Origin of the sequence: Streptomyces sp. AC558_RSS880 (genome assembly GCF_019049255.1) — a bacterium.
Classification (GTDB): domain Bacteria; phylum Actinomycetota; class Actinomycetes; order Streptomycetales; family Streptomycetaceae; genus Streptomyces.
This window is the reverse complement of the sequence record NZ_JAGMUJ010000084.1, coordinates 1-54932: the sequence shown is the minus strand read 5'-3', so window position 1 is coordinate 54932 and position 54932 is coordinate 1. Positions and strand designations below refer to the sequence as shown.

Here is a 54932-nt window from a genome sequence, read left to right as displayed (position 1 = left end):
ACGACGGTCGCGCCGCTGCCGGACGACGTGTGCGCCCGCCTGCTCGACGACCCCGCCCCTTCCGTACGGACGGCCCTGCTGGACTCACCCCATCTCGCGCCGTCGTTCGTGGCCTCCTTGGCCACGCACCGCGATCCGGCAGCGCGCCGAAGCGCGGCGCGCGCATGGGAGAAGCTGCCGCCGGACGAGCGGTCAGGACTGCTTGCCGACCCCGACCCCGAGGTGCGGCGGGCCGCCGCACTGCGGGAGTGCCGACGGGACGCACGCGTCACCACCGAACTCCTCCGCGATCCGAAGTCCGCCGCCGAGGCGCTGCGCCGCGGACTCCTGCACCGCGCCGACGCCGAACGATGCGTCGCCGGGCGGACGCACCTGGCAGCCCTCGCCGAGAACCCGTCACTGCCCCCCGACCTCGTGGAGCAGCTCGCCGTCGACCCCGACGAGGCCGTACGGCTCGCGGTCTCCCTCAGGCCCGAACTGGACGAGACGCGGCGCATGTCGATCGACTTCACGGTGGGGGTCTTCGACAGGGGAGACGTGGAGTGGGTACGGGACGGGCTCGCCGACCCCGAGGTGCTGCGACGGGCCGCGACCTCCGCCCACCCGCTGCTCCGGCGCACCGCCGCCCAGAGCCCCCACCTGCCGCCCGACCTCATGCGCCTGCTCGCACGCACCGAGGACCCCCTGGTGGAAGACCTCTTGAGTGTGCACCACCCCGACACCCCGGAGGAGGTCCTGATGCGTGTGTACGCACGGCTCGGCGGCACATTCTCCGCCTGGATGGCGGAGACGCACCCCCGCTTCCCCCGCGAGGGTCTCGCCGCGCGCTACGCAAACCACCCGGACGGCAACTACCGACGGCTGGCCGTCCGGGACCCGGCCGCCACCCCCACGCTGATCGAACGGCTCAGCCACGACCCCGCGGTCTGGACACGCCAGGCGGCGGTCGGCGACCCGCGCCTCCCGCTCCACCGGCTCCGCGAGGCGCTTCATGTCCCTGAACTGGCCTCCAGCGCGGGTGCCAACCCCGCGCTCCCCGAGGACGAGATGGTCGCTGTCCTGAACCGGGCCGGCGTTCCCGCCTGACCACCGAGCAGAACCGCCCGGCCCTGCGCCGCTCCCCTACGGCCCGTCCGGGCGGTCCCCGGATACGAAGGCCATGATCGACTGCGATCCTCGGTCGCCCCCGAAGGCGGCCGCCAGGCCGCTTGAGCAGCCGAGAACAGCGTGTCCCTCGGTGCCGTGGGGGCGAGCAGCGGGGGACAGCGCTGTTGAATACGGGCATTCAGCTTCGGTGTGATCCGTGTGTCGTGTGTCCACTCCAGGTTCCGAAGTGAGGCGTTCCCGGTGCGGGCCACGGAGTGGGGAGCCTGCTGGCACGGGCCTGGTGGTGACCACCCTGAGCAATGGGATTGGGCAGATGAGGCGGGCGACGCGCTCGCGGGTTGTTCTCGTTGGGTGGTCGGCGCTCTTCAGGGGGTGCACAGGGGCAGGACGGTGGTGAGTTGGGTGAGGTGGTCGGGGTGGACGCGGATTCCGGGGAGCCAGAGGTGTTTTCCGTTGTGTGTGACCTGGATCCAGATGCTGGTGTGCTTGTGGTTTTCGTCGGTGACGGTGACGCCGTTGGCGATGGTGCAGTGGGCCTGGAGGAGGTCGCGGTGCCAGACGCGGCCGGCGGAGTTGGTGGTGTTGTAGGGGCGGTAGGGGTTATAGGCCAGGGACAGCGCGCAGGTGTTCGTGCGGGGTTTCTGACATGGCTTTTCGACGTTGTGGACGAGGACGCCGGCACTGCTGGCTGTGCTGGCTGCGGCGCCTGACGCAGGCGTGGCGTCGGGCTTGTTCTGTGCGGGAAGCAGGAACAGCAGGCCTGTCACCAGCCCGCCGGCCACGACGGAGGCGGCGGCTGTGGCGATGATCCAGCGGCGGGACCACGGCCTGAGCAGCCGGGGTCGGCGGGCTGGGCGGGGCGCGGTTGAGGAACCGGCAGCCTCATTGCTGTCGCTGGTGCGGTTGTCGGCGGTGACGGTCGGCTCGTCGTGGCGGGTGGGGTCGGCTGCTTCCCACAGGGCGCGGTACTCGGTGGGGTCGGCGTTCAGTGCGCGGCACAGGTCCCGCACCACGGGCCAGGCGGGCACGGTTTCGCCGCGGAAGTAGCGGGAGAGGGACGAGTCGCTGATCCGGACCTGGGCTTCCAGGCTGCGCAGGGTGCGCCCGGATTGTTGTTGCAGGCTGCGCAGGGCGCTTCCCAGCTTGCGTGCTGCCGCGCGGGGGTCCGGTTGTTGGCCGGTCATCGATCGGGCCTTTCCACGATGGGGGCAACCGCGTCCCCGCCGACTGTCCCAGGTCCCGGGACGGGGGTGTCCCAGCAGGTCAGGACTGTATTTATCCCGACATCGGTGAAGCAACCGGGATCTGGTTGTAGGGGTGCCGTTTCCTGCGCAAACTCGGCATACCGGCTCTGGAGATCACCCCCGAGGGTGAGCGTGCCGGTACTCGTGGCCCTGCCGGCGGACGCCGCACGGGCCGACTCGAACCCTCCACCGGAAGGATTCTCATCATGCGTGTACGCACCGCACTGTCCGCCTTCGCAGCCCTCGCCGCCGTCGGACTCGGCGGCCTGGGCGCGGCGGCTCCGGCCGCCGCCGCACCTGGCGCGGCCTCCCACCAGATGGCCGTTCAGGCGGCCGACGGCCTCGACGTCCACCGCGGCAAGTACTTCACCCTGGGCGGCTGCCAGACCGCCGGCCAGCAGGGCGTCGACCGCGGGCACTGGGACCGCTACCAGTGCGCCGAGGGCACCTTCTTCTGGAACCTGTGGACCAACCGCTGAGCACGTAACGCTGCCGGTGGCCTCCTCCGCTCATGTCGCAGGAGGCCACCGACGGCCCAGGCCGTCCACTGCCTGCTCGTCACTTCTCACAGGTCACCGCCGGGACGCCCCGTCCGTCCGGCCGGCCCCGCGGCGAGGAGCAGCCTCAGCGATGTGCGCACCGGCAGCCGGCAACGACCGGCTCGCCCGGCCGGACCGCTCCGTGCCTTGTGAAGGGCGGCCGGGAAGCGGTTGCGGGCCCGGACGACTGCGCCCGGATTGGCGCACACAGCTCAAACTGTCGGCCTTCCGGCAGCACCGGATGCGCGGGCGAACTCCCGTGCGGAGCCGACGCCCATGAGCAGCGGCACGCCGTGCCGCGCACCCAGGACACGCTCGCACACGGCACGGCCGCACCACGGAGGCGAAGGTGCCGGAGCACCTCAGACGACCGCCAGAGGCCGGTCTTGCGCCCTCTGCCTGCTCAGCGGGGACCGCTACCACCCGCGGCACCCCCGCCCTCTGACGCCCGGCGCGGTCACGGCCCCGTACGCCCCCGCCTTCATCACCCCGGTCCCACCCATCAGGAACATCCGTCAACACCCGACGAAGGGAATCCTCATGTCCATCCGCCCCCACCCCACGCCTCTGCCTGGCGCGCCACGCCCCACCGTGCTGCGCCGGTTCCTGCCCGCACTCGCCCTGACCTGCCTTGCCGCAGGAAGCCTCGCGGCACCCGCCGGCGCGACGACCACGGCGGTCCCGGCCCCCGCACACGCCGGCACCACAAAAGTCCAGCCTGCCGCCGCGCAGGCCGCAGCCTCCTTCCCCACCTGGGGGACACGCTGGGTCGTGCACGCGACGCCGGACATCAACTCGCCCTCCGTCGGGATGATCAACCGGACCTCCGCGGGCCAGGACCGCATCACGGCCGACTACCAGGTCGACACCGGCCGCAGGGTGTGCGAGGGCAGCGCCTGCTCCACCTTCATGGCCCACATCACCCAGCCCGTCACCGGCTTCCTCACCGTCGTCGCGGTGGACATCCCCGAAGACCGACTGCCCGGCGTCCCCGTGCAGACAGGCCCACCCGCCCCTCAGCCCGGCTCCCGGCAGCAGACCCTGCAGCGCGCCGCAACCTGGCTCACCGCCAACAACGGACGCCCGGTGCCCTACCACCAGGGCTCACACTGGCGGGACGGCTACCGCCAGGACTGCTCCGGCTACGCCTCCATGGCACTGGGCCTGCCCGCGCCCGGCACCAACACCGTGGGGCTGACCAACCGCAGGCTCACCCGCCCCGTCGCCATGAGCGAGCTCCAGCCCGGCGACCTCGTCATCGACGCCACCGGCAACAACAACACCCGTCATGTGGTCATCTTCGAGAAGTGGAACGACGCCGCCCACCGCTCCTACACGGCCTACGAACAGCGCAGCGGTCCCGGCACCAGCCACCGCACACTGACCTACGGGCTGACAGCGGGAAGTGAGTACAAGGCCTACCGCCCCCTCCAGTACGGAAACTGACACCCGACCGGTGCTACCGCTGCGTGCCCCCGCTCCTCTCCCGCAGGGCACGCGGCGGTAGCACGGCTCGATGCCCTCGAGCGGGTCCGTGCAGCGAACGGTGGAGCCCACTTCGTACGCCCACGATCTCGCCGGGCAAGTCGCCTCACCGATTGACGCGCTCGCGAGCCCGGAGGGGCCGACGCTCTGACCGCCCTCGTGCACCCGGCCGGGCCTTCGGAGCTGCTGTGCGTCCGCGTCCTGCCCGCCCTTGCTCCGCTCGCCTTCGAGCTTGTCCTCGAAGAAGCCGGAGAGCCCGCCCACGATCATGTAGGTGATCAGGCCCGCGATGCCGGAGAGCAGCACCGTCTCGGCCTTGTCGACGTGCGCGCCGCCGTGCTGCCGACGAGGAGCATGACCAGGCCGACGACGACGGCGCGCCGGATGGTCTTGCGGTGGTGGTCACCGAGGTCGACCTCGGCCAGGCCGACCAGGGAGGCGCGGGCCATCTCCACGGGCGTGATGCCGAAGTGCGAGGCGGTGTCGTCGACCATGCCGACGACACCGACGACGCTGGAGGCGTGGGCCTCCAACCGCGCGCGTTGCCCGGTCACCCGCCGAAAATTGAGGATCAGGGCGCCGGCGACACCGACGAAGAAGATGATGGCGGGCTCGATGGTGCCCTCGACCAGCAGAACCATGACGGCCAGGTTGAACCACAACAGCTCCGGGCGCGCGTTGGGCAGGTTGACGCGGCCGTCGGGAGTGATCAGCTCTTGTGTGGTGTCATCCGCCGCGTTCGACTCGGGGACGTACGGCCGGTCGGCCGGGACCGTGGCAGGAGGGCCACCGGTCGCCACGGCGACGGCGGTCCTGGCCATCGCGGGCTCAGCCTTTGGTTCCGAGGGCTCTGCCGCGGTCGCGCCGGGTTTCCGCAGGACACCCTCGCGGAGTTCGACCAGGCCCAGTCGGCGGCGCTCGCTGCGGCCGAGGAAGAAGGCGAAGACCAGAGTGGCCACCAGTCAGGCGGCGATCGCGGGGATCATCGGCACGAAGATGTCGATCGGTGAGACCTTGAGGGCGGCTGCGGCACGGGCGGTGGAGCCACCCCAGGGCACGGTGTTGAGCATGCCGTTGGCTGTCGCGGTCACGCAGGTCAGCACGACCGGGCTCATGCCCAGGCGCAGATAGATCGGCAGGAACGCGGATGTGACGATGATGAAGGTCGTGGAGCCGTCACCGTCCAGTGACACGATCGAGGTGAGCAGCGCCGTACCGACGACGATCTTCACCGGGTCGTGCCGGACGACACGGAGGAGGGCACGGACCAGCGGATCGAAGAGACCGACGTCGATCATGACGCCGAAGAAGGCGATCGCGAAGAACAGCAGGACGGCGGTCGGCGCGAACCCGCTCCAGTACGGCGTCGGACGACGCGTCCACGGACAGCTGCGCCAGGTCCAGCCCCGGTGTGCCCCGCACCGCGGACAGGGCCGGCGCGGGAGTGTCGGCCGGTTCGCCCAGGACGAAGACGGTCTCCCGCAGTCTGCGCAGCACCCGCTCGGCCACCTCGGCACCCTACGGCTCCGCCGTCACGCGGCTCCCTTCCGCAGCCTGTCGTCGGCCTCCGCGGACAGCAGCGAGGCCACGGTCACCCAGCCCAGAAGGGCCGCGGCCTCCGCCTCGATCCGGCGCCACGTCGGGCAGCGCCGTCGCGGCACCGGGATAGTCGAGCGCGGCCAGGGACTCGCCGCGCAGGGTGAGCAACTCCCCGTCGACGACGCGGGAGATGTCCAGCAGCGTGATCTCCTCGGCGGGCCGGCCGAGCCAGTAGCCGCCCTCGTAGCCGCGCTGGCTGCGGATCAGACCACCCTTGCGCATCTCCACGACGCCCCCGGGCGGTCGGCCGCCCCGCTGCGGACCCGCCTGCACCATGTGCGCGCAGGCTCCCTCGACGGTGACACGGCGCAGACCGGTGGCATGCGCAGGTTCACCACCGTGAGCGGGCGGACGGTGGGCTCCGAGAAGCTGTGGATGGGCCAGACCCACGTCGCTCCCGCGACCTCCTCCTCCGACCATCACCACGGGGAGTCGGAGACCGTGATCCACGTGGTCAGCGGCCACCCCGAGTTCGTCTTCCTGGACGACTCGGGCGACCGCGCCGAGGAGGTGCGGCTGCGCACGTCACCGGGGGACTACATCTTCGTCCCCCCCGTTCGTCCCGCACCGCGAGGAGAACCCGGATCCGGCCGAGGAGGCGGTGGTGGTCATCGCCCGCAGCACGCAGGAGGCGATCGTGGTGAACCTGCCCCGGCTGTACGCGCTTCCGGCCGACGAGGGCTGACCGGCACCGGTGCGCCCCGGGGCGGGCGAAGGCCGGCTTCCGGGGCGCACCGGTCCGGGGCCGGAGGCTTGACTCAGTCACCGCCCGGCCGTGGAACCGTCAGGGCACGAGCTTCAGCAGCCGGTTCGGCGAACCCGATCCGGGGGCGGTCACCTTGCCGGTGGTCGCGCCGTTCACCAGGGCCGAGGCGACCTGGGCGGGGGTGGCGGAGGTGTGGCCGGCCAGATAGACCGCCGCCGCTCCGGCGACGTGCGGGGTCGCCATCGAGGTGCCGGAGATGGTGCTGGTCGCGGTGTCACCGGTGTGCCAGCCGGCCGTGATCGAGGAGCCCGGGGCGAAGATGTCCAGCACCGAGCCGTGGTTGGAGTAGCTCGCCCTGGCGTCCGTGCTGGTCGTGGCGCCCACGGTGATGGCCTCGGTGACCCGGGCCGGGGAGTAGGAGGAGGCGTTGGCGCCGCTGTTTCCCGCGGCGACCGCGTAAGTGACGCCACTCGCTATGGAATTGCGCACCGCCGCGTCCAGGGTGGTGGACGCGCCGCCGCCGAGCGACAGGTTGGCGACCGAGGGGCCGGAGTGGTTCCCGGTCACCCAGTCGATGCCGGCGATGACCCCGGCGGTGGTCCCGGACCCGTTGTTGTCCAGCACCCGTACGGCGACGATCTTCGCCTTCTTGGCCACTCCGTAGGTGGATCCGGCGATGGTGGTGGCCACATGGGTGCCGTGACCGTTGCCGTCGGCGGCGGTGGTGTCGCCGTCCACGGCGTCGTAACCATACGCGGCACGACCGCTGATCTGCTGGTGGGTGATACGCACGCCGGTGTCGATGACATAGGCGGTGACACCACTTCCCGCGTTGTCCGGGTAGGTGTAGGTACCGGAGAGCGGGAGCGAGGTCTGGTCGATGCGGTCCAGACCCCACGGCGCGTTGGACTGCGTGGTGTCTGCGACGCTCACCCGCTGGTTCTGCTCGACGGAGGCGACCGCCGGGTCGGCGGCCAGACGGCCGGCCTCGGTGGCGGAGAGGACGGCGGTGTAGCCGTTCAGCGCGCTGCCGAACGTCTTCCGCACGCTGCCGCCGTACCGCTCGACCAGGTCCCGGCCCGCGGCCGAGGAGGCCTTGAACCCGGCGGCCTTCTTCAGCGTCACGATGTAACTGTCCTTGACCGCGGTGGGGGAGCCGGCGGCGAGCACCGTGCCCTCGGCGGGGGCGGCCTGGACGGGAGTCGAGGTGAGCCCGCCGGCCAGGGCGGCCGTCGCGACACCGGCGATCACCGCGAACCGTGTTCTCTTGCTGCGCAGTCGTGCCATTACGAGGGATTCCTCCTCTGGGCGGCGTGCCTGGGTGGGGCACGCGTCTGTGGGGGGCGGGAGCGCGTGATCGCACACCCCTGCCTGGAGCGTTGCGTTCCGCTCCCGGCCTGCAAGCAAGGTTCGTCGCTGACTGCCGTACGGGACAAGGGAGTTGATCACCTGGCAACAAATTCGCCATGGGCACGACATGTGGCGGGGCGTCGGGCCGCGAGCAAACTGAGAAGAGGGTCAGGAGGTAAGCACTCCCGGTCATCGGACGCAGGCCCTCGTGCGCTGTGGTGATGCACTGCCGCGCATCAGCCGGCTCCCGTAGCCGAGTGGTGGGTTCACCCTGGAGCACCTGGCGCAGTCCGCAGCCCTCCGCGAGCCGCTCGGTTGCGTCGGTGGCCTTTTACGAGGTGATGGCGACATCGACGACGCGTCCGTGGAAAGCGACGAATGGCCCCGGATCGCCCTCGGCCACCAGCGCCGCAGCCGAGCCACGGCCGGCGACGGTGTCACGTCGATGCGGCACCCGACGCGTCCACGGGAAGCGGAAGGGTGTGCAAGCGTTCGCGGAGATCGGCCATGTGCTCGGCGGGGGCGGGCGGCGAGCATGCCTCCGGTGACGCGAGTCGGAGATTCTCTGGCGGTAGGCGGCGACCTTGTCGAGGATCTCGTCGGCGGTCTTCGTCCAGACGAAGGGGCGGAAGGGTCGAGGGCTGTCGCTCCAGTCGGCGATCCATGCCCGGATGTCGCGTTCGAGGGCCTGGACGGAGCGGTGGGCCCCTGGACGAAGGAGCGTTGATGACACCGGTGGACGACCATGCCGACGCGCAGGGGCTGTCCCACCTCACCGACTTCCTGACCGGTGACGCCGCACAGCTACCCTTCGAAGACGAGTCGTTCGACGCCGTCTACAGCATTCGGGCCATCCGTCACACCCCCGACGAGGCTCGGGTCCACGCCGAACTCGCGCGCGTGCTCAAGCCCGGTGGCGTCCACCTCGGCAACGACTGGTTCCGAGCGGAGGGCCTCACAGCCGAGTGGCAGGAGCACTGCGCGGAGCCGGTCTGTCAGGGCACGGCGCCTCCAAGGCTCTCCACCCCTGGGAGGGCTGGGCCTTCTCCGCCGGGTGGGGAACCAGGCGCATGCTCGACGTCCACTTGGTTCAGCCCGCACGCTGTTCCCCAGGGGCCGCGCGGCCGGACGGCGTCGGCCGCAACCGACGCCGTCCCGGCCCGGACCAACGGCTAGGCGGCTACGGACGCCGTGCGGGGTCTTCTCATGTCGGCCGCCACTCGGAGAGCGTGACCGAGTTGATGGGATCGAGGTTGAAGTACAGGCCTTCCTGGGCGTAGACGGTGTCATAGCAGTCCGTGCCGACGCTCCTGCACAGGTGGGCGAACGCGTAGTCGGACTGGTTGTTGAGCACCCAGTGGTAGCCGAACTGGTTGTAGATGCGGTGCGGCCCGTACGCCCAGAACACATGGCTGGGGCTGACGGCGGGGTTCTGGTTCTGCGGGTAGATGCACACCGCGCCGTACGGGCAATTGGCCCATGAGTCGGCAGCGTGGGCCTGGGTTGTACCGCCCGCCATCATGGCGGCGGTCGCGAGAGCCAGCGCGGCGGCCCCGCGGAGGAGTCTGCGCACGGTCATGCCTTTCGAGAGTCGACCTGTCGTCGCAGCAGCCCGGTGGCTGCGCCGACACAGTAGGAGGACGAGCGGCGAGAGCGGTCCTGACAGATGTCAGGGGGAGGGCGGCGCCGGGTCCGCCTCGCCGCACCCGCGGAGACCGGCTCGTCCCGGTCTCTCCGACAGCGGACCGCGCCGGGAAGAGGAGGGGCGATCAGCGCGTGCAGGCGGAGCCGCCCTTCCCGGAACCACGCGCGGCGACCGGTCCCGACGCGGGTCTTGACGACCACGGTGAGGTCGACCTCGGGTGCGAGGGCCCCTAGGGGCTTCGTCAACCCGTGGAGGGCGGTCCGTTTCTGCCCGTCGTACCGCTGGACCCGGTCCCGGCAGCGCGGCGTGTGGACCTCGTTGTCGCCGCGTGTCTTCGCGGCTGCGCGGGTCTGCCGCAGGGCGATGCGCGCCGGGTCGATGCCTGCCGGCTCCGGTCCGTCCGTCCCCGGCCGGGTGGGGTGAATCCGCCGGCGGCAGTTGTCCACGCCCACGCGGCTCCTTTCCACGGAGTCGAAAGCGGAGGCGAGGGACGGTGGGTGCGCACGCGAACTGATTATGATCTTGGTCATGTTTGTGCAGAACTCTGACAAGACCCTTTCCCGTAAGCAGAGGCTTCAGGAGAAGCAGCGCCGCCAGTTGGCGGTGGTCGATACCGTGGACAAGGCCGAGGCGAAGGTCCGCAAGGCGGAGGTTGAACTGGCTGGGGCTGTCGCCGAGGCTGTGCAGGTGTTCGGCGACGAGCAGTCCGCGTCCGAGGGGCTCGATATGCCGGTCGAAGCGATCCGGCGCTTTCTCGGCATGGTGCAGGACGAAGCGGCCGACGCTGGCGACGTCGCCGGCGCATCCTGAATCCGGCCTGCCGCGGGGCGGCCACGTGCGTGGCCTCGGTCGCCCCGGAGGGCGGCCGCCGGCCGTCGTGGGGGTGTGGAACTGGCGACCTCGCGTCATCGGTTGTCGCCTGTTCCTCGGTGTGCGGGGCATCGCCGTGACCGTCTGCGGTCGCGGTGGCGGATGTCGGCAGCGGGGTGCCGTCAACGCGGCTGTCCCGGGTTCGGGCAGGTGCTGGTCGGCACCGCACCCGTCGGCCCGAACCCGGGATGTGCGTTTGCCCGCTCCAACTGCCTTGACGCCGGTGTCAGGCGGCAGTCGGAGGCGTGAGGTCACCCACGGGCGGGGCGAGGCGGGCGAAGCCTTCCTGGCGTTGGTAGGGGAAGTACGGGTAGGGCGCTGCCTTGCTGCTCGCCGCGTTGAGTTTCGCCATCTGGTCGGGCGTGAGCGTCCAGCCGATGGCGCCGAGGTTCTGACGGAGTTGCTCCTCGTTGCGGGCGCCGATGATGACGGAGGAGACGGTCGGCCGCTGCAGCAGCCAGTTGATGGCGATCTGCGGAATGCTCTTGCCGGTCTCCTGCGCGACCTCGTCGAGGGCGTCGACCACGCGGTAGAGGTGTTCGTCCTCGACCGGCGGGCCGTAGTCCGCGGTGTGGTGCAGTCGGCTGTTGGCCGGGAGCGGCCGGCCGCGGCGGACTTTGCCGGTGAGCCGTCCCCAGCCGAGTGGGCTCCAGACGAGGGCTCCGAGGCCCTGGTCGAGTCCGAGGGGCATCAGTTCCCATTCGTAGTCGCGGCCGATGAGGGAGTAGTAGACCTGATGGGCGACGTAGCGCGGATGGCCGTACCTCTCCGCGATGGAGAGGGACTTCATCGCCTGCCAGCCGGAGAAGTTGGAGATGCCGAGGTAGCGGACCTTTCCTGCTCGTACGAGATCGTCGAGCGTGGACAGGACTTCCTCGATGGGTGTGCCGGCGTCGAAGGCGTGCAGTTGGAACAGGTCGATGTAGTCGGTGCCGAGTCGGCGCAGGGCGTCCTCGCACGCGGTGATCAGGCGTGACCGGGAGGAGCCCGCGTCGCCGGGGCCGTCGCCCATCGGCAGGCTGGTCTTGGTGGATACGATCACCTGGTCCCTGCGGCCTTTGATCGCTTCGCCCAGCACTTCCTCGGACGCGCCGCCGGAGTAGACGTCGGCGGTGTCGAACATCGTGACCCCGGCGTCGAGGCAGATGTCCACGAGGCGGCGCGCTTCTCGGGCGTCGGTGTCGCCCCAGGCGCCGAACAGCGGTCCTTGGCCGCCGAAGGTGCCCGCGCCGAAGCTCAGTGCGGGCACCTTGAGCCCGGACGCACCCAGCCGCCTGTATTCCATGGCCACTCCTCAGTCTGTTCAGCGGATTCACTAACGGTTCCAAAGTTCCGTTAGTGTGGTGACCAAGGTAGCAGGCGCAAGCAATTAACGAAACTGGGGTCCCGTTATGAGTTCAGTGAGTGCGGAGCCCGGGATGGTCCGCCCGGGAGGGCGCACGGCGCGGGTGCGGGCGGCGGTGCTGCAAGCGGCCGGGGACTCCCTGGCCGAGCGGGGCTTCGCCCACCTGGACCTCGCCGAGATCGCGCGCCGTGCCGAGGTGGGCAAGACGACCGTCTACCGCCGCTGGGGAACAGTGACCGGCTTGGTGGCCGACCTGCTGATGGACATGGCCGAGCAGTCACTGCCGCGTACCGAGACGGGCTCGCTGCTCGGCGACCTCAAGGCCAACGCCCGGCTCGTGCAGCGCACCTTGGCCGATCCGCGGCAGGGGGCGTTGTTCAAGGCGGTGATCGCGGCCGCCACCTGCGAGCCGAAGACGGCCGAGGCCTTGCACCACTTCTACGACATCCGCGTCAAGGAGTGGGCACCCTGCGTCCAGCAGGCCGTCGACCGGGGCGAGGTCCCCGAGGGCACCGACACCCATGAGGTGATCCGCGCCGTCTCCGCCCCCCTCTACTACCGCCTGCTGACCAGCGGCGCCCCCCTCGACGAAGCAGCCGCGGACCAGGCCGCCGAGGCCGCCGCGGCTGCGGCGCGCGCGGGTGCGTACCTGCGGGGCGAAAGGCTCGTGTGACCGGCCCGCGTCCGCCGTCGAGAGGGTGTCACCGTGCGTGCTCCCCGGCGGCGTGGTGGCGCCAGGTTCCTCCGGCCTCGGCGGTGAGCCGGGTGGCGGTGTCGTCTTGGGGACCGCGATCGAGGGCAAGCCGGCCCGCAGTTTGCTGCGCACCGGACACGACGTCCAGTGGGTGATCCACGGCCCGTATCAGGCGGTTGCCCCAAGGCGACTGCTTGCTGACGCCCATCCGATCAGCAGCATGCTCCCCGCTCTCACCCTGGCTTCCCGTGAGGAGACGGATTCCCCCTCGCACCCGCGGCTCCGTCGGTCCGTAGCGCGGCGTTCGTCGTCCAGGTGGGCCATGGCGTGGCTGCGTTCGTCAGGATGACGGGCCAATGGAGATGCTGTCTTGGCCTCCGAGGAACTGTCCGTGCGAAAGAGAGGAACTTTCGTGGATTTCCGTGTGCCCGAGACGGGCGGCACCCTCAGCAACCCCGTGATCCCCGGCTTCCACCCCGATCCGTCCGTCTGCCGGGTGGGGGAGGACTACTACCTCGCGTGTTCCAGCTTCGAGTACTTCCCCGGCGTGCCCGTGTTCCACAGCCGGGACCTGGTGCACTGGACCCAGATCGGCAATGCACTGGACCGCCCGAGTCAGTTGCGCCTGCCCCACGACACGGCTTCCTCGGGAGGGATCTACGCGCCCACGCTGCGTCACCATGACGGCCGCTTCTGGCTGATCGTGACGAATGTGAGCGGCGACGGCAACCTGCTGTTCACGGCCACCGACCCGGCCGGCCCCTGGTCCGACCCGATCCGGCTGCCCGGGGTGCACGGCATCGACCCGGACATCGCCTGGGACGACGACGGCAACTGCTGGTGCACCACCGCCGGAGTCTCACAGGTCCGCATCGACCCCCACACCGGGGAGACCTTCGGTCCGCCGCGCAAGCTCTGGTCCGGCACCCCGGGTGCCAAGGCACCGGAAGCACCGCACCTGTACAAGATCGGCGACTACTGGTACCTGCTCATCGCCGAGGGCGGCACCGAGCGCTCCCACAGCGTCTCCATCGCCCGGGGCCGCACGCCGGGCGGCCCGTTCGAGCCTTGCCCGGCCAACCCCATCCTGACCCACCGGGGCTCCGACCACCCCATCCAGAACACCGGCCACGCGGACCTGGTGCAAGCGCCCGACGGCTCGTGGTGGATGGTGCTGCTCGGCGTGCGTCCGCAGGGCGGCACCCCCGGATGGCACGTACTCGGCAGGGAGACGTTCCTGGCGCCCCTCGACTGGGCCGACGGCTGGCCGGTCGTCGGTGAACTCTCGCCCGACATACCGGCACCGCCCTGGCCGCTGCAGCCCCCTGCCGTCGTGCCGGGCCGGGACGACTTCGACGCCGGCGACCTGGCCCCGTACTGGATCTCCCCGCGTCAGCGCATCCTGGAGGACTGCACCACGCGGGAACGGCCCGGCTGGCTGACCCTGCACGCACGGGGCGGATCGCTCGACGACAACGGCGTGACGTTCCTGGGCCGGCGGCAGCAGCACCTGTCCTGCCGGGCACGCGCCCTGGTCGACGCGGGCCGAGGACGTGGTGGCCTGGCCGTCCGCCTGGACGAGCAGCACCACTACGACATCGAGGTCTCGGCCGACCAGGTGCAGGTGCGCGTCCGCATCGGCCCGTCGAACACGGTCGTGGCATCCCGGCCGGTCCCTGCCGGACCTGTGGTGCTCCGCGTCGAGGCGGCCGCCGCGCGCACGGTGAACGACGCACGCACCGGCCCCGACATCCTCTCGATCGGTGTCGAGGAACCGGACGGCACGTACGTCGAACTCGCCTCGCTGGACGGCCGGTACCTGTCCACGGAGGTCGCCGGAGGCTTCACCGGCCGGGTCATCGGCATGTACGCCTCGGCCGGCACCGTTCACTTCGACTGGTTCGCGTACGAGCCCTGCAAGCACTGAAGTGGGCACAGCCGGACCGACGGCCCGGCCGGCTGGGACACCCTCCTCACATCATCGCGGCGCCGGCCTTGAGGGCTCCGCGGATGCGGAAGCAGGTGCCGCAGCGGCAGATGTTGCGGATGCCGTCGAGATCGGCGTCGGTGATCTCACGGCCTTCCGCAGCGGCGCGGCGTACGACAGCGACGGCCGTCATGATCTGGCCGGGCTGGCAGGAGCCGCACCGGGCCACGTCCTGGTCGAGCCAGGCCTGCTGCATCGGGTGCAGGTCCGCGCCCACCGTGGCCGGCAGCCCCTCGATCGTGGTGACCTCGTCGGTCGCCTTCAACCCGCCGACGGGGATCGCGCAGGGGTTGACCGCCTTGCCGTTGAGGTGGCTGGTGCACGCCTTGCGGACGTTGACGCCGCAGCCGTACTCGGGACCGGTGACGCCCAGCAGGTCGCGCAGTACCCACAACAGGCGCTCGTCGTCGGCCGCGTCGACGGTGATCTGCCCGCCGTTGAGACGGAAGGTGTGGCTCTCGGCGTCGGTAGGAAGCGCTCGATCACGGACGGCGGTGCGTCTTACGGCCAGGGGCAGGTCGGCACGGACTCCCCGGTCACATTCTCGAGGTACGGGCTGTACACCCAGCCCTCGTCCGCGTAGTACCAGAGATTGCGGTATCGGTCATTCACGTACTGGCAGAGGATGTTGGTCAGTGACCCGCCTTCACCAAGACGATCTTGGATCGGGCACTTGGCAAGAGGCCCATCGTGCACGGCCGCCCCCGCCTTCAGCACCATCGCGGTCGCCCGGTCCGTGGTGAGTGGCCGCCATCCGCAGAAGTCCGCAGCTCTGGCCTCGTGCGGTGTTGCGACGAGCGCCGCCCCGGAGAGCAGGATGGCGGCGGCGAAGGTGCACAAGGTACGTCCCAGCATCGCGACCCCCACGAAATTGTCTGCGTGCAGTCAGGTTCATCCTGAGGGTAGTGAAAGTCCTTCCAGCTCAGCAGAGGAAGCGCAAGTTCCGTGCGTCCTGCCGAGGCCGGAGAGCAATGCTCAAGACCTGTGGACCAGCCCGGTCGAGGCGTTGGTCAAGCTGCGGACCAAGGGCACCCGCGGCGCCGGTAGCCGCGCAGCCGCGCTCGCGATGGTATTCAAACTCATCGAGTCTGCCCAAGCGCGCCGGCGCACGATCACCGGTGCCCACCTGGTCCCGCTGGTCCGCACGGGTGCGAGATTCGAGAACGGCCAGCTTGTGGAACGAGAGGAACTCGTGGCCTGATGACCACCCCGGAACCGCTCACCGACGACGAACTCGACGAACTCGACGAACTCGTACAGGCAGCGACCCCAGGCCCCTGGTTCGTCCGCAACCTCGACGACGAGTACGCCATGAACCTCGTCGCCGTGGGCACCACGCCCGACACCGGCCTCGGTGAGCGCTGGCCGGCCTTCGACCATCGCGAGATCGTGGCCGCGACCCTGGTCCAGCAACCCCGCTACGTCGACACCGCCGACGCCCGCTGGGACGAGAACGCGCAGTTCATCGCCACCGCCCGCGAAGCCGTGCCTCGCCTCATCGCCGAGATCAGACGCCTGCGCGCCCAGTCGGCAGCCGAGCTCCCGGGCCAGGACCGAGAAGGCTGAACTGATCCACAACTATGGACAATCACTCTCCACCGCGCCGACCCCGGCCGCCGCGTGGGCGATGGGCGGCTGGGCCGTACGGGGACGAGAGGTGATCCGGGCCGGCCTGCGGACCTGGAAGAGCCGGTAGGAGGCCTGGTTGCCCTCCTCGGGCGAGTCCAGCACGGTGACCTCCTCGGCACGCAGCCCGTACTGCGCGAGCAGGTCCGTCCACAGTCTTGTGGTGAGTATTCACATGTGCCCGGTCAGATTGAGCGGGCGGGTGTGAGGTTGGTGGGAGAGGTGGCGGAGCCCGGCTGCGATGCTGCGGTGTCCGTTCCTGCGCAGGGTGCTGATCGCGAAGTTGCCAAGGGCGGCCATGTGGGCCGGGCCGTGGCCGGTGCGGATCTTCGAGGCGTCTTCGGCGAACGCGGTGTCGCGGACGTGGTGGTGGGCCTCGATGTGTGTATGAAGAACGGTGCAGGGCGGCTGAGCGGGAGGCGCGGCGGCCGGTGTGCAAACGGTGCGGGCAGAAGTCCACCGACCAGTGGTGGGAGGAGACCACCCTGCACAGTCAGGTGCCGAAGGCCGGTGACCTGTCCGTGTGCGGTCCCTGCCACGCCGACGACGTCGCCCGGCGGGAAGCCGCCGACACCGCACGCGAGCAGGCCGCCATGCAGCCGGCTTCGGAGGGCGACCGCGGCCAGGAGCCGGGCAAGCCCCGTCGTGCCCTGTTCCGCCGCCGCGTCTGACCACACACCGCGACGCCGCCCCTCCCGCCGGACACGGGGGAGAGGCGGCGTCGGCGAGCAGCGGCCCGGGTCAGGCCGGGGCAGCCTGCTTCGCCGGCGCGGCGAGCGGGGAGCGCAGTCGGCCTCGGGGTGCGCGGCGGGCAGTCGTCGACATCGGTGGACCGGCAGAGCGCGTCGTCGACGGCCCCGGTCCGGCTCGTGCCGAACAAGACTGCACGAACACCTCGGACGCCCGCCGGGGCCGCTCGCCTTCGACATGATCCGCCGGGCCGCCGAGGAAGCCCGCCGCGCCGCGCGCCGACTACCGGCCGCCGCGGGTCACCGTGTTCGACGCCTTGACCGTGTCCACCACAAGCCAGTGCTCCGAGCGGTAGTGGACCTCGTCACCCGCGTAGCCGAGCACGTAGTGGACGTCCCCGACCCGGTCCGGCAGGACGTCCTCCAGGACGAACGTTCCGTCCTCGGCGACCGGAACCGACGGCAGGTCGGCGACCTCCAGGCCGTTCAGCCGCTGCACCGTGATCCGCGGCGCCTCGGTGGGTGCCAGTCCGTCCAGGTCCAGTCGTCCGGTCACCCTGAACGGCCCCCCGGCGACGGCCGGGCCGTGCGTCACGTCCACGAAGCGCGACGGGGCCAGGGCCTCCCGGGTCTGGATCGTGTGCAGCCAGAACCTGGTGCCCTCCTGGTTGGAGGTCACGACGAAGAGCTGTTGTCCGTCCCCGGAGAACTCCATGCCCCGCGGGACGACGCGGTGGCCCGCGGCCTCGTCCTCGAAGCTGATGCGCAGCGGCTGCCGCTCGACCGACGGGTCGGCGAACGCCAGGGTCAGGTCGGCGGCATCGCCCGACGCCGCGCCGCCTTGGGCGAACCACTTGCCGTCGGGACTGAAGGCGACGGCCGTGGGCGCCACGCCCTCCGGCAGCGGCGCGTAGGGGTTCTCGAGGAAGCGGGCGTCCTGGCCGCCGAGCAGCATGGTCCCCCGGACCCCGTCGGCCACCGCGAGGACGGAGCCGTCCGCGGAGAAGTCGGCGTCCCGGAAGTCCATGCCCCGGTCCGTGCCGTCCTCGGTGAACCGGCGCTCGCCCAGGAACTCCAGCAGGTTCCCGTCCGCCCCGTCCGTCACCCGGTAGATCCCCAGGTCGGGGTCGGCGGTCGGGGACCAGCGCTCCGGAGCGGTCACCAGCAGACCTCCGGGCCCTCCCTCGAGATGGATCGGGCTGCTCGAGTACATGACCTCCCTGGCCTTGCCGCCCTCGGCCGTCGCGGCGACGCCGACACTGCCCAGCGCGTCGGCGCAGCCCTCGGACGACGCGGCCGGCCGGCTGGTGAAGAACAGCCGCCCGCCGGTGTGCACCAGCTCCCGCCCACAGCCGTCGGCCGGCGCCGGAATCGGATCGAGGGGGTATAAGGACCCGCTTTTCATCGGTTGACCAAGTGAGGCCGCGGAACAGCTCGACCACATCTGCTCAGTTCGCGGCCGCCGTCCTCTCCGCTGTCGCCCTGATCGCCGCCGCGCAGGCCGCCGCCCGCCTCGGCCCGAGGACCTCCCGTGAGGCGGATCCGCGCCTCCTGCGGTCCGCCGCCGACGTCGAACTGATCGCCTACGAGCACCCCGGCTTCGAAGACCGCCTCGATGCCGCCGGGAAGGACGCGGAGCCCGCCCGCGATCTGGTCACCGGCACCCAGGCCGCGATCTCCGTCCTCGCCCATCACCGCCCAGCGCTGGGCCGACCGCTACCAGCGTTTCGGCGAAGCCGGGATGTGCGACCGCTCCTCCCGCCCGCACATCAGCCCGCGCCGCACCCCGACCCGCACCGAACGCCGGATCATCAAGGTCCGTCTCGCACGCCGCTGGGGCCCGGCCCGCATCGCCCACCTGCTGCACCTGGCGCCCTCGACCGTGCACCGCGTGCTGACCCGTTACGGCCTGGCCCATCCGGACCAGGCCACCGGCCGGGTCATCCGCCGCTACGCACGCGAAAAGCCCGGCGAGTTGGTGCACGTCGACATCAAGAAGCTCGGCGACATCCTCGACAGAGTCAAGCCAGGGCGGCCGACGAGCGCCCCACCAGTCCTGGACGACGCCGGGCACAACACGGGGACACCGAGCACGACGGAGACGCCGCCGGAGGCGACGGACAGCACACGCACGGCACCCCTCACCTGGTAAATCCTGTGGTGCAGCCCTCGTTTCCAATCTAGCCTCAGGTAGCACAACAGCCCATCCGAACACGGGAGTTCACCATGAAAGCACCCCGCACCGCGATGACCGCCGCCGTGACCGTAGCCGCCGCTGCCACAGTCTTCACGTTCGCCACTCCCGCGCTGGCCTCCGGTACGGCGCCCGCACCCGCATTCGCCTCCACCGTGGTCGTGGACGACGAGGACGACGTCAACGACCTGCGAGTCGCGATCGTCCAGCTCATGTCCCTGCCGCAGGCCGGCTCGGAGGTGATGGACAAGGGCCGGGCGGCCCTGAACGGCACGGTCGAGGACATGCGCGCTTTCCTGGAGAGCGGCTACCGCCTCGCACAGGCCCAGGACGACCGTGTCGCCCTCGCCCAGCTCTACTCCATGCCCACCACCAGCCCGGCGCTGAAGACGGCCATCCGTTCCGTCCTCGGCACCAGCGACCCCGAGGAGATGCGCTGGTTCCTCGAAGTCGGTCAGTACGAGGTCACCGGCTGACTCCGCCCGGCCCCCGCCCGCACCGTCCCCGAGCCGGTGCCGCACAAGGAACAGTCACAGACACCGTACCGGCCCCGCCGAACCGTCCTCGCCGTAGCGCCCGGTCAGTTGCGGGACAACCTTCAAAGGGTGTTGCACAAGGCCGTGAGCTGGGCATCTCCTAGGTATGGCCGCGATGTTCCGTGCTGAACGGGTGTGGGTGGAGACGTTCACGGGGCTGCGGATGACGCAGTTTTCGGGTGAAGGGTGAGGAGGAGGACAACACCACCCACCGCACAGTCCGCGCACGCGTCGAGCACGTCTTCTCCCGTATGAAGAACTACAAGATCCTCCGCGACTGCCGGCAGTACGGCGACGGCCTCCACCACGCCGTCGCCCGCATGCACAACCTCGCCCTGGCCGCATGACCCGCCAAGCCCAGCCGCCCGCTTCAGGCTGCTTGATCACGGCCATGTGCAACACCTCAGGTTCGCGGACGACTTGAATTCAGGCGGCCTCCGGGTGTTCCCGGGTGAGGTAGAGCACCTGCGTCTGGTCGGTGTGCGGGGTGAGCAGTTCCTGCAGTTCTGCGGCGGCGGTCTTGAGGAGGTGTCCGTCGCGGGTGGCGTGGAGGGTTTCGAGGACGAAGGCGACGTGGGCGGAGTTCTCGGTGACGCGGGTGCGGTGGGCGTCACGGTGGTTCCAGTGGCGGGTCAGTACGTCGGTGGTGTCGGTGTAGATGATCTCGCCGGGCTCGGGGTGTTCGGTGGTGCCGGGTTCGCCGAGCGGGGTGAAGGTCTCGGTGCCGTCGGCGTGGCGGATGTCGACGTCGCCGGTGACGTGGTCGAGGTCGAAGGCGCCGGCGGGCAGGCCGTGGCGGACGGAGACGGCGTTGTAGGAGTCGACGGCCGGGTTGATCCGGGGCAGGCTGCCCTTCTTGGCCATGCGGCGGCCGAGAGCGTCGACGCTGGGGCGGATGCGGCGGGGGTTGGTGCCGAAGGAGCGGTAGGCGGTGTGCCATGCCTCGATGCGGGGATCGTTCTCGTCGGCGGGCTGCCAGGTGCCGCTGGCGAGCTGCTGCTCCAGGCTCTCCAGGGCGGTGGTGGTGGCCGGCCAGGGTTCGTGGCCGCGCAGGCCGGTGGCGATGACGACGGCGATGAGGGTGTCGGGGAAGGCGTCCGCGACGGCGGGGCTGATGCGGAAGGTGGTCACAGGGATCCGTTCATGATGATGCGTGCGAAGGGGTCCACCAAGGCCCTGGCGGAGCGCTTGGGCGTCTCGCGCCGCACGGTGGAGCGCTACCGTACCGGGAAGCCGACGACCCCGCGGAAGCACCTCCGGGACGCCCTGGTGGAGGAGGCGGAATCCGAGTGGCAACCGCAGGTCGGAGCGCAGGCTCGCGAACAGGCGGCTACCTCCGGCGGCATGAGGGTGGAGGTGACGGCGCACTTCGGATTCGCCTGCCGGGGCAGCTCTGACGATGGCCGCGAGCGCAGTATCACCACAGCGATCTCACCCACCTACGCGAAGCAGATCCTCGAACTCCAGGAGGCCGGTGCGAGCACGCTGACCTCACGGCGGTGGTGCGGATCGGTGCCGATGGTGCGGTACTTCGTGAGATTCCCTCCGGTGCGCGCCCGCTCTTACGGGCACGCAGCGGAGTCTTCATTCCGAAGCGCACTCCACGCCAAGGGAGTTCGGCGCGGCAGGCCGGGGCGGGAGGTCTTACAACCCGATCGTGCCCGGCCCCGCGCCCCGCGTCACGAGGTCCTTGACGGTGCCGGGGTCGTCCACCGTGTAGTCGTAGTAGTCGGCCGGGTTCTCGACGCTGCCGCCGACGACCGGTTCGCCGGCCTCCTCCCCGGTGAAGAGGTTGTCGCGCTCGACGATGCTGCCGTCCGGCCCCGAGTAGCTGTTGGTCATGGGCTCCTCGACCTCTTCGAAGTGGTTGCCCTCGATGAAGCAGCCGGAGTCCGCGTTGCAGGCCGGTCCGGTGTCGCTGTTGTCGAAGAAGTAGTTGTTGTAGATGTGCACCGGGTCGCCGAAGCGGGTGCGCGGGTTGCGCTGCGGGGTGCGGTCGTACCAGTTGTGGTGGTACGTCACCTTCAGTCGGCCGGTGTCCTGGGCGGCGTTCTTGTCGGAGTGGCCCAGCAGCATGTTCTTGGTGTGGTGGTGGGTGTGGTTCCAGGAGACGGTGATGTAGCTGGAGCCGCGCTTGATGTCGATGAGTCCGTCGTAGCCGGCGGACAGGTCGTTGTGGTCGATCCAGACGTGGTGGGAGAACATCTGGACGTTGATGGAGTCGTCGCTGGCGTTGCGGAACGTCAGGTTGCGGATGATGACGTTGTGCACGGCGTTCGCCGGGGGCGAGGTGACGGTGTCGCTCGCCGGGAGGCCGATGTTCAGTCCGCCGCCGGAGATCCCGGAGGTCGCGCCGACGCCCACGACGGTCTTGTCGGAGGACACGTCGTACATGCCGGCCGGCAGCTGGATCATGCCGTTGACCCGGACGATCCTCGGGCCCTCGGCGCGGACGGCGGCGATGAGGTCGGCGGCGGTGGACACGGTCACCGTGGGTCCACCCGCGCCGCCGGTGGTGCCGTTCTGGCCCCACGCGTTCACACTGGCGAATCCGGTGGGGGCCGACTCCGCCAGGGCTGAGGGGGTGGACGGGGGCGCGGAGTCGGGTGCGGCGGGAGCGGCGGCCGTGACAGCCAGGGTGGCGAGGGCCGCGAGGAACAGGGTGCCTTTGCGGTGCATGTCGGCCTCCAGGGGCTCAGGCGATGACGCCGACGCCGACGCCGGCCGGGACGATGCTGGGAATGCTCGAAGCGGGGTCGAGGGAGTAGCCGTAGTACGTGCGCGGCTCCACGACCGTGCCGAGCGTCTGCGGCTGCCCGCAGTTGACGTATACGTTGTCGCGCTCCACGATCCGGCCCGGGCCGCTCTCGTCGTAGCCGGAGTAGGTCGGGTGCGAGACGTTCTCGAAGTAGTTGGCCTCGACGAGCACACCCGCGTCCTCGGTCGAGGCCACGCCGTACAACCGGTTGTTCCGGAAGTAGTTGTTGTAGACGTGCACCGGCTCCGCGAACCGCACCCTCGGGTGGCGCTGGTCGGTGCCGTCGAAGAAGTTGTGGTGGAAGGTGACCCGCAGAGTGCCGCGGTCCTGGCTGCCGTTGGCGTCCGAGTGGCCGATCAGCATCGTCTTGCTGTGGTCGTGGAAGTGGTTCCAGGACACGGTGACGTAGTCCGCGCCGCGCACGATGTCGATCAGGCCGTCGGCGCCCGAGCTGAACTCGCAGTGGTCGATCCAGACGTGGTGCGAGGACTGCTGGATGCTGATGGCGTCGTCCTCGGCGTTGGTGAAGCGCAGGTTGCGGATGATGACGTTGTGGCGGCGGTAGAGGTCCAGGCCGCCGCCGGTGATCTCCGCGTCGGTACCCAGACCGATGATGGTCTTGTTCGAACGGACGCCCTGCTTGCTGGTGATGCGCATGGTGCCGGCGACCTGGATGACGTAGGGCTCGTTGCGGTCGCAGTAGTCCAGGAAAGTGTCGGCGTCGGTGACCGTGACGACCGGGGCTCCGGCGCCGCCGGTGGTACCGGTGAGCCCGAGCGCGCTGACACCGGCGAACCCGTCGGCGCTCTGCGTGGTGACGGAGGCGGCCCGGGCGCGACCGGTGCCGGCGGCCAGCAGAGCGGCGGACGCTGCGGAGGCCGCGGTGCCCGCGAGCAGGCCTCGGCGGGAGATCCGGGGGACGTGAGGGGGGTGGGGGGTGCCTGTCATGATCCTGCGCTCCTCAGATCTTTCCGACGCCGGCACCAGCCGGGACAACGGTCGGGACGTCGGCCGCGCGGTGCGGCGTGTAGGAGTAGTAGGTGTGCGGTTCGACGACCGAACCCCGGGTCTCGATGGCGTGGTTGCAGTCGATCAGAACGTTGTCACGCTCGACCAGACGGCCCAGATCGCCGCTGAAGTCCACGCGGGCGGGGTTGTTGACGCTGAAGAAGTAGTTGCCCTCCAGCACCACGCCGGCGTCCATGGCCGCGGCGACGCCGTAACTGCTGTCGCGGTAGTAATTGTTGTAGACGTGCACCGGCTCGGCGAACCTGACGCGCGGGTTGCGCTGGTCGGAGGCGTCGAAATAGTTGTGGTGGTACGTGACCCTCAGGCGACCCCGGTCCTGGGCGGCATTGTCGTCGTCGTGACCGAGCAGCAGTGTCTTGTCGTGATCGTGAAAGCGGTTCCACGACACGGTGACGAAATCCGAGCCCCGCTTGATGTCCACGGCACCGTCGTCGCCGTTGGAGAAATCGTTGTGGTCGATCCAGATGTGGTGGGAGAACATCTGGATATTGATCAGGTCGTCCGTGGCTCCGTCGATCGACAGATTGCGGACGATGATGTTGTGGACCGCGTTCGCGGGCGGCGAGGTGACCCGGTCGTCGGCCGGGAGGCCGATGTTCAGCCCACCGCCGGTCAGTCGGGCGTCGTCGCCCAGGCCGGTGATGGTCTTGTCCGACGCCACCGGGTGCATGCCGTCGGAGGTGCCGACGGGCAGCGTGATCGTGCCGCTGACCTGCACGATGAGAGGCTCCGGGCGGGAGATGTAGTCCAGGAACTGCGCGGTGGTGGTGGCCGTGACGACCGCGCCGCCGGCTCCGCCCGTGGTGCCGTTCTGGCCCAGGGCGGCGACGCCGGCGAAACCGTCGGCCGTGGTGAGAGCATCGGGCACGGACGCCGCCGGGGCGGCCGCGACCGGACCGGCACCGAGTAGCACGCCGACGAGCACGGCCACCAGGGCGACCGCCGTCGCCGTGCGTCGGGAGGGCTTTCTCTTGGATAACCGCGGTGGGGATAACCGCATGGGAGGCCCTTTCTGATGTCCTGAATCGAGCACATCCGGGCAAGCGCTTTCTACGGAAAGTAGGTTCATTGATCGGGTCACGTCAATCGGTGGTACACAACAAAAGACCACCAAAAACGACCATGAACAAACATCAGAATGCGGGCCACAGGCCGGAATTCCGCGTCATCCGGCACGGCCCGCGCCCCGCTCCTTCATGCACTTCGCCGGGGAGCGCGGGTGGCTGTGGACGGCCGATGAGGTCGAACAGCGCTTCTGCGCACGGGCCTCGGGGCGGCACGCAGTGGACACGCGAGACTCGTCCTGGACACCGCCGCCACGCCCTCATTCGTTCGAGGCCGCCGCGCGTCGGCGGTGTGCCGGCCGTCCGGCCGAGACGGATACTCCCGTTGCGGTTCGCTGTCCCTACTGGTCAGAGGTGCCTTTGCGAGTCCATTGGGCTGCCGTGCCATCGGGTGCCGGAAGTTCGTGCCCTCCCTCGGCGCGGCGACGGTAGTGGCAGCGTTGTGCGGTGGCCCGGTGACGGCGGCGCCACCAGGACCAGCTCAGCGCTTGATCGGCTTTCCACCGGGGTGCCGGTGGGGGACGGTGAACTGCCAGGAGCCGCCGGACTTCCGACAGGCGAGCGGCTGCGGACCGGCGGATTTCGCCCCGCACCCACGCCATCAGGCGACGACGGAGCCACTCAAAGACTCACGAACCACCCTCTACGAACCCCGACCCACCCCAACGACTTGACCACACCCATGGGGGCCCCGCAGCCTTGCCCGTGCGACGGCAAGGAACCTCACACGGTGAACTCCCGTATCACCGTGTCCCGGAACACCGCCCGGCCGTCGATGGTGAACAGCGCGAGCCGGTCATCGATGAGGTACGGGAATGCCTCCGAGGTGTGCACATACCGGCCGTCGTCCACGAACATCTCCACCGACGTGCGGTCCACCAGAACTCGCAGCCGCACCCGCCGCGCCGACGGATCGAACGGGCTCTTGCTCTCCTGCCAGCGCCCCGAGGCGTCCGGGTTGACGGTGGACCTCCGGTTGAGGAAGGCGTAGTCGCGGTACACCCCCGCGTCGACGTGGCGGCCGCCGTCGTTGGAGCGGCGCAGCTGGAGACCCGCGCCGGTGAGCTGGTCCCAGGTGATCTCGCAGCTCACCTCGTAGGCGGTGCCGCGGTAGTCGAGTACCCGCGTGCCCTCGACCGTGAGGTCGCCCAGTCTCACCGTGCGCGAGACGTACCGGTCCAGGGCGGCGACCGGGCGGGAGGCGAGGTGGTAGGTGCCGGTGGCGGCGCGCTTGAGGGTCACCTCGCGGACGATGGAGTCGGTGCCGTTGAAGCCGTCGGTGTCGATGGTGGGCGTGGTGTTGGCGTAGTCCCAGTTGTTCAGCCAGCCGATGGCGTAGCGGGCGCGCTCGTCGAGGGTGCCGCCGGCGTTCCGTTTCTCGAAGGTGACGGCGCCGTACCAGTCCCAGCCGTGGTCGAGCCACTGCGGGTCCGGCGTGTCGGGGGCGAAGGCGCTGCCGTCGAAGGCGCCGGTCCAGTAGGCGTAGGTGTTGGGCAGCCCGGCGCCCTTGGCGTTGGCGCTCACCCCGAGCACCCACTTCACGGTGCCGTCCTCGGCGGTGATCCGGAACAGGTCGGGGCACTCCAGCACGCCGATGCCGTCCTTGATGAAACCGCCGGCGTACCTCCACGCCTTCAGGTCGGCCGAGTGGTAGAAGCCCACCTTGTTGTTCTCGGCGAGCGCCATCACCCACCGGCCGCGCTCCTCGTCGCGGATCACCTTCGGGTCGCGGAAGTCGCGGCCGCCGGGATTGGGCAGGACCGGGGCGGTGCCGTGAGGGCGGAAGGTGCGGCCGCCGTCGGTGGAGTAGTACAGGTACTGGGCCTGCGCACCGCCCGTCGGTTCCATGGTCGCGAGCACGATCACCGCGCCGGCGCCGAAGCCCGCCGTGCCCCGCGTGTCCACGACCGCCGAGCCCGACCAGACGTCACCGTTGGGCGTGGTGTCCTTCGGGACGGCGATGCCGCGGTCGGTGAAGCGGACCAGGTCGGTGCTGGTGACCAGGCGCCAGGCGGTGCCTGCCGTGGTGCCGCCGGCGAAGTAGTCCGGGTTGTACAGGTAGTAGTAGTGGTACTCGCCGTCGATCCAGACCGGGCGCTGCGGGTCGTTCTTCCACTGGTCGGGGACGGTGAAGTGGTACGCCGCCCGGTAGCGGGCGCAGGTCTCGGCGGCGGCCCGGGGCCCGGCCGCGGCGGGGCCCGCCGTCGGCAGCAGCGCGGCGCCGGCGCCGGCGGCTGACCCGGCGAAGAGCGCTCGTCTGGACAGTCCACTCATCACACATCGTTCCTCTCGTTCGAGCGAGCCCCGGAAGCGGTGGCTCGGAACGGCGGCTCTCGTGGAACCAGGACTGTAGACCTAACTCGTTAAAGGTCAAGGGGTTCCCGAGTCTTGACAGGTATGCGACGCGGTTCCCATCATCATCGGCATCAGCTCTTGACTAACACGAGTTAGGCACGTCCGATGACCGACTCGCACACCCGCCGCAGCCTGCTGCGGTACGGCGCCTACGGCGCGGCGGCCGCCGCGCTGGCCGGCACCGCCGCCTCCTGGGACCGGCTCACCGGGGCCGACATCCCCGGCCGCGACGACGGCTCCCTCGTCGTCGCCACCCTGGGCCCCGCCTACGGCCCGGCCGCCGTGCGCGCCCTCACCGAGGGCTTCGCCGAGCAGTACCCCGACATCAAGCTCCGGATCAACGCGGTGCAGGCCGTCGACTGGTCGGACTTCTTCGCCAAGATCCTCACCCAGATCGCCGCGGGCACGGCCCCCGACCTGGTCTACGTCGCGACGGAGGGCGTGCAGCTGTTCGCGCGGCGGCTCGGGGTGCCCCTGGACCGCTGGGTCCGGCGGGACGCCGACGAGCTGCGGGAGTACTTCGCCGACGTCCACCCCTCCCTGGTGGAGTCGATGATGTACGAGGGCAGCCTGTACCAGCTGCCCGTGGAGTTCAACGCGGCCGACATGTACCTCAACCGGCAGGTGCTGCGACGGGCCGGCGCGGACCGTCCGCCGCCCGACTGGACCCGCGACGACTTCACCGCCCTGCTGCGCCGGATGAAGAAGTCGAGCGACTCGCACTTCACGCCGTACTTCTGGACCAACCGGCTGTGGGGCGGGGTGGTGCCCTGGCTCTTCGCCAACGGCACCAACCTGCTGGCCGAGTCCAAGGCGCCCGGCGGCGACTGGCTGTGGAACGCCTTCTACCCGGCGGAACAGCGCCGCGGGCGCGGCGGTGGCTTCCGCTGGACCACGCCGCAGGCGACCGGCGCCCGCTTCGAGGAGACGTACGAGTACCTGGCCTCCCTCATCGAGGAGGGCCTGTGCACCCGTCCCGAGGGCGGCAACGGGCAGAACCTGGTCGGCGTGTTCTCCACGGGCCGGGTCGGGGTGACGCCCGCGGGCGGCTTCTGGGCGGGCGGCCTGCACCAGGCGGGGATGCCCGCCGACGGCTACGACGTGCAGTACTTCCCGCGCGGGCGCACCCAGCGCCACCAGTACGGCGCGGCGGGCTACGCGCTGCTGCGCACCTCGAAGCGGCAGGAGGAGGCGTGGGAGTTCATCAAGTACGCCGCCCGCAAGGACACGCTGACCCGGCTGTTCACCACCAACCAGACGACCCCGGCGCGCCGCTCGATGCTGACCGCCGACCGCTACCGGGAGACCGGCCCCGACCACTGGAGGGTCTTCTACGACACCCTCGACCGGTTCCCCGACACGGGACCCGTCCCGGCGCCACCGCAGGTCGCCGAGGTCGAGCAGGTGCTGCTGAAGCACACCGGCACCGCCCTGTCCTCCCCGCGCGCGGTCCGTCCGGCGCTGCGCCGGCTCCAGGGCGATCTGGAGAAGGCCATGGAGCGTGACGTATGACGAACACCCGGATGAACACCCGGATCCCGCCGGCCCGTTCGCAGCCGGCGCCCCGGACGCCCGCGGCCGCGGCCCGTCCCTCCGCGCGGGAGCGCGGCACGCGGCTGCTGGCCGCCCTGTTCCTGGCGCCGACGATCGTCGGCATCGTCGTCTTCACGGTCGTCCCCATCGTCGGCTCGGTGGTGCTGAGCCTCTTCCACTGGAACGTGATCGACGATCCGCGCTTCGCCGGAGCGGCCAACTACGGCGAGGTCTTCGGCGACTCGACCGTGCTGGTCTCCTTCCGCAACACGCTGCTGTTCATGGTGCTGGCGGTCGCGCTGCAACTGCTGATCGCGCTGGTCCTGGCGATCACGGTGAACGGGCGGATGCCGGTGTGGCTGCGGTCGGTGTTCCGGTCGGCGTTCTTCTTCCCGCTGGTGCTGTCCGCGGCGTCCATCTCCGTGGTGATGAAGTACCTGTTCAACCAGGACTTCGGGCTGGTGAACTGGCTGCTCGGGCTGGCCGGGATCGCTCCGGTGCCCTGGCTGACCTCGGAGAACGGGGCGATGGCCGCGGTGATCCTGGTCTATGTCTGGCAGCAGTTCGGGTTCTCGTTCCTGCTGTTCGTGGGCGGCCTCAACAACATCCCGAAGGAGGTCCACGAGGCCGCCGCCCTGGACGGCGCCACTGGGCTCCGCAAGCACCTGCACGTCACCCTGCCGCTGCTGTCGCCGACGCTGCTGGTGGCGTCCGTGGTCGGCATCATCAACGCGCTCCAGGTCTTCGAGCAGCCGTACGTGCTGACCAACGGCGGTCCCGGCGACTCCACCCGCACCGTCGTGATGGTCATCTACGAGACCGCCTTCGAGCAGTTGCGCTTCGGTACCGCGTCCGCGGTGGGCGTGCTGCTGTTCGTGCTGATCATGGCGGTGACCGCCCTCCAGTTCCGGCTCAGCCGGCGTTTCGTCCACTACCAGTGAGCCGGTGAGTCCCATGAGCCACACGACCCTGACCACCGGCCGGGTGCGTCACTCCCTCGCGCCGTGGGCGCGGATCGCCGGACTGGCCGTCTGCGCCCTGCTGACCCTCGGTCCGGTCATCTGGACCGTCTCCACCTCGCTGCGCACTCCCTCGGAGTCGTTCGACCTGCCGCCGCAGATCGTTCCCTCCGAGCCGACCGTCGAGGCCTACCGCGGGGTGTTCGCGCAGATCGACGTCTGGCTGCTCGCCCTGAACTCCACGCTGGTCACGGCGCTGATCGCGGTCGGCCAGATGGTCACCGCGGGGCTCGCCGGATACGCGTTCGCCCGCCTGGAGTTCCGGTTCAAGAAGCCGCTGTTCGCCCTGGTGCTGGCGACCATGATGGTGCCGTTGCAGGTCACCATCGTGCCGGTGTTCCTGGTGCTGAAGTCGATGGGGCTGACCGACACCCTGCTCGGCCTGATCGTGCCCGCGTTCCCGACCGCGTTCGGCACCTTCCTGATGCGCCAGTACTTCCTGGGCATGCCGAAGGACCTGGGCGAGGCGGCGATGCTCGACGGGGCGGGCCCGTGGCGGGTGTTCCGCTCGGTGTACGCCCCGCTCGCCGCGCCCGGTCTCGCGATCGTCGGCGTACTGGCCTTCAACTACCACTGGAACGAGTTCTTCCGCCCGCTGATCCTGGAGACCTCCGGCCAGAACTACACCCTGCCGCTGGGACTGGTCTCCCTCCAGGGCAACCTCGGCACCGGCTCCGTCTCGGTGGTGCTCGCCGGTGTGGTGCTGTCCATGATTCCCGCCGTCGCCGTGTTCGTCGTCGGCCAGCGCCCTCTCCGCGAGGGCATCACCTCCGCAGGAGTCAACCGTTGAGCCTCGACCGCAACGCGCCGCGCTTCCGGGTCCGTCCGCCCGCCCAGTGGATCAACGACCCGAACGGTCCGTTCCGTTGGGGTGACCGCTACCACCTCTTCTACCAGCACAACCCGGGCGCGCCGGTGCACGCCGACGTCCACTGGGGCCATGCCTCCAGCCCCGACCTGGCCCGCTGGCAGCACCATCCGATCGCGCTCGCCCCGACGCCCGGCGGGCCCGACGAGGCGGGCTGCTGGTCCGGCTGCGTGGTCGACGACGACGGAGTCCCGACGGCGGTGTACACGGGCATCGACCACCACCACACCGGCCTCGGCACCATCTGCCTGGCCCGCGCGGCTGACCCAACCGACCCGGCGCTGACCGAGTGGAAGCCGCTGCCCGTGCCCGTGGTGCCGGGCCCGCCGGCCGACCTGGACGTGGTGATGTTCCGCGATCCGTTCGTCTTCCGGCACGCCGGCCGTCGCTGGGCCCTGGTCGGCGCGGGCCACGCCGACGGTACGCCCTCGGTCCTGCTGTACGACTGCGACGACCTGACGGACTGGCGGTTCGCCGGTGTGCTCCTGGACGGTGACGACCCGGTGGCCGTGGACGCGTTCGGCGACAAGGCCGTCGGCTGGGAGTGCCCACAGCTGCTGGTGACTCCGGGAGGGGACCGGGTGCTGGTGGTGTCGCTGTGGGACGGCGACCCGAGTGCGACCGGCTATCTGACGGGCAGTCTGGAACCCTCGTCGCAGCACGGGTTGCGGTTCACCCCGCACACCGGCGGCCCTCTCGATCACGGCCGTGACTTCTACGCGCCCGCCGTCCTGCAGGAGCCGGAGCGGGCGCTGATGTGGGGCTGGTCCTGGGAGTCCCACGGGCCCGGCGAGGCCGAGCGGGCCGGCTGGGCCGGCGTGCTCACCGCGCCGCGCGTCGTCGACGTCCACGCCGACGGCACCCTGCGGGTCCTGCCGGCGCCGGAGCTGAACACGCTGCGGGCGCCGGAGCCGTTCGTCACCGTACCGGGCACGGGCACACGGCTCCCGGACGCGTACGACCTGACGGTCACCGCCCGCACGGTCACCACGGTCCGCCTGGGGGAGGGGCTGACGCTCCGGATCGACCCCACAGCGGGCACCCTGACCGTACGGCGCGCCGGGCGGCCCGCGCCGGTGGAGGTGCGGGTGCCGCGCGATGCGGAGCTGAACGTCCGCGTCCTCGTCGACGGTTCGCTGTACGAGGTGTTCGCGGACGGCCGGGCCACGGTGACCGAGCGGGTCTACCGGGGCCCCGGCGACGCCCCCGAACTGACCGTCACGGGCGCCGAAGCCGCCGTCACGGCGTGGGAGCTGGTCGGACCGACCCTGAACTGAGCACCGGGGACCACATCACGCCCACCGCCACGTCACCGGTGCGGACGTCGCCCGGCAACGCCCTCGGCCGAAGGGCACGCCCCGTGCTTCCTCCCCGGAACGACACCGCCGCACCGGCCCCGCGGTGGCCGCCGCGTCGTCACACGGTCGGGACCGGACCCACCGACGACCGGGTCACCACCGGGCAGGCCAGGCGGCGGACCGCGGCCGGCGGGGTGCGGCCGGTGGTGATGGCGTCGAGGAGAAGGCGGGTGGCGGACTCGCCCATCCCGCGGTGCGGGAGGGCGACCGTGGTGAGGGACGGTGTGAGGAAGGCGGCCATGTGCTCCTGGTCGTCGTAACCGATCACCGACAGCTCGGCGGGGACGGCGACGCCGAGCCGGGTCGCGGCGTGCAGAACGCCCGCCGCGACCCGGTCGTTGTAGCAGAAGACGGCAGTGGGACGGCGGGCCGGCTCCGCGCCGTCGAGCAGCCGCATGGCGCCGTCGTAGCCTCCGGCGATCTCTCCACCGGTGCGTACCACCCACTTCTTGGGGACGGTGATCCCCTCGGCGCGCAGCGCGTCACGGAAGCCGCCCAGCCGCTCCACGAACGCGATGTCGTCCAGTCCCCCTATGTAGGCGATCCTACGGTGCCCGTGGTCGAGCAGCAGCCGGGCCGCCGTACGGCCGCCGGCCCGCTCGGCGGGGACGACGGCGGACAGGGAGCCGTCCTCGGGCAGGCAGTTGGCGAGGACGGAGTGGGTACGGTGCAGCCCCTCGGGGACGCGGACCCGGCGCAACGACATGGCGGCGTAGATGATGCCGTCCACCCGCCGGTCCAGGAGTTCGGCGACGGCCGCGTCCTCCTTGGCGGGGTCGCCGCCGGAGTCGATGGTGAGCACGAGGTGCTCGCTCGCCCAGGCCGTCTCCATCGCGCCGCGCAGCAGCCGGCCCGCGAACGGGGAGGACGCGATCTCGTCGGTGACCAGCCCGATCACGGCCGTACGGCGGCGACGCAGGCCGCGGGCGACGGGGTCGGGCCGGTAGCCGAGCTGAGCGGCGGCCAGCCGGATACGTTCCTGGGTGGCGGGGGAGAGGTTGCCCTCGGCACGGCCATTGAAGACGAAGGAGACGGCGGTGTGCGACACGCCGGCGAGCCGGGCGACGTCCCGTGAGGTGGGACGCCCCGTTCCCGTCGTGTGTTTGCCTTCTGCGCTCGTCATGGCATCCGCTGTCCTCTGCTTCCCCCGCCCGCACGGTTGATCTCTGCTCAGCCTAACCGGACGCGGCCGTCGGCGACCGCTCCACCCTCCCGCCCGGGTCGTGGCTGGTGGCCGCGATGGGATCCTCGCCGTGCAGAACGTCGCCACCGCCGAACGTGTGGAACGGCCGCTGCATGGCCACGACGGCCCCATCCGCGCCATCCGTCTCGTCCACCGCGACGGGGCGTCGCCGCTGCTCGCCCCGGTCGGCAATGACGGCACGGTCCGCCTGTGGAACATCGAGTTCTGAACGCCACATGGCGAACCCCTGACCGGTCACCACAGCCGGGTCTGGTCGCCGGCGTCCGTACCGGGCCGCCCCGGCCAAGGACAGAGGCCGGCCTCCGCCGGAGCGGACGGGACCGTCCGTCTCCGGGGCCCGCTCCGACATCGCCGGATCGGAGAGCCGTTGACCGTGCACACCGACCAGGTCCCGGCCGTCACGCTCGCCACGCGTGGCGACGGCCGCGGCCTTCTGGTCTCCGGCGGCCTGGACGGCGCCGTCCGGCTGTGGCACCCCGTCACCGGACGCCCCGTACCTACGATCCCGCTCGGCATCCCGATCCACGCCCTGCTCCAGCAGGTGCCCGACGATCGTGCCCGTGAACGCACAGCCGACGGCGCCACCGTCACCGTCGGCCTGCGCACCGGCGTCCTCGCGCTGGACCTCGACCAGAGCCTCTTCGCGGCTGGGGAAGGCTGGACCGGTACGGAACAAAACCGAGGCGGGCGGCGGCAGTTACCGGCCGCGGTGTCCGATCCAGGCCAACCGCTCGCCACGAGCCGGTCACGAGTGTGATCGCACCGATACGCTTCGTATGACCCTTGGCGGCCACCAACCAGACGGCCGCTGTTCCCGACGCCGGTGAGGTCGGCCCATGTGCGAGGCACTGTTCCGTGCCGCACAGCACAGCATGTGGGTGGCGAACGAGGAGTCCGCAGCGCGGCGTCAGTCGGAGCGGATCACCCGCCAGAAGGCGTCGACGCGGGCGTTGAACAAGTCCGGGACTTCCTGGAAGGGCTGATGCGCCTCCCCGGGCAATATCTCGAACTCGGCACCGGGAATCCCCTCGGCGACCACGCGGCCGAGACGCGGTGGGGTGGCGATGTCGAGTTCACCGGCCAGGACGAGCGTCGGCGCGGTGATCTCCGCCAGCCGGTCGATCGTGTCGTGGCCGGTGAACGCGGCGAGCTGCCGCTGGAAGGCATCGACGGACTGCGGGTGCGGGAAGGCCAGCGCCTCCTCGATGATCCGGTCGACCGTGCCGTCGGCGTGTGCACGCGGCGTGTAGACCCGCAGGTAGAACGCCTCGAGCATGGCGCGCTCGTTCGGGGCGCGCTCGGCCATCCAGTGCCAGAAGCCCGTCGTGGTGCGGAAATAGGCGTCGGGCCGAGCACATGTGCTCATGAGGACGAGACTGCTGACGAGTTCGGGACGGCTCAGTGCCAGCTCCTGGGCGATGAAGCTGCCTCCCGAGAAACCGGCGACGTGGGCGGTCGGGATCTTCAGGGTCTCCAGGAGCGCGGCGGCGTCGTCGGCCATCCGGGGCACCGAGAGAGGTCCCTCGGGCAGCGGCGTGCGCCCGGCGCCACGGTTGTCGAAGGCGGTGAGCCGATAGCGGTCCGCGAGCCCGTCGAGTTGGGACTGCCACGCCTCGGCGGTGTCACCGAGCCCGGCGATGAGCAGGACATCGGGTCCCGTGCCCCGGCGCTCGACCCAGAGCCCGACGTCGCCCACGTCGATCATTTCGCCCATCTTCGGCCTCCTGGACGGCTGGTGCGGGGAATCCTCTTCATCTTCGCGGGGCCGAAGCCGGGCGGGGAGGCCCGGGCGTGGCCGAACGGAGGGGAGGGGGACCGCCCGCCTCGGAATCTGTCCGCGTGCTCACGGTCTGCGCGCGGCCGATGCGAAGAGGCCGTCCGGGTCGTATGCGGCGCGGATGCGCTCGAGTCGTTCCTCGTGCGAGCCGAAGACCGCGCCCCGCAACTCGACGGCGTCCTCGCCGAGCCCGGCGAAGTTGACGTACGTCCCGCCGCTCGAGAACGGTTTCATCGCGTCCCAGGCCGAGCGTGCCCAGCCGATCGCGGTCTCGTCCAGCGCCGGGTCCTGCCAGCCCGCGTCGATGCTGACGTTGTAGCGCGCGGTCCGATGCGCGAACGCGCTGTCATCGGGGCCGACGTGCGCCACGGCGCCGCCCAGGGTGCGGACGACGATCAGGCTCTCCGGAGTCGGCCGCCGGGAGTACAGGTCCACCAGGGTGGTGATGGCCTCGTCGCTCAGCTCGTCCATGAAGTGGGACTTCATGAAGTAGCGCTCGCCGTCGGGGAAGCGCCACGTGTTGGCGCTCTGCAGCGCGACGTAGGGCACGGTTCCGCTCAAGTCGACGAGCGGAGGCCCCAGTTCGCGTTGCGGCGCCAGCGCGGCAGCGGCACCGTCGCCCGGCGGGCCCCCGTACACGGCGCCTACCATCACGCAGTTCGCCCGGTGCAGTTCGGGAGGGAGCGCGGGGTCCGCGGGCACGGTCCAGAGCAGGAGTTCCGGGGTGACCGTCTCCGGCGCGGTGCGGGTCGCGTCCCGCCAGGCCCGCAGCACTTCCTCGGCGCGCTCGTACGGGTGGAGAGCCAGCACGCCGGCCACCTCGGGGCCGAGCGGGTGAAGGTCGAACTCGAAGGACGTGACGACTCCGATGCCCCGGCCGCCGCCGCGCGCCGCCCAGAACAGTTCGGGTTCCTCCTCCCGACTCGCCGTGCGCACCACGCCGTCCGCGGTGACGATCGTGAGGGAGCGGACGCTGTCGCAACTCAGACCGAACGTCCGCATCACGAAGCCGAAGCCGCCGCCGAGCGTGAGTCCGGCGATCCCGGTGGCCGAGATCTCTCCACCCGGTGTGGCCAGACGGTGCAGCTGGGTCTCGCGGTCGAGCTCGCCCCAGGTCACGCCCGCCTGGGCCCGCGCGGTGCGGGCGGCGGGGTCGACGTGCACGCCCTTCATGCGTGACAGATCGATCACCAGCCCGTCGTCGCACACCGCGCTGCCCGCCACCTGGTGCCCGCCACCGCGGATGCTGACGACGGGACGGTGCTCGCGCGCGACCCGTACCGCCTCGACGACGTCCGCCGTACCCGTGCACCGGGCGATGAGCGCGGGGCGGCGGTCGACCAACCCGTTCCACACGGTCCGCGCCTCGTCGTATCCGGGATGCCCGCGGTCGATCACTTCACCCCGCAGTGAGGAGCGGAGTTCGTCCGCCATCACCTGCTCTGCGGCGTTTATCCGTACGGTCCCTTGTGTGTCCGGCATCGGCGTCACCCTCCCGGTGCGCGCTGCTGGCTACCGCGATCCCTTCCACGCTAATGCGGAGTGGCTGGGCCCGCATGCGGGCCCAGCCACTCCGCACCACTGCGCGGGCGGCCGGGTGCGCGCAGTGACGTGACGCCGCCACCGTCACGGCGACGGCGTCGCCGAACCGCTGCGCACCGGGTACTTGCTCAGGACGGAGACCGGTTGAAGGCGTTGATGCTGATCGCCACTCAGATCACGGCGGAGATCTCGTCGTCCGACAGGACGCCCCGTGCCTCGGCGTAGGCGCTGCTCCGCGCGCCGGCGTCGGCGGGGTGGGTGGTGGCCTCCGCGAGCGCGAGCGCCGCGCGCTCGCGGGAGGAGAACGGTTCGGTGTCGCGCCAGGCCGACAGGACTCCCAGGCGCTGGACGGTCTCGCCGGCCCGTAGCGCGGCCCTGGTGCGCAGGCTGAGGCAGTAGGCACAGGCGCTCAGCTGGGGGACCCGGATGTTGATCGGTTCCACGAGGAGGCGGTCCAGCCCGGCCGCCGTTGTGAGGGGCATCCGATCATGGAGGTGTCACGCCGGCTGGGTGCCTCTCCGGACACGGTCCGCACCTGACGGCGGCGTTTTATCGAACGGGGCCTGGACGGTCTGTCCGACGAGCCGCGGCCCGGTGTCCCGCGGAAGATCACCGACGCGGATGTCGAGCGGGTCGTCGTCAAGACGCTGGAGGAGAAGCCGAAGAACGCCACCCACTGGTCGACCAGGTCGATGGCGGCGGCCACCGGCATGTCGCAGTCGGCGATCTCGCGGATCTGGCGGGCTTTCGCACTCGCGCCGCACCGCTCGCAGACGTCTCTGCCGTCCACCGACCCGCTGTTCATCGACAAGGTCCGCGACGTCGTCGGCCTCTACCTCGACCCTCCGGAGAAGGCCCTGGTCCTCTGCGTGGACGAGAAGTCGCAGATCCAGGCCCTGGACCGGTCCCAGCCCGTGCTGCCGATGATGCCCGGCGTTCCCGAACGCCGCAGCCACGACCACGTCCGCGCCGGCACCACCACCCTGTTCGCGGCCCTGGAGGCCGCCACGGGGAAGGTGATCGGCTCCCTGCACCGCCGGCACCGGGCCGTGGAGTTCAAGAAGTTCCTGGCCGAGCTGGACAGGGAAGTCCCCGCGGAGCTCGAGGTGCATCTCATCCTCGACAACTGACGCCCGCCGTCAAGAAGTGGCTGCTGGCACATCCGCGTTTCCACCTGCACTTCACGCCGACGAGTTCGTCCTGGCTGAACCTGGTGGAGCGGTGGTTCGCCGAGCTGACGCAGAAGAAGCTCAAGCGCGGTGTCCACCGCTCCGTCCAGGCCCTCGAACGCGACATCCGGTCCTGGCTCGCGGACTGGAACGAGCACCCCAGGCCGTTCATCTGGACGAAGACCGCCGATGAGATCCTCGACGAAGGCGCCGCCTACTGCCGCCTACTGCCGACGGATCTCCGACTCAGGTCACTAGCCGGCGAGCGGCTGGGCAGCCGCTCGCGGTCCGCCGGCTGGGTGGGTCAGATGCCCATGGAGGCCATTTCGATGGGTGAGCGGTAGTTGGCCGCGGCGGTGACCACACAGGCGCGGTAGGTCCGGTCACTCTTGACGGCCAGGAAGTAGTCGCGAAGGTTCTTCCAGTAGTTGACCAGGTAACCGAGTCCGGGCACGAAGCCGGCCGGGCGCGGTACGAGGGCGAACGCCTCGCTGCACTTGAGGATCTCGCCGGTGGCCGTGGACAGTACGTCGGCCACCTCGGCGTTCATGTTCCAGCCGGCCGCCAGCTCGGGCGTCCAGATGGCACCGGCGATGGCCCGCAGCTGCTCCTGCTCCTCGGGCGTGGGGTCGCTCATCGCGATCGACTGCGCGGTCACCGGTGCGCCGGCCGGCGGACCGCCGGCGGCTGCCGCGGCCGGTCCCGCCATGGCTGCCGCGACCAGGATCGCCGTCAGCGCGACGGCGATCCTGGTGCCTCTGCCTCTCCTGTACCCGTTGCCTGTGGTCACCGTGTGTCCCTCCCGTGGATGACTGCCCCCGGCGCGGGGGTCGTCCGAAGGTGGCATGGCACGGACAAGGCGGTCAACGGCGGCAATCGCGCCACACACCCTCACGATCCGGCCGGGACCTGAGCGCGCGCCGACCGGTCTCAAGGGCGGTCCGCGGTGACCAGCCGCGAGGTGCTGCGGCGCTGTCACGTTGGCTGACCGGGTGGGATGGTCTTCAGGCTGATCACGCGGGGAAGGATCGTCCGTGGACAGTGCGTCGCCGTCGTACAAGGGGCTCGCTACCAGGTCGAGGTCATCTCCCACCGCGTGTGGCTGTACTTCCGCTTTCCGCTGTCGTTCCGCGAGGTGGAGGAGCTGATGCTCCAGCGCGGCGTCATCGTCTCGTACGAGACCGTGCGCCGCTGGTGCGCCAGGTTTGGTCAGGCGTATGCGAACGGACTGCGCAGCCGCCGGCCCCGGCCCGGGGACACATGGGATCTGGACGAGGTGTTCATCAAGGTCAACGGCGAGCTGAAGTATCCGTGGCGAGCCGTCGACGTCGGCGGCAACATCCCCGACATCCTCGTGCAGAACCGGCGGGACAAGGCCGCCGCCAGGCGGTTCTTCCGCCACCTGATGAAGAAGACGCGTGCGGTGTCGCGGGTGGTGGTCACCGACAAGCTGCGCTCCTACCGCGCCGCCCACCGCGAGGTCATGCCCTCCGTCGAGCACCGGCAGTCGAAGTACCTCAACAATCGGGCGGAGAACAGCCACCAGCCCACCCGCCGGCGCGAACGCGTGATGAAGGGCTTCCGCTGGGTCGGCGGGGTGCAGCGGTTCCTGTCCGCGTTCAGCGGCATTTCGCCGCGCTTCCGGTCCCACCGTCACCTGGTGCCCGCACATCACTACCGAGCCGGGATGACCGTCCGCTTCGCCATCTGGGATCAGATCACCGGCGCCGCCGGCCGGCCCACCACGGCCTGAACACAGGACCGTACCCGGGGGCCGTCACGCCCCGACACACCGTCAGGCAATCACGTACCCAACAACATGACAACGCCCTGGGGCGTGCTTGATGCCTCACGCCTCCAGGGAGCTCAGCGCTTGCATAGCCTCGCGTTCTATGCGCGAAAGATCGCCAAGGATCGTGCCGGCTTGCATGAGAAGCTGCGTCTCGCCCGATTCGCCAGCTTTCTTGATCAGTGCTGCTACTTCCGTCCACAGGACGGCTGCCTCGGTGTACAGCGTGTGGCCGGTGCGCAGGTGACTGCTGTCGAGCAGATCGGTGCATTCGGCGAGGAAGTCACGGTAGAGGTTGCGGAACAGAGCGCCGCCGGTGCCGGCCTTCTCCATCAGGAGGGCGGCCTGTGGCAGGTCTCGCTGCGGGGCGTCGGCGCGCTGGAGCCATGTGCGTACCAGCTTGCCGGCCTTCTCAATGCCCCGGTGGCCGAGGTTGGCGATGGGCGGGTGGAGGAAGGCGTCGGCGCAGGCGGTGATGGCGGGGATGATCTGGCCCTGTGGGGAGGGCAGGTTCGTCGGTCCGGTGAGTGTGAAGGAGCGGTGCTTGGCGGTCATCGGGCCGCGTGCGGCCCTGGCCTGGGCGAGGCTGGTCAGGCTGGTGGATACCGCTCCGCCTTGCTGGTCGGTGTCCACCAGGTAGGCCTTGTGGTCGTCATAGCCGTACATGGCCACGACGTGGCCGCCGAAGTGGACCTTCGAGCCGAAGTAGTCCAGGTAGTAGCTGTCGAGCTGGAGTCCGACGGGGTGGCCGGCGTCGACGGAGGCCAAGACGTTGTCCCATGCCTTGCGCGGGGATGTGGTCTCTTGGACCAGGAGCTCCAGCTTGAGTCTGTCGGCCAGGTTTCTGGTGAGGTCGAAAGGTTTGACCCGTCCACCGAGGAAGGGGAAGCCCATGTTCTTGCTGTCCCAGTAGACGAAGGACAGACCGGAGCCGAGGCCGAAGAGCATGGGCTCGGACAGATCGAGCCCTTGGTGCCGCAGCAGCACCCCCAGGGCTGTCGTCTCGCAGTGCTGCGTGCCGCGGGCATCGATGTCTATTACCGTGGTCATGCCATGCTCTCCTGAACGGGGATGATCAGTCGGGTCATCAGTTCTTCCTGCGGTGCCTCTGCCGGTCCGACGAGATAGGCCTCGCGTACGGGTGCTTGCGGGCGCAGGCCGCGCTCGTGGAGGGTGGCGAAGAGCGCGCTGTAGGCCAAGGGCAGTTGAGCGTAGGGCCCGATGTGCATGGTCTCGGCAACGAGCCCGCCGGGCAGCACCTCAAATTCCAGGCCGGGCAGGCCTTCCTCCTGCGGGGTCTGCACTCCGACGGCGATCTCCATCCTCTCTTCCAGATCCAGCGGGTACAGCCCCCACAGCGGCGGCTCCCATACGATTTCCGTCTTACCGAGCACGGGCAGCAGTCGCCCTACGCATTCCTCGACCTTGTCTCCGATCTCCACAGGGGTGCAGACCGCTCGCACCACTGCCAGCCGTCGCTCCGGCTCCCGGCTTATCGTCACCTCATAGCCGGGCAGACCGCCCTCCGCTAGCCGCTCCAGCATCTCCAGCCGGGCCTGGTCCCTGCTGATCCGCTCGGCCAGCCGGTCCCGCTCAGCGCGCAGGATCTGTGCCCTGCGCTCAGGCTCGGCAGCCAGTGCCTGGGAGATCACAGCCAGGGGAAGATCCATCTCGCGCAGCAGCGCGATGGTCAGGGCATCACGCGCCTGTTCGGGTGCGTAATAGCGGTAGCCCGAGCCGGCATCCACGCGGACCGGAGTCAATAGCCCTATTTCATCGTAGTGCCGTAGCTGCTTGACGCTGAGGCGGCACATGCGGGCGAAGGGCCCGATGGTGAGAAGTTCGTCTTGCACGCCATCATGGTGGACTCTCCCACGGTGGGAGAGTCCAGCGCTGTGTCCATGGGCTCAAGGACGTCCTGTTCGCTGCCGTTATCGTTTCGGCCGTCCGGGTCATACAGCGGGCAAACTCCCCGGCAGCGCCCACTGAGGGTGATGCCGAGCGAGGGCAGGATAGTGCTCGGGCAGCGAGGCGGCGTACGGTCGGCTGGGCCCGTTGTCTGTCGGCTTCACCGTCATGCCGCCGTCTCGTCGGCGCCGAGCATGCTGAAGTCGATGTCCAGGCGGGTGTCGTAGGCGTCGGGGGTGATGCCGAGCTCGTGGGTGGAGTACTCGCCGAACCGCTTGATGTGCTCGGTCAGGTATGGGGAGACTTGCGCGAGGTCGAGCGGGTCCACGGTCTGGCCCTCCGCCTGGAGCTCGCGCACTACTGGCCCCGCTTCTGCCGCCCGCTCCTGAGAGGCGCCGCCGGTATCCCGGACGGCTGCGTGTTCCTGACCGAGCGGGCCTCGCCGGCGTCATGTACGTGCTGCGGACTGGTGTCGCGTGGCGTGATGTTCCCGCGGAGACGGTGGGCTGCTCGGGTGTGACGGCCTGGCGCCGGCTGCGGGACCGGACCGAGGCCGGCGTGTGGCCGCGCCTGCATGCCGCCCTGCTCACCGAGCTGCGCCGCGCCGGCCTGCTGGACCTGGACGACTGCTCCGTGGACGGGTCGCATGTCCGGGCTCTCAAAGGAGGGATCACGTCGGCCCCTCACCCGTCGACCGCGCCTGCCCCGGCTCCAAGCACCACCTGATCGTCGACCGCCACGGAACCCCACTCGCCGTCACCCTGACCAGCGGCAACCGGCACGACGTCACCCAGCTCCTGCCGCTCCTCGACGCGGTCCCGCCGATCCGGGGTCTGCGCGGACGTCCCCGCCGCAAGCCCTGGCGCCTGTATGCCGACCGGGGCTACGACTTCGACAAGTACCGCCGTCTGCTGTGGAAGCGCGGCATCAAACCCCTGATCGCCCGACGCGGCGTCGCCCACGGCTCCGGACTGGGCAAGGTGCGCTGGGTCGTCGAGCGCGCCTTCGCCTGGCTGCACCAGTTCAAACGGCTCCGCACCCGCTATGAACGACGCGCCGATCTCCACCAAGGCCTGCTCGAACTGGCCTGCAGCCTCATATGCCTGCGCCGCCTGCGCACCTCATCCTGAAGCGATCAGCTGGCTACGCTGAACCATCCCGGCCGTACCTCGTCCAGAAGCGGTTGCAGGGACCGCACCGCGGTCCGCAGGTCCTGATCCGTGACGTCAAGAGGTTCCGGCAGGCTCAGCCCGTACCGGTGCAGCCGCCAGAGGTCGAAGATTTCGCTCCCGTCGGCTGCGAAGTCGACATCGACCTCAGTGCCGTTGTCGCTGACGAAGCGGCAGCCTGCGCCATGAACCGTGTAGGAGTAGGTGCCGATGCGCCCACTCCGGCTGATCCGGCGCGAATGGACCAGACCGAGGACAGCTGCAAGCCGCTCAAGCGAGGGGATCGCTGCCCTCATGGCCTCGCCAACCGCGTTCAAAGCGTCGACGTAACCGAGTACGAGGTCCCGCGCAGCCCCAACCCGTTCCATACGGCGTCATCCCCCCTGAACCCGTGACTGAAAGGATTGCTCCATGAGCCGCCAGCGTCTCCGCAGGACGGCATTCTGAAACGATCAGTTAGCCTGTCGTATAACCTCGTCTCCATTGAGGGTGGGGATGGTGCAGGCGGTTCTCGAATCCGTCAGGTATTCCGCTGTGTGCCAAGACCGCGGTGCGGAGTTGGAGTGCTGGGGAGTCCAGGCCCTGGTGGACAGCCGGTTGCGATGGGACGTTGAGTCATCCTGTTCCGCCTGTGGATTCTCGGTAGCCGTGTGCGGTGGCGACATGCCGGCCGAACGGCGGTATCAGATGCTCTCCGAGCATGGACCCGCGAGGCTGCAGGTGAGCAGTCCGCCGACGAAGACCGCCGCCATCATGCGCGTGCTGCGGGCTGAGCTCGGCGTTGACCTAATGAACGCCAAGGCTGTGCTGCGTCGTGTGTTGGACGGTGATTACTCAGGAACGCTTCCCGAGGTGGAGCGCCTGGCCCGCGCGCTTCGGGAGTCTGGCATCGCTGCTGCAGCTACTCGCCCTTAGCTTGACGTGCATCCAGTGCTGCTACTTGTGACGGTTACCGCGAGGTCCGGTCAGCCCTGTTCTCCGACGGTGCGTTCGCGTGCGCGGTGCTTGTTCTTCACGCCGATGGGCCGGCCTGGGCCAGCGGTGCTGAGTTTCGGTGCGCTGGCCGGCTGCGGGACCTTGCCGTGGAGGCGGCGAAATCCTCGGCGGACCCGTGCTGGGGTGAGACGCCCCTGACGTGCAGGCCGCTCCCAGGGTCTGCGGAGGTCTTCGGCCAGGGGCCGGGCCAGGCGGAGTTGAGTGTGGGCGGCGATGACGAGCCAGGTCCAGCGGCCACAGACACCAGGAGGTCGTGTCAAAGGCATTGGACGGGACGGTCGGGATCCGCGTGACCCTGTGAAGCGCGGGGCCCGGACAGGCCGGACCCCGCACAAGAGGGCGCTCACGATCCCTCGTACATCGTGCTCACGGATGGTCGAGCACCGTCCCCGTCAGCACCGGCCCGTCGGGCAGCGGCTCGGCGTCGTAGTCGGTCAGCGCGAGGCGCATCGACTCGGCCGGCTCGGCCACCTGGTCCCGCACGATCGGCACGACGAAGTCCACGCCGGTGCTCCCGGGCGGGATGTTCAGCCACACCCACAGGCTCGCGTCGGACAGCGGCCGCTCGGGATCGGGCACGTCACCGGACCAGTCCATGAGCCACTGCGGGTCCACGTCCTTGGTGGACAGCTCGGCGCCCTCGGTGACCGGAAGCACCCGCACCGGCTGCCAGATGTCCACCCCCGTGGGCGCATCCACGGACAACCGCCAGGTCAGCGTCTCCCCCTCGGTCACCCGGTCCGCGACCGGCGACAGGGTGATCACCGGCTCGGGGTCGTCGTCCTCGACGGTGAGCCCACCCCGGTGCTTGCCGACCACGGCGTTGTGGACGGCCTTGACGGCGATGTCGTGCTCCACGTCGTCGCCGTAGACCGTGTCGCCCTTCACCTCGACCGGCACGTCGATCGCGTCGCTGCCGGGCCGCACGGTCACGAGGCGGTTCTCGGTCCGGCCGCTGTCCGGGTCGAGGACGTACACGCGGACCTGCCCGCTGCCGTGCCCGGAGATCTCGACCGGGACCTGGTAGGTGCGCGTGCCCGAGTCGCCCTCCTTGACGATCGTGCGGCCCACGTCGACACGCGGCAGTGCGGCCGCCTTCACCGCCGAGGTGCCGGGCGCCCAACCCCAGGCGTCCATCAGCCAGACCTGCCCGGACTGCGAACGAGGCGTCAGCTCGAGGGACTTGACATGCCTGAGATCGAGCCCGGCCCGGGTCGCGGCCGACAGCGGGACGCGCAGCTCCTGAGCCCAGTACGAGGCGGTTCTCGCGGAGCCCGGGAGTCCGTCCACCCGGACCGAGCCCAGCGTCACCCTACGGTTGGAGGAGTCGGTGACGGACACGTCGAACTTCGTGCCGGTCGTGTTCGGCGGTACGAAGACCCGGAGCGCGAGCTTCTGGGAGTTGCGGAGGGAGAGCGGCTTGGCCGGAGTGATGCGCGCGGCCGTGCCCGGCACGGACCACTTCAGGTCCACCGCGCTGCGGCCTGTCTCCTGTTCCGTCTCCCACCACGCGAAGTGCGGTGACGATCCGGGGGTCTCCGGGTCCAGACAGGCCACTGCCGGGTCGGGGTCGATCGCCGAACACAGCCGGGCGCCGGTCACCTTCGTCCCGCCGTCCGGCAGGAAACCGCCGCTGCGGCGGCCGCCGACCGCGTGGGTCAGCACCCGGGCCGGGTCCGCGGACGGGGCCCGCTTGCCGGAACCGTCGAGCAGCGGACGCACCCGATCGTCCCCGGCGAGGAAGAGCCGGGCCGCGGCGGCGATGTACGTGGCGCCCGCCTTGTGCTGCTGGGCGGCGGTCAGCCGGGTCGCGGCACCCGGCGTGCACACCGGGTCCGGCTTCTCCGGGTCGGTCCCGAAGTCGTCCCCGGCCGGTGCGACGGCCTCACCCGGGGTCCACTCGCTGTTGAAGTAGTTGTGGTTGGCGCCGACCATGTAGACCGCGCTGTGCAGGGCCGTGCCCCGGCTGATCCCGCGCGTCCCGTCGACGAAGTTCTCGCCCTGCAGGTCCGACACGTCGCCGTCGCAGCCCGGCAGCAGCGTCACGGACGGCACATCGGCGACCGGGTTCTGGCCGAAGATCGTCGGCCCGATGAGCACGGTCCCGCGCACCTTCCAGCGCACCGGGCCCCGGTAGCCGTCCTCGGCGGCCGGCGGCGGGTAGAGGCTGTCCATGGCGGCCCGGTTGACGCCCTCGCCACCGCGTGAGTGGCCGATGAGCAGGACACGGGAGAGGTCCGCTTTTGCCGCCTCGCGTACGACGGCCGGGGCGGAGGAGCGATGGGCGGTCCAGTCGGCCCAGCGGGCGAGGTGCTTCCGTACCAGCGTGGAACGCGCCTGCGCGCCGCCGTCCTCGGCCCCCCAGTCCTGGGCGTTGATGCCGTTCGCCGAGATCGAGACCGTCACATAGCCCTGGGAGGCCAGCAGTTGCTGGTCGCGCAGGTAGCCCAGGTAGCTCGGGATCGGCTTGTAGCCGTCCGCACAGGGCCAGTCGCCGGTCACGTCGTCCTCGGAGCCCGGCTTGTAACAGGTGCCGTGGCGGCCGTGCAGGAACAGCGCGAGCGGCCGGCTGCCGGTGGCCCCCTTCGGCGCCACCACCTCGGCGGTCATCTCCACCGGGGTGCCGAACCCGGGCAGGCGCACCGGGTCGAGGTCGTACTTCCCGGTGACCGTGCGGTACGAGCCGGGTTTGCCCGGATCAACGCCGCTCGCCGGCGCCTGCGCGGGCATCCGTGGCACGCGCGAGCCGGACCTGTGCGTGTCGTCGGCCGCTGCGTCCAGTCGGCGCCCCGCGGCCATCACGTGAAGGTCCGTCAGCTGTTCGGGCGGCGTCCCGCCGAGGGCGAGCCGGAAGGTCTTCCCGTCCCTCGCCGGCTTCGGCGCCCCGAGCAGCCGGTCCCCAGCACGGAACTCGACTCGCGCATCCCCCATGGGCACGGCCTTTGGCGTACGCCAGACCAGCTCACGCGCCCCGCCCTCCCCGTCGATCCGCCACCCCGGCGGAAGCAGATTGTCGTCCGTCGTGCTCGACGGAAGCGATGTGTACGGCTGTTCGGCCTGTGCCAGTCCGGGCGAGCCCGCTAGGGCGGCCAGCACCGCCACGGCGGTCACACATATTCGCCGGGCACGGATCAATGGTCCTCTCCTCAAACCTCCGTGCGCAGACGTCCCGTCGGTCTCGGGCGCCCCTCGCGTCACCTAGGACGGGGGAGGGGTGTCTGTGGGTTGTCCGTGAGGAGACGCCGATGGCGGGCGAGCGATGCGATCAAGCCAGTGCAGCTGATCGTGTGCCGTTCAGGAATGCGTCGCTGCAGGTTGTAGGGGGTCTGGTGGTGCTCCTTGGCATCTGGGATCGCCTGCGTGACGGTTGGTCAGGGCTGACGTACAGGTGGTCGAAACCCTGGTTGACCACGCTGCGCCGGGCGATGGTGAACCGCCGGGCCTCCTCCACGGCCGCATCCGCTACGAAGGCGCCTTCGCCGTGCTCGACCGCGGCCACGCCCTCGCGCCGTGGCTGCTCGGCGACGCCACCCTCGCCGGCGCCTACAACACGGCTTACGAGCGCGTGTACCCCGGCGCGCTGACCGAACTGGGCATCCCCGCCACCGCCTTCTCGACCGCCGCCGCCTGGGCACGCCCGGCCGCGCCCGTGTACGCGGCGCTGCGGGACAGAGCCTTCTACGGTCCGCGCTATGACGATTCGGCCCCACGTCGCGAACATGCCGTACGTGCCTGAACAACCCGTAGACATCTGTCAGGCACGGTGCACTGAGAGATACACGCCTCATATGCCTGTCGCTCACCCGACACCCGAGACAAGGGTGTCTATCTAGAGGCCGAAGGGGTTCTGTGCAGTTCAGGAGCATGATCGACGGTGCAGGCGAGTAAGGCACGTAGCCGGCACCGGTTCGGTCGAACCGTTCACAGGACTCGGCCAGGCAGGGCCAGGGCAGTCAGCGTTTGGTGCGTCCGCGGACGGCGAGAACGGCGAGGGCGAGGAGAGCGGGTTCCATGAGGCGGGAGGCCATCTCGATGTAGGTGCCGGCGGTGGTCAGGTCCTGTCCGCTGGAGCGGAACACCACCGAGTTGAACGTGACGTTCAGGGCCTTCTCGAAGCGCTTGCCGGTGAACCGGTTCCCGGTGGGGTTCTGCGGGTCGTCCTTTTCGATCTCGAAGGTGACCTTGCCTCCGCCGGGCGGCACAGTGCCGGTCGCCTCCTGCTTCGGGTCCTCTTTCGGGAGCCCGAAGCCCATCGGCAACACGAGGGTGACGAGCATGGTGGCGGCGAGCCAGCCCAGGGCCCGCAGGCCGTAGCCGGAGAGTATCCAGTAGGCGTGCAGCAGTCCTCGTTCGGCGCGGGAGGTGGTGGTGCGGTCGTGGCGGCGCATCTCCATCTCGCCGTAGGAGAAGTCCGCCGCTCCCGGCTCGTTCTTGCCGTCCTCGAACGCCTTGCGCAGCGCCCGGTACACCGGCGCAGCTGCGTCGGCCCGGCGCGCCCGGCGCCGAGCACCGCCACGTTCCAGCCCCGGACCGCCACCGGCCGGCTCGCGTGCCAGTGGTGTTCCTCGGCGAGGGTGCGGCGCTCGGTGAACCACACCGGGCGCCCGTGCCGCCCGTGCATGCCGGGCGGGACCGCGTCGAAGGAGCAGGAGCCCTCCAGCCGCACCTGGTCCAGGTGCACCGTCCCGGTGAACAGGCACCCTGACAGGTCGACGTCTGCGAGGACTGGATGCGCTGCGTCCACCCCACGCAGCGAGGCCATCCGCACCGCGGCGTCAGGCTCACCAGCGAAGGCCTGTTTCTACCGGCCGTCCGTCGGGGAACACGAAGGGGGTCGGCCTCCGCGGAGATGGTCAGGGGGTACTCGAAGACCGCGTGGGCGAAGTCCACCGTGGCGTAACGCAGCCGGATCTCGGCCGTGGACAACCAGCGGGTCCGCCGGCACTCCAGACGGCGCGTGGCGAACGAGAGGGTCGCCGGACCGTTTGAACACCGCCCCGGACAATTCCACCCGTCCAGCGCACACCAGCGGCCCGGGGTTGACCCACCGCTCGAAAACCGCCGACTCGAATCCGGCGGCGTCCTGGAAGGTCGCCAACCCGGACTTGGTCTCGCCGAGGCGGGCGTGTCCGGTGGCGGGGTCGCGGAGGGCGCCGAGAAACTGGCCTGGCAGGCCGCCGACCACGACCGCCCCGACCGCACCCTTTACGTCTCCCTTTACGTCTCCGAGGTGACCCTCACGATGCTGTGGCCGTACGGCCGGGACCCGGACGGCACACCGACGCGCCGTTGGCAGTGATCCAAGGACTACCGGCCCGCGTGCGCCTCCGTCGATGAGTCGAAGGCTTTTTGACGAACCGGCAGGTGTTCAGGCGGCTCGGAGGATAGTGCGGATGGCTTCCGCAACCGGCAGAGCGAAGGCAGCCAGGAGGCGCAGGTCGAGCGGGACGAGAAGGAGAGCATCAGCTCGCCGCGGGTCCTCGCCGTCCTCGCACGGGGCGTCTGCCGACGAGGGGGGCGTGGGCGTTGCTATGTCGTTTCGCCGGCGTCCGTGACCATGCGGACGAGGGTGTCGACGAGTTCGTCGGCGGTGGTGTGCCACTTGGCTGTGTCGAGGTGGCCGCTGAGCTCCATGCCCGCGATGCCGTGGGCGCTGGTCAGCAGCAGGGCGCCGTAGTGCCGTGCGTTCCGCTCTCCCGCGAGGGCGGCGACGATGTCCAGGAACTCGTCCTGAAAGCGTTCGGCCGCGCGGTCGGCCACGGCCGGGTCGCCTTCCGGCCCGCACAGCTGACGCCGGATGCGATCCATCCCGTCACCGAGTTGCCCAGGAAGGTTCGCACGCCGCCTGAACAGCACCTGGTACAGGTGCGGCTGGTTCCGGCCGACGTCGATGAGGGCGCGGAGAGCGCCGCGCAGCTTCTCGGAGGCGGACAGGGCCTGGTCGGTCCGAAGGGCGTGCACCTGGTCGCCGATCCGTTCCCAGCTTTCGGCCGCGACGGCGGTCAGCAGGCTGTCCTTGCCCGTGAAGTGCCGGTACGGCGCTCCCCGGGTCACGCCTGCCCGCGCGCCCACCTCGCGCAAGGTGACCGCTTCGGGGCCGCCGAGGTCGAGGAGCTCGGCGGCCGCGTCGAGCAGAGCGCGGCGGGTGGCGGCGGCGGACTCGGCACGGGTGGTCATGACGCCCATCATACAGTTGACAGCGTCATCCGAACCGGTACCGTAGCCAAGGTGACAACGTCATCTGAAACCCAGAAGCTGATCGTCGTAACCGGAGCCTCAACGGGCATGGGCGCGTCAGCCGCCCGCGAACTGGCTCGCCGGGGATTTCACGTCCTGGCCGGCGTGCGACGCGACCGTGACGCCGACGCCATCCGATCGACCGGCATCGAGCCGGTCATCCTCGACATCACCAACTCCGAGCAGGTGGAGGCACTCGCCGCGCGGGTCGCCGATGACCCGCGCGCGCTGCACGCGCTCGTCAACAACGCCGGCGTCCAGGTGAACGCCCCGGTCGAAGCCCTGCCGATGACGGAGTGGCGGCGGGTGTTCGAAGTCAACCTGTTCGGCCACATCGCCGTCACCCAAGCGCTCCTGCCCGCGCTGCTGCGCAGCAAGGGCCGTGTGATCAACATCAGCTCGGTCGGCGGCAAGTTCGCCATGGCCACATACGGCGCGTACGCCGGCGCGAAGTTCGCCCTGGAGGCGGTCAGCGACTCGCTCCGCCGGGAGGTCGCTCCGCTGGGCGTACAGGTGGTCGTGGTCGAGCCCGGCGGCGTCCGCACGGAGATGGCTGCCCGCGGGGTCGAGACGGCGAACCACCTGGCTGCCCGGATGACGCCGGAGCAGGACGAGCGTTACGGCAGCCTGGTCCAGGCGAACAACAAGCTGATGACCTCGGGCACTGCCTCAGGCCTGACCGCCGACGCCGCCGCCCGGGTCATCGCGAGGGCCGTGACGACGCGCAGACCGCGCACCCGCTACACCGCCGGCCGGGATGCCGCCCTGATCATGCGCCTGGGTCCGATGCTGTCCGACCGCACGCTCGACCGCGTCCTCGCCGCCAACCTGCGCCGCCACTACCCGAAGGGAGCCGTCGGCCGACGAGGACTCCACGCACGGCTCCGTCCCCTGTGGTGCGGCCACCGGTGAGCTCACAGTCAACGGATGCACCGGCACGGCTGGTCCTGGCAGTCGCCTGCCCGCCGGGTCCTGGAGCGCGACGAGCACGCGGTGGAGCTGTGGAAGAAGGACGTGCGGCCGCAGGCGGAATGACCGCGGCGGCGCTCGGGGCCTTCCTCGTCTTCGAGGACGAGGCGGGGTTCGGCATGACCCCGCCGCAGGCCCGCACCTGGGGCCGGCGCGGACACACGCCGGTGGTGCGGGTGCGCGGCCGGCCCTGGCGCCGCTACTCGATCGCCGCGCTGTGCTGCTACCGGCCGGGCGAGCCCTCCCGGCTGATCCACCGGCCGCGTCGGCACCGTAAATACCGGGGCAGGGGACGCGACAGCTTCGCCGGCGAAGGCGTCCAGGACCACCGCGCAGTACACCTTGCCCTCCGTCGTGGGGTGTTCGGTGATGTCGGTGACCCACAGCTGGTTCCGGGCGTGACGGGTGAAGTTGCGTTCCACCGGGTCGGCGGCCGACGGTGTCTGCGGCCTGGGCCGCCGACGGGCGCGGTTGCCCGGCAGGCCGTGCAGGCCGGCCCGCTGCATCAGCAGTTCCACGGTGCCGTGGTGCACGTGGATGCCCAGGCCCAGGGCGAGCTCGGTGATGCGCTTGCGGGCCGCGGCCGGCTCAGCCTGATCGCTGCTGGTGGTGCCGGGGATCTGCCCGGTGTCGATCAGGTGCCGGCGGCGCCAGTTGTAGATCGTCTGGTCGCTGACGCCCAGGAGCTGGGCGGCCTCGGCGACCTTGCGGCCGGATGCGACAAGGTCGAGGACCCGGCGGCGGAACTCGGGCGGGTAGCTGCGGGGCATGACGGCCTCCGGATGCTGCTGGATCGGTCAATTCTCCAGCAACCTGACTCCATCAGACCCGGGGCAGACCACCTACCAAACCCGGAACGGTTCAGCTTCGGCTGCCCCGACATCGCGAACACGACCTTGGTGAGGTACCCAGTCGCCCAGTAGTCAGGAAAGTGTCCTTTCTGTATGCCGCCGTGGCCGTGCCACCCAAGCTGATCAGTCGAGAGCGTGTGCGCGGCAGGTCCGCAGAATCTCGTCGGACAGTTCGGGCTGGACCTGGCGGACCGCTCGGGCGAGCACCATCGCCCCGACCAGCCTGCTGAGCAGCAGCACCGCCCGGTCCCGTGCCTGCTGTGGGGTGATCTCCCCGTCCTGCTCATGGGCGAGTTCTGCGGCGAAGCCCGCGAGGTACCCTTCCACGCCGGCTGCGTACGAGCGCTGGATCGTGTCGTTGTGCCGCCCGGCGTCGATGACCAGGGAGGCGGAGGGGCAGCCGCCGTCCGGGGCGTCGCGGTGGGCGACCGAGAGATAGTCGTCCACCACTCGCCTCAGCGGTGGGCCGGCGGAATCGTCTCCTTCCTCGACGGCCTGCTCCAGGACGCCCAGAGACGCCGCGAATGAGGCGTTGCACACCTCGGCGGCCAGGTCGTCCTTGGATGCGAAGTGGTTGTAGAAGCCGCCGTGGGTCAGGCCCGCTTCCTTCATCAGGTCTGCGATCCCGACGGCGTCGATGCCCTGCGAGCGGAACATGCGCCCGGCCGCCTCGACGATGTTCTGCCGATTCCTGGCCTTGTCTTCCTTGGTGATCCGCGGCATGCCCGCCCTCCCGCCTCGACTGTGATTGACCTTTTCAAGGTTACCCCTCATCATTGTTTTAATGTTGTCCATCATTAAAACTTGAGCGGAGGAGCCATGCGCACTGTGGTGCACACCCGGCAGGGGGAACCTGCCCAGGTACTCAGGCTGCGGGAGGAGCCCGACCGGCCGCGCCCCGACGCCGGGGAGGTCCTGGTCCGCATGCTGGTCCGGCCCGTCCATCCGGGCGACCTGGCCGGTGTTGAGGCACCGGTGGGGCCCACGGAACAGCAGCCGGAGGCCCGGACCCCCGGGGTGGAGGGGATGGGCGTTGTCGAGAGCGTCGGGGTAGACGTGCACACGCTGCGTCCCGGTCAACGCGTGGCCGTCTTCCCGGCGCCGGGGACATGGGCCGACTTCGTCGTGGTCGCAGCGGACCGGGCCGTGCCTGTGCCGGATGAGGTCAGCGACGAGACCGCGGCCCTGATGCTGGTCAATCCGCTGACGCTGCTCATGCTGTACCGCGCGCTGGACAGTGCCCTGCGCGGTCAGAAGGGCTCCGTCGTGCAGACGGCCGCCGGTTCCTCCGTCGGCCGACTGGTCAGCGCGGCCGCAGTCCGGCACGACCTGCCCCTGATCAACCTCGTACGCAGCACATCCGGTGCTCAGAGGATGCGAACGCTGTACCCCACCCTGCCCGTCATCGCGACCTGCGACGACGACTGGCCGGAGCAGGTCCGCCACCAGGCCGGCGACCGGGGCGTTCGAGTTGTCCTCGACTGCGTCGGCGGTGCCATGACCCGGGACCTCGCCGAGCTGCTCGCCGACGGCGGCACGTTGATCTCCTACGGGCAACTGGGCTCCGGCACCACCCCGCTGGAGAGGCTGCCACTCGTCCAGCGGGCGCTGACCGTGCAGGGCGTGACCGTGTTGCACTGGATGAGCCGCACCCCGAAGGAGCGGGCCCAGGACGTCGCCTTCGCCCTGGACCTGGCCCGGAACACCCCGGATCTGCTCGAAGTCGCGGCCAGCTACGACCTCGCCGACTTCAAGGCGGCCATCGAACACGCCCGCCGCCCGGCCAAGAGCGGAACCGTCCTGCTCACCACACCCCAGGCGACCGACTCCGGGCACGGGGCCGCCTGATGAAGATCGGAACGCTCGGAGCCGGAACCATCGCCCAGGCCATCGCCCGGCACGCGATCCGCCACGGCCACGAGGTCGTACTCAGCAACAGCCGAGGACCCGCCTCCCTGGCTCCGCTGGCTAGGGACCTCGGCGCACGCGCGGCAGCCGCGACTCCTGCCGAGGCTGTCGCCGCAGACCTCGTCGTGCTCGCGGTCGGCTGGCCGCAGGTACCCGACGTCGCCGCCCAACTCCCTTCCCTGGACGGGACCGTCGTCATCGACGCCACCAATCAGTTCGACTCCCCTTCCCCGAACGCGAAGATCGCCGATCTGGGCGATCTCACCGGAAGTGAATACGTGGCCTCCCTGCTTCCCGGCGCGCGCGTGGTCAAGGCCTTCAACGCCCTCTTCGCGCAGTTCATCGCACCCGATCCCCGCCACGAGGCCGGGCGTCAGGTGTTGTTCCTCGCCGGCGACGACGCGGACGCCAAGAACACCGTGAAAGGCCTGGCCTCCCAGTTCGGCTTCGCGCCCGTCGACCTCGGAACGCTGCGCGAGGGAGGCCGCCTCATCCAGCTCGGCGGGCCCCTGTCCGGCCTCCACGCCCTCAAACAGGACTGATCCCACCCACCTGCTCGTACTCCTCGTCTCCGCGAGGAGCACCCTCCTTCACGAAAGAGATCCTCATGTCCGACCCGACTTCGGCATCCGGCACCCAGCCCCTCCTGCAGCCCGTTCGGCTGGGCGCGCTCGAGCTGCCCAACCGCGTCGTCATGGCTCCCATGACCCGTGCCCGGGCCACCAATGCGGAACTGGCCCCCACCGCCCTGCACGCCACCTATTACACGCAGCGCGCCAGTGCCGGCCTGATCATCAGCGAAGGAACCTGGGTCAGCCCGGACGCGATCGGCTTCATCAACGTCCCCGGCATCTACACGGAGGCTCAGACCGCCGGCTGGGCCAAGGTCACCGAATCCGTGCACGCCGTGGGAGGCAGGATCATCTCGCAGATCGGCCACCTCGGCGCCGTCTCCCATCCCGACCACCTCGGTGGCCGCCTCCCCGCCGGTCCCTCGGCGATCAACCCCCGGGAGATGTCCTTCACTCCCGACGGCCCGAAGGACACGGTCACGCCCCGCGCCTTGACCGCGACGGAGATCGCCACCACGATCGACTCCTACCGGCAGGCCGCCGCCAACGCTCTGCGCGCCGGCTTCGACGGCCTGGAGATCCACGCGCAGGCATCCCACCTCGTGGCCCAGTTCCTCAACCCCCGCCTGAACCAGCGCACCGACGCCTACGGCGGCAGCAGTGAGAAGCGGGCCCAGTTCCTGTTCGACGTCGTGGATGCCGTCAGCAGCGTGTGGGGCAGCGACCGCATCGGCGTCAGACTGTCCCCCTACTGGCGTCGCGAGCCGGCCTTCACCGCGGACGCCGAGATACTGGCCGACTACGACCTGCTCCTCAAGCGCCTCAGCGACACCGACCTGGCCTATCTCCACCTCCTGGGGCCGGAACCCCGCACGGACACCGACGACACCTTCACCGCGTTCACCCGCTTCCGCACCCACTACCGCGGTGCCGTCATCGCCAATCTCGGCTTCACGCAGGCGACCGGCAACGAGCTACTCGGACGAGAGTTGGCTGACGCGGTTTCCTTCGGTGCTCCCTTCATCGCCAATCCGGACCTCGTCGATCGGTTCACCCACGGTCATCCTGTCGCCGTCGGCGACCGCGACACGTACTACGCCGGTGGTGTGGAGGGATACACGGACTACCCCACCGCGACCGGGTCCTACTGAGTTTTTCGTTAGTTCTGTGGTGGTGGGGGCTTCGGCAGTGTGAGCATGATGGTGTGTCTTCCAAGCCGCAGGATGCTGTTGCTGATGTCT

Annotated in this window: 53 protein-coding genes and 9 pseudogenes (1 of these 62 running past the window's edge); 30 read left to right on the top strand and 32 right to left on the bottom strand. The window is 70.2% G+C overall.

Translation table 11 applies throughout. The features are described from left to right. On the top strand, positions 1-1086 hold the 3' portion of the coding sequence (locus KUM38_RS25095) for a Mucin-2 (protein WP_217131933.1). It extends 306 nt beyond the left edge of the window; 1086 of the gene's 1392 nt are visible here — the last part of the coding sequence; the start codon falls outside the window, past its left edge; the stop codon is at positions 1084-1086. Between the two features lie 386 nt (positions 1087-1472). On the opposite strand, the gene KUM38_RS25090 is transcribed toward KUM38_RS25095, so the two are convergent. Beyond that, the gene (locus tag KUM38_RS25090; RefSeq protein WP_217131925.1) at positions 1473-2291 is read right to left on the bottom strand and encodes a helix-turn-helix transcriptional regulator; all 819 of its coding nucleotides are present in this window, start codon (positions 2289-2291) and stop codon (positions 1473-1475) included. Between the two features lie 266 nt (positions 2292-2557). On the opposite strand from KUM38_RS25090, the gene KUM38_RS25085 reads away from it, so the two are divergent. Both KUM38_RS25085 and KUM38_RS25080 read left to right on the top strand, forming a co-directional pair. Next, positions 2558-2830 carry a hypothetical protein gene (locus tag KUM38_RS25085; RefSeq protein ID WP_217131923.1) on the top strand — a complete coding sequence of 91 codons (273 nt, stop codon included), beginning with the start codon at positions 2558-2560 and terminating at the stop codon, positions 2828-2830. 600 nt (positions 2831-3430) lie between these two features. Then, complete coding sequence (locus KUM38_RS25080) at positions 3431-4336, top strand: C40 family peptidase (RefSeq protein ID WP_217131921.1); 906 nt, start codon at positions 3431-3433, stop codon at positions 4334-4336. Between the two features lie 317 nt (positions 4337-4653). On the opposite strand, the gene KUM38_RS43345 is transcribed toward KUM38_RS25080, so the two are convergent. The 3 genes and pseudogenes from KUM38_RS43345 to KUM38_RS25065 all read right to left on the bottom strand — a co-directional run. Then, a complete protein-coding gene (locus tag KUM38_RS43345) occupies positions 4654-5334 on the bottom strand; it encodes a hypothetical protein (protein ID WP_217131919.1) in 681 nt (226 codons plus the stop codon). Positions 5335-5337: 3 nt separating this feature from the next. Then, positions 5338-5673, bottom strand: coding sequence for an SLC13 family permease (locus tag KUM38_RS42145; protein ID WP_254397719.1), 336 nt, complete (start codon positions 5671-5673; stop codon positions 5338-5340). A gap of 234 nt (positions 5674-5907) precedes the next feature. After that, positions 5908-6205 (bottom strand): annotated as a pseudogene (locus KUM38_RS25065) (Rrf2 family transcriptional regulator); the annotation flags it as partial. Between KUM38_RS25065 and KUM38_RS42135 the strand changes: the two are divergent. Beyond that, positions 6167-6659 (top strand): annotated as a pseudogene (locus KUM38_RS42135) (cupin domain-containing protein). The pseudogenes KUM38_RS25065 and KUM38_RS42135 overlap by 39 nt on opposite strands. A gap of 99 nt (positions 6660-6758) precedes the next feature. Here the strand turns inward: KUM38_RS42135 and KUM38_RS25060 are convergent. Continuing rightward, the gene (locus KUM38_RS25060) at positions 6759-7967 is read right to left on the bottom strand and encodes a S8 family peptidase (protein WP_217131915.1); all 1209 of its coding nucleotides are present in this window, start codon (positions 7965-7967) and stop codon (positions 6759-6761) included. A gap of 789 nt (positions 7968-8756) precedes the next feature. Here KUM38_RS25060 and KUM38_RS25055 point away from each other — a divergent pair. Next, positions 8757-9206 carry a class I SAM-dependent methyltransferase gene (locus tag KUM38_RS25055; protein ID WP_217131913.1) on the top strand — a complete coding sequence of 150 codons (450 nt, stop codon included), beginning with the start codon at positions 8757-8759 and terminating at the stop codon, positions 9204-9206. Between the two features lie 28 nt (positions 9207-9234). On the opposite strand, the gene KUM38_RS25050 is transcribed toward KUM38_RS25055, so the two are convergent. Further along, positions 9235-9609: a hypothetical protein gene (locus tag KUM38_RS25050; RefSeq protein WP_254397718.1), complete on the bottom strand. Its 375-nt coding sequence runs from the start codon at positions 9607-9609 to the stop codon at positions 9235-9237. Positions 9610-10203: 594 nt separating this feature from the next. Here KUM38_RS25050 and KUM38_RS25045 point away from each other — a divergent pair. Beyond that, a complete protein-coding gene (locus KUM38_RS25045) occupies positions 10204-10485 on the top strand; it encodes a hypothetical protein (protein ID WP_254397717.1) in 282 nt (93 codons plus the stop codon). A gap of 286 nt (positions 10486-10771) precedes the next feature. Here the strand turns inward: KUM38_RS25045 and KUM38_RS25040 are convergent, their stop codons facing one another. Continuing rightward, on the bottom strand, positions 10772-11830 hold the full coding sequence (locus tag KUM38_RS25040) for an aldo/keto reductase (RefSeq protein ID WP_217131909.1): 1059 nt from the start codon (positions 11828-11830) through the stop codon (positions 10772-10774). Positions 11831-11936: 106 nt separating this feature from the next. Between KUM38_RS25040 and KUM38_RS25035 the strand changes: the two genes are divergently transcribed. Together KUM38_RS25035 and KUM38_RS25030 are read left to right on the top strand one after the other, a co-directional pair. Then, on the top strand, positions 11937-12563 hold the full coding sequence (locus tag KUM38_RS25035; RefSeq protein WP_217131907.1) for a TetR/AcrR family transcriptional regulator: 627 nt from the start codon (positions 11937-11939) through the stop codon (positions 12561-12563). A 433-nt stretch (positions 12564-12996) separates the two neighbouring features. Further along, the gene (locus KUM38_RS25030) at positions 12997-14511 is read left to right on the top strand and encodes a glycoside hydrolase family 43 protein (protein ID WP_308409038.1); all 1515 of its coding nucleotides are present in this window, start codon (positions 12997-12999) and stop codon (positions 14509-14511) included. Between the two features lie 46 nt (positions 14512-14557). On the opposite strand, the gene KUM38_RS25025 is transcribed toward KUM38_RS25030, so the two are convergent. Together KUM38_RS25025 and KUM38_RS25020 are read right to left on the bottom strand one after the other, a co-directional pair. Further along, positions 14558-14965, bottom strand: coding sequence for a (2Fe-2S)-binding protein (locus KUM38_RS25025; RefSeq protein ID WP_254397716.1), 408 nt, complete (start codon positions 14963-14965; stop codon positions 14558-14560). A 107-nt stretch (positions 14966-15072) separates the two neighbouring features. Next, positions 15073-15426 carry a hypothetical protein gene (locus KUM38_RS25020; RefSeq protein ID WP_217131906.1) on the bottom strand — a complete coding sequence of 118 codons (354 nt, stop codon included), beginning with the start codon at positions 15424-15426 and terminating at the stop codon, positions 15073-15075. A 345-nt stretch (positions 15427-15771) separates the two neighbouring features. On the opposite strand from KUM38_RS25020, the gene KUM38_RS25015 reads away from it, so the two are divergent. Next, positions 15772-16137, top strand: coding sequence for a hypothetical protein (locus KUM38_RS25015; protein WP_217131904.1), 366 nt, complete (start codon positions 15772-15774; stop codon positions 16135-16137). Between the two features lie 12 nt (positions 16138-16149). Here the strand turns inward: KUM38_RS25015 and KUM38_RS25010 are convergent, their stop codons facing one another. Further along, positions 16150-16302: a hypothetical protein gene (locus KUM38_RS25010; protein WP_217131902.1), complete on the bottom strand. Its 153-nt coding sequence runs from the start codon at positions 16300-16302 to the stop codon at positions 16150-16152. A 326-nt stretch (positions 16303-16628) separates the two neighbouring features. On the opposite strand from KUM38_RS25010, the gene KUM38_RS42125 reads away from it, so the two are divergent. After that, entirely contained in the window at positions 16629-16868 is a 240-nt protein-coding gene (locus KUM38_RS42125) for a hypothetical protein (RefSeq protein ID WP_308409037.1), read from the top strand. 301 nt (positions 16869-17169) lie between these two features. Here KUM38_RS42125 and KUM38_RS25000 read toward each other — a convergent pair whose 3' ends face one another. Together KUM38_RS25000 and KUM38_RS24995 are read right to left on the bottom strand one after the other, a co-directional pair. Further along, on the bottom strand, positions 17170-18291 hold the full coding sequence (locus tag KUM38_RS25000; RefSeq protein ID WP_254397715.1) for a hypothetical protein: 1122 nt from the start codon (positions 18289-18291) through the stop codon (positions 17170-17172). After that, positions 18288-18581, bottom strand: coding sequence for a hypothetical protein (locus tag KUM38_RS24995; protein WP_217132832.1), 294 nt, complete (start codon positions 18579-18581; stop codon positions 18288-18290). The genes KUM38_RS25000 and KUM38_RS24995 overlap by 4 nt, the downstream gene beginning before the upstream one ends. Here KUM38_RS24995 and KUM38_RS24990 point away from each other — a divergent pair. The 3 genes and pseudogenes from KUM38_RS24990 to KUM38_RS24980 all read left to right on the top strand — a co-directional run. Next, positions 18580-18897: pseudogene (locus KUM38_RS24990) on the top strand (helix-turn-helix domain-containing protein); the annotation flags it as partial. The gene KUM38_RS24995 and the pseudogene KUM38_RS24990 overlap by 2 nt on opposite strands. 215 nt (positions 18898-19112) lie before the next feature. After that, the gene (locus tag KUM38_RS24985; protein WP_217131891.1) at positions 19113-19556 is read left to right on the top strand and encodes an ALF repeat-containing protein; all 444 of its coding nucleotides are present in this window, start codon (positions 19113-19115) and stop codon (positions 19554-19556) included. A 248-nt stretch (positions 19557-19804) separates the two neighbouring features. Beyond that, positions 19805-19963, top strand: a pseudogene (locus tag KUM38_RS24980) (IS5/IS1182 family transposase); the annotation flags it as partial. Positions 19964-20042: 79 nt separating this feature from the next. On the opposite strand, the gene KUM38_RS24975 reads toward KUM38_RS24980, so the two are convergent. Next, positions 20043-20747 (bottom strand): B3/4 domain-containing protein, encoded by a 705-nt coding sequence (locus tag KUM38_RS24975; RefSeq protein ID WP_217131883.1) that lies wholly within the window; start codon positions 20745-20747, stop codon positions 20043-20045. Positions 20748-20756: 9 nt separating this feature from the next. On the opposite strand from KUM38_RS24975, the pseudogene KUM38_RS42120 reads away from it, so the two are divergent. Beyond that, positions 20757-21098: pseudogene (locus KUM38_RS42120) on the top strand (helix-turn-helix domain-containing protein); the annotation flags it as partial. A gap of 162 nt (positions 21099-21260) precedes the next feature. On the opposite strand, the gene KUM38_RS24970 reads toward KUM38_RS42120, so the two are convergent. The 4 genes from KUM38_RS24970 to KUM38_RS24955 all read right to left on the bottom strand — a co-directional run bounded on the left by KUM38_RS24970 (position 21261) and on the right by KUM38_RS24955 (position 26741). Continuing rightward, complete coding sequence (locus KUM38_RS24970; protein WP_217131881.1) at positions 21261-22295, bottom strand: polysaccharide lyase family 1 protein; 1035 nt, start codon at positions 22293-22295, stop codon at positions 21261-21263. Between the two features lie 16 nt (positions 22296-22311). Further along, entirely contained in the window at positions 22312-23322 is a 1011-nt protein-coding gene (locus KUM38_RS24965; RefSeq protein WP_217131879.1) for a polysaccharide lyase family 1 protein, read from the bottom strand. 13 nt (positions 23323-23335) lie between these two features. After that, on the bottom strand, positions 23336-24403 hold the full coding sequence (locus KUM38_RS24960; RefSeq protein WP_217131877.1) for a polysaccharide lyase family 1 protein: 1068 nt from the start codon (positions 24401-24403) through the stop codon (positions 23336-23338). Between the two features lie 787 nt (positions 24404-25190). Further along, positions 25191-26741 (bottom strand): glycoside hydrolase family 32 protein, encoded by a 1551-nt coding sequence (locus KUM38_RS24955; protein ID WP_217131875.1) that lies wholly within the window; start codon positions 26739-26741, stop codon positions 25191-25193. 186 nt (positions 26742-26927) lie between these two features. Here KUM38_RS24955 and KUM38_RS24950 point away from each other — a divergent pair, with 186 nt between their 5' ends. Genes KUM38_RS24950 through KUM38_RS24935 form a run of 4 tightly spaced genes read left to right on the top strand, consistent with a single transcriptional unit; the run spans position 26928 to position 31519 of the window. Further along, the gene (locus KUM38_RS24950; protein WP_217131873.1) at positions 26928-28334 is read left to right on the top strand and encodes an extracellular solute-binding protein; all 1407 of its coding nucleotides are present in this window, start codon (positions 26928-26930) and stop codon (positions 28332-28334) included. After that, complete coding sequence (locus KUM38_RS24945) at positions 28331-29296, top strand: carbohydrate ABC transporter permease (RefSeq protein ID WP_217131871.1); 966 nt, start codon at positions 28331-28333, stop codon at positions 29294-29296. The genes KUM38_RS24950 and KUM38_RS24945 overlap by 4 nt, the downstream gene beginning before the upstream one ends. A gap of 13 nt (positions 29297-29309) precedes the next feature. Then, a complete protein-coding gene (locus tag KUM38_RS24940) occupies positions 29310-30164 on the top strand; it encodes a carbohydrate ABC transporter permease (protein ID WP_217131870.1) in 855 nt (284 codons plus the stop codon). Then, positions 30161-31519, top strand: coding sequence for a glycoside hydrolase family 32 protein (locus KUM38_RS24935; RefSeq protein WP_217131867.1), 1359 nt, complete (start codon positions 30161-30163; stop codon positions 31517-31519). Before KUM38_RS24940 ends, KUM38_RS24935 begins: the two co-directional genes overlap by 4 nt. A gap of 139 nt (positions 31520-31658) precedes the next feature. On the opposite strand, the gene KUM38_RS24930 is transcribed toward KUM38_RS24935, so the two are convergent. Beyond that, the gene (locus tag KUM38_RS24930) at positions 31659-32723 is read right to left on the bottom strand and encodes a LacI family DNA-binding transcriptional regulator (RefSeq protein WP_217131866.1); all 1065 of its coding nucleotides are present in this window, start codon (positions 32721-32723) and stop codon (positions 31659-31661) included. A gap of 130 nt (positions 32724-32853) precedes the next feature. Between KUM38_RS24930 and KUM38_RS24925 the strand changes: the two genes are divergently transcribed. Then, positions 32854-33012 carry a hypothetical protein gene (locus tag KUM38_RS24925; protein ID WP_217131857.1) on the top strand — a complete coding sequence of 53 codons (159 nt, stop codon included), beginning with the start codon at positions 32854-32856 and terminating at the stop codon, positions 33010-33012. A 159-nt stretch (positions 33013-33171) separates the two neighbouring features. Next, positions 33172-33561, top strand: a complete 390-nt coding sequence (locus KUM38_RS24920; RefSeq protein WP_217131855.1) for a hypothetical protein — start codon at positions 33172-33174, stop codon at positions 33559-33561. A gap of 150 nt (positions 33562-33711) precedes the next feature. Here KUM38_RS24920 and KUM38_RS24915 read toward each other — a convergent pair whose 3' ends face one another. From KUM38_RS24915 to KUM38_RS24905, 3 genes and pseudogenes are all read right to left on the bottom strand, one after another. Then, positions 33712-34518 (bottom strand): alpha/beta fold hydrolase, encoded by an 807-nt coding sequence (locus KUM38_RS24915; RefSeq protein ID WP_217131853.1) that lies wholly within the window; start codon positions 34516-34518, stop codon positions 33712-33714. 129 nt (positions 34519-34647) lie between these two features. Beyond that, the gene (locus KUM38_RS24910) at positions 34648-36063 is read right to left on the bottom strand and encodes an FAD-binding oxidoreductase (protein WP_254397714.1); all 1416 of its coding nucleotides are present in this window, start codon (positions 36061-36063) and stop codon (positions 34648-34650) included. A 144-nt stretch (positions 36064-36207) separates the two neighbouring features. Continuing rightward, positions 36208-36590: pseudogene (locus KUM38_RS24905) on the bottom strand (carboxymuconolactone decarboxylase family protein); the annotation flags it as partial. A gap of 6 nt (positions 36591-36596) precedes the next feature. On the opposite strand from KUM38_RS24905, the pseudogene KUM38_RS24900 reads away from it, so the two are divergent. Beyond that, positions 36597-37550 (top strand): annotated as a pseudogene (locus tag KUM38_RS24900) (IS630 family transposase); the annotation flags it as partial. Between the two features lie 46 nt (positions 37551-37596). On the opposite strand, the gene KUM38_RS24895 reads toward KUM38_RS24900, so the two are convergent. Then, complete coding sequence (locus KUM38_RS24895) at positions 37597-38082, bottom strand: hypothetical protein (RefSeq protein WP_217131849.1); 486 nt, start codon at positions 38080-38082, stop codon at positions 37597-37599. A 207-nt stretch (positions 38083-38289) separates the two neighbouring features. On the opposite strand from KUM38_RS24895, the gene KUM38_RS24890 reads away from it, so the two are divergent. Continuing rightward, a complete protein-coding gene (locus tag KUM38_RS24890; RefSeq protein ID WP_254397713.1) occupies positions 38290-39045 on the top strand; it encodes an IS6 family transposase in 756 nt (251 codons plus the stop codon). Positions 39046-39141: 96 nt separating this feature from the next. On the opposite strand, the gene KUM38_RS24885 is transcribed toward KUM38_RS24890, so the two are convergent. The 3 genes from KUM38_RS24885 to KUM38_RS24875 form a co-directional block, all read right to left on the bottom strand. Beyond that, on the bottom strand, positions 39142-40131 hold the full coding sequence (locus KUM38_RS24885; protein ID WP_217131847.1) for a BtrH N-terminal domain-containing protein: 990 nt from the start codon (positions 40129-40131) through the stop codon (positions 39142-39144). Continuing rightward, positions 40128-40934 (bottom strand): MerR family transcriptional regulator, encoded by an 807-nt coding sequence (locus KUM38_RS43340; protein ID WP_217131845.1) that lies wholly within the window; start codon positions 40932-40934, stop codon positions 40128-40130. The genes KUM38_RS24885 and KUM38_RS43340 overlap by 4 nt, the downstream gene beginning before the upstream one ends. A 221-nt stretch (positions 40935-41155) precedes the next feature. After that, positions 41156-41347 carry a Tn3 family transposase gene (locus KUM38_RS24875; protein ID WP_308409036.1) on the bottom strand — a complete coding sequence of 64 codons (192 nt, stop codon included), beginning with the start codon at positions 41345-41347 and terminating at the stop codon, positions 41156-41158. On the opposite strand from KUM38_RS24875, the gene KUM38_RS24870 reads away from it, so the two are divergent. Continuing rightward, a protein-coding gene (locus KUM38_RS24870) for an IS5 family transposase (protein WP_374227074.1) occupies positions 41284-42119 on the top strand; the annotation gives its coding sequence in 2 pieces (ribosomal slippage) (positions 41284-41659 and positions 41659-42119; 837 coding nt in all). The genes KUM38_RS24875 and KUM38_RS24870 overlap by 64 nt on opposite strands. A 5-nt stretch (positions 42120-42124) precedes the next feature. Here KUM38_RS24870 and KUM38_RS24865 read toward each other — a convergent pair. The 3 genes and pseudogenes from KUM38_RS24865 to KUM38_RS24860 form a co-directional block, all read right to left on the bottom strand. Next, the gene (locus KUM38_RS24865; RefSeq protein ID WP_217131841.1) at positions 42125-42526 is read right to left on the bottom strand and encodes a hypothetical protein; all 402 of its coding nucleotides are present in this window, start codon (positions 42524-42526) and stop codon (positions 42125-42127) included. Between the two features lie 597 nt (positions 42527-43123). Continuing rightward, positions 43124-43417, bottom strand: a pseudogene (locus KUM38_RS42115) (transposase); the annotation flags it as partial. A gap of 103 nt (positions 43418-43520) precedes the next feature. Then, positions 43521-46289 carry a hypothetical protein gene (locus tag KUM38_RS24860; protein ID WP_217131839.1) on the bottom strand — a complete coding sequence of 923 codons (2769 nt, stop codon included), beginning with the start codon at positions 46287-46289 and terminating at the stop codon, positions 43521-43523. Between the two features lie 253 nt (positions 46290-46542). Between KUM38_RS24860 and KUM38_RS24855 the strand changes: the two genes are divergently transcribed. Further along, positions 46543-46890, top strand: coding sequence for a hypothetical protein (locus KUM38_RS24855; RefSeq protein ID WP_217131837.1), 348 nt, complete (start codon positions 46543-46545; stop codon positions 46888-46890). A gap of 217 nt (positions 46891-47107) precedes the next feature. Here the strand turns inward: KUM38_RS24855 and KUM38_RS24850 are convergent, their stop codons facing one another. Continuing rightward, the gene (locus tag KUM38_RS24850; protein ID WP_254397711.1) at positions 47108-47623 is read right to left on the bottom strand and encodes a hypothetical protein; all 516 of its coding nucleotides are present in this window, start codon (positions 47621-47623) and stop codon (positions 47108-47110) included. Positions 47624-48279: 656 nt separating this feature from the next. Between KUM38_RS24850 and KUM38_RS24845 the strand changes: the two genes are divergently transcribed. Continuing rightward, positions 48280-48453, top strand: coding sequence for a hypothetical protein (locus KUM38_RS24845; RefSeq protein WP_217131836.1), 174 nt, complete (start codon positions 48280-48282; stop codon positions 48451-48453). Positions 48454-48683: 230 nt separating this feature from the next. Here the strand turns inward: KUM38_RS24845 and KUM38_RS24840 are convergent, their stop codons facing one another. Further along, positions 48684-49331 (bottom strand): TetR/AcrR family transcriptional regulator, encoded by a 648-nt coding sequence (locus tag KUM38_RS24840; protein WP_217131834.1) that lies wholly within the window; start codon positions 49329-49331, stop codon positions 48684-48686. Between the two features lie 51 nt (positions 49332-49382). Here KUM38_RS24840 and KUM38_RS24835 point away from each other — a divergent pair, with 51 nt between their 5' ends. Together KUM38_RS24835 and KUM38_RS43670 are read left to right on the top strand one after the other, a co-directional pair. Then, positions 49383-50303: an SDR family NAD(P)-dependent oxidoreductase gene (locus KUM38_RS24835; RefSeq protein ID WP_308409035.1), complete on the top strand. Its 921-nt coding sequence runs from the start codon at positions 49383-49385 to the stop codon at positions 50301-50303. Between the two features lie 15 nt (positions 50304-50318). Then, on the top strand, positions 50319-50426 hold the full coding sequence (locus KUM38_RS43670; protein WP_374227084.1) for a winged helix-turn-helix domain-containing protein: 108 nt from the start codon (positions 50319-50321) through the stop codon (positions 50424-50426). Between the two features lie 500 nt (positions 50427-50926). Here the strand turns inward: KUM38_RS43670 and KUM38_RS43665 are convergent. Then, positions 50927-51130 (bottom strand): annotated as a pseudogene (locus KUM38_RS43665) (transposase); the annotation flags it as partial. A 204-nt stretch (positions 51131-51334) separates the two neighbouring features. Then, the gene (locus tag KUM38_RS24825; protein WP_217131816.1) at positions 51335-51934 is read right to left on the bottom strand and encodes a TetR/AcrR family transcriptional regulator; all 600 of its coding nucleotides are present in this window, start codon (positions 51932-51934) and stop codon (positions 51335-51337) included. Between the two features lie 96 nt (positions 51935-52030). On the opposite strand from KUM38_RS24825, the gene KUM38_RS24820 reads away from it, so the two are divergent. The 3 genes from KUM38_RS24820 (at position 52031) to KUM38_RS24810 (ending at position 54842) form a co-directional block, all read left to right on the top strand. Beyond that, entirely contained in the window at positions 52031-53059 is a 1029-nt protein-coding gene (locus KUM38_RS24820) for a zinc-binding dehydrogenase (RefSeq protein ID WP_217131814.1), read from the top strand. After that, positions 53059-53661, top strand: a complete 603-nt coding sequence (locus KUM38_RS24815; protein WP_217131812.1) for an NADPH-dependent F420 reductase — start codon at positions 53059-53061, stop codon at positions 53659-53661. The genes KUM38_RS24820 and KUM38_RS24815 overlap by 1 nt, the downstream gene beginning before the upstream one ends. Positions 53662-53726: 65 nt before the next feature. Continuing rightward, positions 53727-54842, top strand: a complete 1116-nt coding sequence (locus KUM38_RS24810) for an alkene reductase (protein ID WP_217131810.1) — start codon at positions 53727-53729, stop codon at positions 54840-54842. The last annotated feature ends 90 nt before the right edge of the window (positions 54843-54932 follow it).

What these genes read in the sequence shown, in the direction of transcription:
- KUM38_RS25090 (WP_217131925.1), bottom strand. Translation starts at nt 2,291, where the DNA reads ATGACCGGCCAACAACCGGACCCCCGCGCGGCAGCACGCAAGCTGGGA.
- KUM38_RS25085 (WP_217131923.1), top strand. Translation starts at nt 2,558, where the DNA reads ATGCGTGTACGCACCGCACTGTCCGCCTTCGCAGCCCTCGCCGCCGTC.
- KUM38_RS25080 (WP_217131921.1), top strand. Translation starts at nt 3,431, where the DNA reads ATGTCCATCCGCCCCCACCCCACGCCTCTGCCTGGCGCGCCACGCCCC.
- KUM38_RS42145 (WP_254397719.1), bottom strand. Translation starts at nt 5,673, where the DNA reads ATGATCGACGTCGGTCTCTTCGATCCGCTGGTCCGTGCCCTCCTCCGT.
- KUM38_RS25060 (WP_217131915.1), bottom strand. Translation starts at nt 7,967, where the DNA reads ATGGCACGACTGCGCAGCAAGAGAACACGGTTCGCGGTGATCGCCGGT.
- KUM38_RS25055 (WP_217131913.1), top strand. Translation starts at nt 8,757, where the DNA reads ATGACACCGGTGGACGACCATGCCGACGCGCAGGGGCTGTCCCACCTC.
- KUM38_RS25050 (WP_254397718.1), bottom strand. Translation starts at nt 9,609, where the DNA reads ATGACCGTGCGCAGACTCCTCCGCGGGGCCGCCGCGCTGGCTCTCGCG.
- KUM38_RS25045 (WP_254397717.1), top strand. Translation starts at nt 10,204, where the DNA reads ATGTTTGTGCAGAACTCTGACAAGACCCTTTCCCGTAAGCAGAGGCTT.
- KUM38_RS25040 (WP_217131909.1), bottom strand. Translation starts at nt 11,830, where the DNA reads ATGGAATACAGGCGGCTGGGTGCGTCCGGGCTCAAGGTGCCCGCACTG.
- KUM38_RS25035 (WP_217131907.1), top strand. Translation starts at nt 11,937, where the DNA reads ATGAGTTCAGTGAGTGCGGAGCCCGGGATGGTCCGCCCGGGAGGGCGC.
- KUM38_RS25020 (WP_217131906.1), bottom strand. Translation starts at nt 15,426, where the DNA reads ATGCTGGGACGTACCTTGTGCACCTTCGCCGCCGCCATCCTGCTCTCC.
- KUM38_RS25015 (WP_217131904.1), top strand. Translation starts at nt 15,772, where the DNA reads ATGACCACCCCGGAACCGCTCACCGACGACGAACTCGACGAACTCGAC.
- KUM38_RS25000 (WP_254397715.1), bottom strand. Translation starts at nt 18,291, where the DNA reads ATGAAAAGCGGGTCCTTATACCCCCTCGATCCGATTCCGGCGCCGGCC.
- KUM38_RS24985 (WP_217131891.1), top strand. Translation starts at nt 19,113, where the DNA reads ATGAAAGCACCCCGCACCGCGATGACCGCCGCCGTGACCGTAGCCGCC.
- KUM38_RS24970 (WP_217131881.1), bottom strand. Translation starts at nt 22,295, where the DNA reads ATGCACCGCAAAGGCACCCTGTTCCTCGCGGCCCTCGCCACCCTGGCT.
- KUM38_RS24965 (WP_217131879.1), bottom strand. Translation starts at nt 23,322, where the DNA reads ATGACAGGCACCCCCCACCCCCCTCACGTCCCCCGGATCTCCCGCCGA.
- KUM38_RS24960 (WP_217131877.1), bottom strand. Translation starts at nt 24,403, where the DNA reads ATGCGGTTATCCCCACCGCGGTTATCCAAGAGAAAGCCCTCCCGACGC.
- KUM38_RS24955 (WP_217131875.1), bottom strand. Translation starts at nt 26,741, where the DNA reads ATGAGTGGACTGTCCAGACGAGCGCTCTTCGCCGGGTCAGCCGCCGGC.
- KUM38_RS24950 (WP_217131873.1), top strand. Translation starts at nt 26,928, where the DNA reads ATGACCGACTCGCACACCCGCCGCAGCCTGCTGCGGTACGGCGCCTAC.
- KUM38_RS24945 (WP_217131871.1), top strand. Translation starts at nt 28,331, where the DNA reads ATGACGAACACCCGGATGAACACCCGGATCCCGCCGGCCCGTTCGCAG.
- KUM38_RS24940 (WP_217131870.1), top strand. Translation starts at nt 29,310, where the DNA reads ATGAGCCACACGACCCTGACCACCGGCCGGGTGCGTCACTCCCTCGCG.
- KUM38_RS24930 (WP_217131866.1), bottom strand. Translation starts at nt 32,723, where the DNA reads ATGACGAGCGCAGAAGGCAAACACACGACGGGAACGGGGCGTCCCACC.
- KUM38_RS24915 (WP_217131853.1), bottom strand. Translation starts at nt 34,518, where the DNA reads ATGGGCGAAATGATCGACGTGGGCGACGTCGGGCTCTGGGTCGAGCGC.
- KUM38_RS24910 (WP_254397714.1), bottom strand. Translation starts at nt 36,063, where the DNA reads ATGCCGGACACACAAGGGACCGTACGGATAAACGCCGCAGAGCAGGTG.
- KUM38_RS24890 (WP_254397713.1), top strand. Translation starts at nt 38,290, where the DNA reads ATGGTCTTCAGGCTGATCACGCGGGGAAGGATCGTCCGTGGACAGTGC.
- KUM38_RS24885 (WP_217131847.1), bottom strand. Translation starts at nt 40,131, where the DNA reads ATGACCACGGTAATAGACATCGATGCCCGCGGCACGCAGCACTGCGAG.
- KUM38_RS24865 (WP_217131841.1), bottom strand. Translation starts at nt 42,526, where the DNA reads ATGGAACGGGTTGGGGCTGCGCGGGACCTCGTACTCGGTTACGTCGAC.
- KUM38_RS24840 (WP_217131834.1), bottom strand. Translation starts at nt 49,331, where the DNA reads ATGACCACCCGTGCCGAGTCCGCCGCCGCCACCCGCCGCGCTCTGCTC.
- KUM38_RS43670 (WP_374227084.1), top strand. Translation starts at nt 50,319, where the DNA reads ATGCACCGGCACGGCTGGTCCTGGCAGTCGCCTGCCCGCCGGGTCCTG.
- KUM38_RS24825 (WP_217131816.1), bottom strand. Translation starts at nt 51,934, where the DNA reads ATGCCGCGGATCACCAAGGAAGACAAGGCCAGGAATCGGCAGAACATC.
- KUM38_RS24820 (WP_217131814.1), top strand. Translation starts at nt 52,031, where the DNA reads ATGCGCACTGTGGTGCACACCCGGCAGGGGGAACCTGCCCAGGTACTC.
- KUM38_RS24815 (WP_217131812.1), top strand. Translation starts at nt 53,059, where the DNA reads ATGAAGATCGGAACGCTCGGAGCCGGAACCATCGCCCAGGCCATCGCC.
- KUM38_RS24810 (WP_217131810.1), top strand. Translation starts at nt 53,727, where the DNA reads ATGTCCGACCCGACTTCGGCATCCGGCACCCAGCCCCTCCTGCAGCCC.